This is a genomic window from Caulobacter sp. Root655 (assembly GCF_001427665.1).
GTDB lineage: Bacteria > Pseudomonadota > Alphaproteobacteria > Caulobacterales > Caulobacteraceae > Caulobacter.
The window spans coordinates 1-53,920 of sequence record NZ_LMHC01000005.1; the positions used below are offsets into that span (position 1 = coordinate 1).

Sequence of the window (53,920 nt, forward strand, 5' to 3'; positions counted from 1 at the left end):
GCGCTCTCGCCACGGCATCGCACAGCCCTCCAACCTATCAGGCGAGAACTGTTACCCATCTATCCGGGCTGGTCTGTCACCTCTCTATCCGGGCTGAACACCCTCCCTCTCCCCTCCGGGAGAGGGTGAATTAAGCCGCCCCGAACGCCGCGCTCAAGCGGTCGAACTGGGCCTGCACCGGCCGGGGGGCCTCCTCGGTGGCCGCCTCGACGTACATCCGCTTGTCCAGGTGCCGAACCCGCTCGTACAGCCGCTCGGAGCGTTGCAGCAGGTTGACCAGGCCGAACGGCAGGTCCTCGATGGCGGCGGCCTCGCCGCCTTCGACGCCCAGGCGGTAGTTCTCGGCGCAGGCGGCCTCGGCGGCCATCTCGCCTTCCTTCACCGCGCGCTGCACCAGCAGCCACGAGGCCACCTGCATCAGCCGGGTGGTCAGGCGCATGCTTTCGCTGGCGTAGGCCAGGGCCGCGTTGCGCGAGAGGATCTTGCTGTCGTGACGGCCGGCCCCGTCCAGATAGGCGGCGGTCTCCTCGACCAGGGTCATGCCTTCATCGAAGGTGCGGTCGAAAAGTTCCGAACGGGCGAAGTCCTGGATCACTCCCGTGCGCCAGGGGGCCGTGGACGCGTTCAACTCGGTCATAACCACTCAATGCCCCTTCGAAAGGCCGCGAGACCGTCTCGCCAGACAGGGGGACTGCAACCCCCGTGCCAGACGCAAGCGTCCCGTTTCGCGACCGCCCCCTCAAGTCCGACCGAAGGGTCGAATGTCCGAGTCAGGCGGCCCGAGACTCCGCCTGTAGCGTAAACCGATCGTTAGTCCAGACGACCAAACAGCGCATTGGCCGCGTCGCGCCCGGCCTTCTTCTTCGACAGCTGGGCGCGGGTGCGGGCGACTTCCGCCTCCAGCGCCTCGATGCGCTCTTCCAGTTCGGCGACCCCGTAGGTGTCCAGGTCCTCGTGCGTGGCGGCGTTGAGCGCGTCACCCTTGAAGGCGCGCGGCTCGACCGGTTCTTCCAGCATCGGATCGGTCTCCCTTTGCTCGACCCCTTTTCGATCCGCCATCTGACGCCTACCAAGGGCCCGACGCAAGCCTCACGGGACGTTCCGCCATGCCTGAGACCATGACCGCCATCGCCATCGAAGGCGGCAAGGGCCCCGCCGAGGCCCTGTTTCCGGAGACCGTGGCGCGCCCCGAGCCGGGCCCCGGCCAGATCCTGATCCGGGTGCGGGCGGCCGGCGTCAACCGTCCCGACCTGTTGCAGCGCCTGGGCTACTACCCGCCGCCGCCCGGCGCGCCGACCACCCTGGGCCTGGAAGTTTCCGGCGAGGTGGTGGTCGGATCGGGGCGCTGGAAGGAAGGCGACAAGGTCTGCGCCCTGCTGGGCGGCGGCGGCTACGCCCAGTACGCCGTGGTCGACGCCCGCCACGCCCTGCCCGTTCCGGAAGGTTTCGACTTCACCCACGCCGCCGCCCTGCCCGAGACGGTGTTCACCGTCTTCGCCAATGTGTTCGAACATGGGGCGCTGAAGCTTGGCGAGACCCTTTTGATTCATGGTGGGACGTCCGGTATCGGGACAACGGCGATCGCCATGGCCAAGGCGGCCGGCGCGCGGGTGATCGCCACCGGGCGCGGCGCCGACAAGAAGGCCCAGGCCCTGGCCCTGGGCGCCGACATCGCCGTCGACGCCAAGACCGAGGACTTCGCGCAGATCGCCAAGGCGGCCGGCGGGGTCGACGTGGTGCTCGACATGGTCGGGGCCAGCTATTTCGACAAGAACCTCGACGCCCTGAAGGTCGGCGGCCGCATCGTCTATATCGCCGCCCTGGCCGGGCCGATCCTGGACGTGCCGATCATGACGCTGATGCAGAAGCGCGCCGTGCTGACCGGCTCGACCCTGCGCCCACGCTCGGCCGACGAGAAGGCCCGGCTGGCCGGCGAGATCGAGCGGATCGTCTGGCCCTGGATCGCGGCGGGCCGGCTCAAGCCGGTGATCGACGCCACCTTCCCGCTGGAAGAGGCCGCCAAAGCCCACGCGCACCTGGAGGCGGGCGAGCACGTGGGCAAGGTGGTGCTGGTGGCGTGACCGGGACATCCAGCATCGGCAAGCCCGCCCCCAAATCCCTGCCCGGTCCGCGAAACGGCGAGCCGGCGCCGTGGTTCGTCGCGCGCTCGACCTCCAACCCCAGGTTCAGCTTCCACACGACCGCCGGGCGCTACGTCGCGCTCTGCTTCGTCGGGTCCGCCGGGCATCCGCTGTCCCAGGCCGCCTTGGCGCGGGTTGGGGCGCGGCGGGCGCTGTTCGACGACCTGAAGGCCTCCTTCTTTGGCGTCAGCATCGATCCGGCCGACGAGGCCCTGAACCGGGTCAGCGAAAGCCTGCCCGGCCTGCGCTGGTTCTGGGACCACGACCTGGCGATCAGTCGGCTATATGGCGCGGCGCCGGAAACCCCGCCTGGGGACAGCGTGAACTACCGCCCCTTCTGGCTGGTGCTGGACCCCCAGCTGCGCTGCGTGTTCAACGCGCCGATCACCGCCACCGACGCGGTGCTCGACTTCATCGCCGCCGCGCCCGCTCCCGCCGGCCACGCCGGGGTCGACCTGCACGCCCCGGTGCTGATCTTGCCCAGGGTGTTCGAACCCGAGTTGTGTCGCCAGCTGATCGAGCTCCACCAGACCGAGGGCGGCCAGGTCTCGGGCTTCATGCGCGACATCGACGGCAAGACGCGGCTGATCCTCGATCCGACCCACAAGCAGCGCAGCGACCACGACTTGACCGACCCGGCCCTGCGCCAGGCCACAGCCGCTCGCATCAGTAGCCGGCTGGTTCCCGAGGTCGCCAAGGCCTTCCAGTTCACGGCCACGCGGATGGAGCGCTATCTGGTCGGTTGCTACGATGCCGCCGACGGCGGCCACTTCCGGCCCCACCGCGACAACACCACCGCCGGCACGGCCCACCGCCGGTTCGCGGTGACCATCAACCTCAACGCCGAGGACTACGAGGGCGGCGACCTGTCGTTCCCGGAATTCGGCCCCCGCCGCTATCGCGCCCCGACCGGCGGAGCCGTGGTGTTTTCCTGCTCGCTGCTGCACATGGTGGACCCGATCACCGCCGGTCGCCGCTACGCCTTCCTGCCGTTCCTCTACGACGAGGCGGCGGCCCGCGGACGCGAAGCGCGCAACGCCGAACTGGACGAGACCCTGACGCCCTACGCCTCGGGCGCGCCTGGATGAACGCGACGGGCCGTCGGGACCAAAGCCCGGCGCTTCCGTGCCGCATCGACTGTTCCGGCCGCACCCATGACGCCGGGAAGGAAGCGTTCTGTCCGGAGGCGGTGAAGCGAAGGTCTTGGCGATCTAGAACATTTCGATCCCCGTTCCCTTTCGCGCGGAACCGCATTATAGCTCCACGCTGAACACCCCGCCCGGCCGCAAGGTCGGGCGCCGTCATTTCTGGAGGACCGCATGTCCGACATCCTGATGCCCAAGGCGACGGCCGTCTGGCTCGTGGAAAACACGTCGCTGACCTTTGAACAGATCGCCGACTTCTGCGGTCTGCACCCGCTGGAAGTCAGCGGCATCGCCGACGGCGAGGTCGCGCGCGACATTCGCGGCGCCGATCCGATGGGCAATGGCCAGCTGACCCGCGAAGAACTGGACAAGGCCCAGGCCAACGACCAGTACCGCATGAAGGCCCAGGTCAGCCGCCACGCCGAGCTGCTGAAGCCGCAGAAGAAGGCCCCGCGCTACACCCCGGTGTCGCGCCGCCAGGACCGCCCGGACGCCATCGCCTGGTTCCTGCGCCACCACCCCGAGGTGACCGACGCGCAGATCTCCAAGCTGCTGGGCACCACCAAGTCGACCATCGAGCAGGTGCGCCACCGCACCCACTGGAACGCGGCCAACATCAAGCCGGTCGACCCCGTGACCCTGGGCCTGGTCGGCCAGCTGGAGCTGGACGCCCTGGTCAAGAAGGCCGCCGAGAAGAAGGCCAAGGACGACCTCAAGAAGGGCATCCTGCCCGAGGACCCGACCCTGCGCCCGGCCGCCGAGACCGGCGCCCTGCCCGACGACCACGACGAGGAAGAGGCCGCGATCCGCAAGGGCCGCATCGAGCCCAAGGCCGAGGACGTGTTCGGCAAGTCGACCTACGTGGCCGACGACGAGGACGACGAGGACTGATCACCGCCGCCGCGGTGCGTCCTTCGAGGCTCGGCTACGCCTCGCACCTCAGGATGAGGACGTCAGTACAAAGCTCCTCATCCTGAGGCGCCCGCCCATTCCTTTTGCTTAGAGGGGGCGGGCCTCGAAGGACGCAGGGCATTCTCGCTGACAGCAAAAAGCCCCATCCCGTTTCACGGGGTGGGCTTTTTCGTTGCGGCGCCCGCCGACGCCAAGCGTTGCCGTGGACGAAAAGCCATGCAACCTAAACGTCGACGAGGCCGCTCTCGACCGCGTCGGTCGCGCGCGCCGCCCGCGCGTCAGGAGGTTCCGATGGCCCGATCCCCGACGATCACGATCTTCAGCACCAACCCGCTCGGCATCCAGGTTTCCGTGAACAGGGGCCCGCAGTTTTCGGTGTCCGGCGCGTCCGCTCCAAACTGGAGCCCGGGAGCCTCGGTGTCCGGCGGTCCGACCTGGAGCAACGACCGCCCCGCCCCGAACGTTCTCGCGCCTGGCGCCAACTACCTGGTGGTCACTACGTCCGGCCGCGCCGAGCCGGCCGACCTGACCATGACGCTGCCGAGGAGCTTCCAATGGAATTCCATGCAGATCTACATCTTCCTCGACAACTACGGTAACGTGAGCTGGGTCGCCCTCAACGACGGCCAGTGCATCACCGGCGGACTTTCGTGGGGCGCGGACTGAAGAGATGTCCGCGACAGCGAAAGGCCCACCCCGCTCGCGCGAGGTGGGCCTTTCTGTTTTCGGCCTCCTCAGTTGGTCACCGCCCTTTCGAGGTCACGGTGACGCAGAGGCGGCTAGTGAAGTCGCGCCCTGAGGCCTTCGATCTCCTCCTTGAGCCTGAGCTTCTGCCGCTTCAGCTCCTTGAGCCGGGTCGTGTCGCTGACCGGTCGACTGGTCTCCTCCTGAATCGTGCGGTCGAGGTTCTCGTGACGGGACCCAAGCTCGCGGATACGGGATTCGATGGCCATGGCTGTCGGCTCCTTGCTGTTGGAAATCAAAGACAACACCCGCTGCGCCGCGCTGTCAGATCACATATGATTGCACTCAGCCGCGCTTGACGCGGTCCCGCTTGTTCCCGTGACGGACGAATATTCACCATGTCGGACTCCCAGGCCGCGCCGGACAAGCCCCGCTTAGTCGTTGGAATTTCAGGGGCTTCCGGGGTCGTCTATGGCCTGCGGGCCCTGGACGCCTGCCGCGAAATGGGGGTCGAGAGCCACCTGGTATTATCCAAGTCGGCGGCCCTGACCCTGGCGCAGGAAACCGGACTCGGCGTCGCCGAGGTCAATCTGAAGGCGGACATTGTGCATCGCGTGGGCGACGTGGGCGCCGCGATCGCGTCAGGGTCGTATCGGACGCTCGGCATGATCGTCGCGCCCTGCTCGGTGCGGACCATGAGCGAGGTCGCCACCGGCGTGACGTCGTCGCTGCTGACCCGCGCCGCCGACGTCACCCTGAAGGAGCGCCGGCCGCTGGTGCTGATGGTGCGCGAGACCCCGCTGCACCTGGGCCACCTGCGCACCCTGACCAAGCTGGCCGAGATGGGCGCGGTGATCGCCCCGCCGCTTCCGGCGTTCTACGCCAAGCCGGCGACCATCGCCGAGATGGTCGACCAGTCGGTGGGCCGAGCGCTCGACCTGTTCGGCCTGTCCTGGCGACCGGTCCGGCGCTGGGGCGAGGATCTGACCACAATCACCGGCGACGCTTGAAGGGTTGATGCGAATGCGACTTTGGCAATGGGCCCTGGAGGTCTATGCGCGCGCCCCGGTCGCGGCGGCGTGCCTGTCGCTGCAGGATGCGCACGGCCAGAACGTGCCCTACCTGCTGTGGGCCGCCTGGCGGGCCAGTGAAGGCCGCCCCGCCGATCCCACGGCCGCCGCCAGGCTGGTCAAGCGCTGGGACGCCGAGGTCGGCGCGCCCCTGCGCGGCGTGCGCCGGGCGATCAAGCCGCCATGGCCGGGCATCCTCGACGGGGCCCGCGAGGATTTCCGCGAAACGGTCAAGGCCGCCGAACTGGCTGGCGAGAAGGTGCTGATGGAAAGCCTGGAAGCCATCAGCGGCGAGCCGGGCCCGGCGCTGGACGTGTTCGACACCCTGCGGGAGGCCGCCCGGGCGTCCGGCGACCCGCCGCGCGAAACCGCCCTGCGCGCCCTGGCCGACGCCCTGGGCGGCGCCCTGGGCGGCGCGGCCTCATGACGGCCTTTACCGGCTGTCAGGCTTTGCTATCTATCACCGCCCTGAAGCCCGGCCCCTCTGCCCCGCAACCGAAGGAGCGTTCATGAACGACGACGACGCTTCCGACGACAGCGACATCGCCCTGGAGCGACGCCTCGCCACCCTGCGCGAGGAACACCAGGACCTGAACGACGCGGTCACCGCCCTGGAAGAACGCCCGCAGCCCGACATGCTGCGGATCGCCCGCCTCAAGCGCCGCAAGCTGGCCCTGAAGGACGAGATCGTGCGGCTGGAAGACCAGCTGATGCCGGACATCATCGCCTAGGGACGACCTGCTGGTTGGATCAATCCATCCGAGCTCAAAAATACCGTCATCCCCCGACTTGTTCGGGGGACCCAAGCCGAGGCGGCCGATCCCGCTTGGGTCCCCCGCATAAAGCGGGGGATGACGAGGTGGAAAGTGAAGAGTCCGCTCAGCCGCCTTCCACCGCCACAGTCGCCTCGTGCCCCACCGGGAAGTTCAGCGAGTTGGCGACGAAGCACTTGGCGTTGGCCTCGTGGTGCAGCGCCATCGCCTTGGCCGGGTCGGAGCCCGCCGCGATGGTCACCCGAGGCCGCAGCGTGGCGCTCTCGAAGCGGCCGCCGCCGGTCTCGTCCTCGACCATCACCGCCACGGCTTCGTCACGATAGGCGGTGACCACCACCCCGTTCACGGCGCACAGGTGCAGGTACCACAGTTGGTGGCAGGCGCTGATCGAGGCCAGCAGCAGTTCCTCGGGGTTCCAGCGGGCCGGGTCGCCCCGGAAGCTGGGGTCGGACGAGCCCAGGATCACCGGCTTGCCCGGCGCGGCGACCTCGTGGGCCCGCTCATAGCCGCGATAGCCGGCCGTGCCCGCGCCGGTGTTTCCCGTCCAGGTCAGGGTCGTGGCGTAGCGGTGCGACTTGGACATGGGCGAGCCTTCCAGCGTGAGCGGGTGCGTTGGGGACACACACTCATGGCACGGCTCATGACGATCGGCCAAGGCGGCGGGGTGAGTGTGTGTCCCCGTCCGATCCGCCGCGCCTAAGCCTCTTTGCGCACCCGCTTCTTCAGGAACATCGCCGCGTCGGCCTCGGCCAGGGCGGCTTCCGGGTCGGCGCCCGGCTCGATCTCGCGCACGCCGTAGGAGACCTTCAGCGGCACCGACCATTCACCGACCTGCACCGGCATGTCGCGCACGGCGGCGGCCAGGGTCTCGGCCTTGGAGGCGGCGGTCGCCTGGTCGGCCTGGACCAGCAGCACCGCGAACTCGTCGCCGCCGATCCGGCCCACCACGTCGCTCTCGCGGACATGGGCCAGCAGGCGCTGGGCCACGGCCTTCAGGGCCTCGTCGCCGGCGGCGTGGCCGAAGCGGTCGTTGACGGCCTTGAAGCCGTCGAGGTCGAAGAACACCAGGCTGGCGGGCGAGCCGTAGCGCTGGGCGAAGGCGGCGACCCGCTTGATCTCGCGCAGGAAGGCCCGGCGGTTCAGCACCGGGGCCAGCACGTCCATGTCGGCTAACCCTTGCGCCTCGTTGAGCTTGAACTTCAGCCGCCCGACCTCGGTCCGCAGGTCGTCGATCTCGACCATCAGGGTCTTGAGCGCGCCCTGCACCTGCGGGGTCAGGTCGTCTTCCGACAGCCCCAGGAACCCGGCCTTGTCGGCGGCGACCACGGCGCGGGCCACCGCCGGGCCCGCGGCCTCGGTCAGCGCCCGGCGACGGATCGCCGAGAAGGATTCGGTACGGGCGCTCGTGATCTTCATGGCGGGGCGGGGAATCACTTGTTGCACAGCTTGGCGCAAATCTGCGTTCTTCCATTAACCATGGCAATGCCGGGGCAACGTGTCCCAGCGTCGCACTGACGCACCGGTCTCCCTCGGCCCATACGCAGCCTTGGCGAGAACGGGCTTTGGGGCGGGGGACGCAGCGGCTATAAGCCGCCCGATTCAAGGGCCTACGGGCTCGCCGCGGCCTCCAAGGCCGTTCAGGGAAATCGTCGCCGATGCCCACGACCACGCCACCCGTCGCTATCATCATGGGCAGCCGCTCGGACTGGCCGACGATGAAGAAGGCGGCCGACGCGCTCGACGCCCTGGGCGTGGCCTACGACGCCAAGGTGGTTTCCGCCCATCGCACGCCTGCGCGCCTGGTGGCGTTTTCCACCGGGGCGCAGGACGCCGGCTACAAGGTGATCATCGCCGGGGCCGGCGGCGCGGCGCATTTGCCGGGCATGGTGGCCTCGATGACCATCCTGCCGGTGCTGGGCGTGCCGGTGCAGTCCAAGGCCCTGAACGGCCTGGATTCCCTGCTCTCCATCGTCCAGATGCCAGGCGGCGTGCCGGTGGCCACCCTGGCGATCGGCGAGGCGGGCGCCAGGAACGCCGGCCTGCTGGCGGCGCAGATCCTGGCCCTGTCGGATGCGGCCCTGGGCCAGCGCCTGCAGGCGTTTCGCGACGCCCAGACCGAAGACGTCGTCGAAAGCGTGGAAGACCAATGAGCGCCCCCCTCCAACCCGGCTCGACCCTCGGCATCCTCGGCGGCGGCCAGTTGGGCCGCATGCTGGCCCTGGCCGGCGCCCGCCTGGGCTTCGACGTGGTGATCCTGGACCCCGAGGAGAACAGCCCGGCCGGCCGCGTCGCCGCCCGCCAGATCGTCGCCCCCTATGACGACCGCTGGGCGCTGAAACGCCTGGCCGAGGCCTGCGACGTGGTCACCTACGAGTTCGAGAACGTCCCGGCCGACACCGTCGCCGAGCTGACCGCCCTGGGCGTGCTGGTCGCGCCGGGCTCCAAGGCCCTGGCCGCCGCCCAGGACCGGGCGGTGGAAAAGACCTTCCTGGCCGAGATCGGCGTGCCCACCGTGGCCTTCGCCGCCATCGAGACCGCCGACGACCTGGCCGCCGCCGTGGCCAGGATCGGCGCCCCGTCGCTGCTGAAGACCCGCCGCGAGGGCTATGACGGCAAGGGCCAGGCCTGGGTGCAACGCCCCAGCGACGCCGCCGCCGCCTTCGACAAGATCGGCCGCAAGCCGGCCATCCTCGAGGCTCCCGCCGACTTCGTGCGCGAGCTGTCGGTGATCGCCGCCCGCGGCCGCGACGGCGAGATCGCCTGCTACCCGCTGGCCGACAACCACCACGAGGGCGGCGTCCTGCGCCGCACCGTGGCCCCGGCCAAGGTGTCGGAGGCGACCCGCGACCAGGCCGAGACCATCGTCATCCGGATCCTGTCGGCCCTGGACTATGTCGGCGTCATCGGCGTGGAGCTGTTCGAGCTGGCCGACGGCAAACTGCTGGTCAACGAGTTCGCTCCCCGGGTGCACAACACCGGCCACTGGACTCAGGACGGCTGCGAGGTCGACCAGTTCGAGCAGCACATCCGCGCCGTCGCCGGCTGGCCCCTGGGCCCCACCGCCGCCCGCGCCCATGTCGAGATGACCAACCTGCTGGGCCCCGAGATCGAGGCCTGGGCCAAGCTGGCCGCCGAACCCGAGACCCGCCTCCACCTCTACGGCAAGGGCGAGGCCCGGCCGGGACGCAAGATGGGGCATGTGAACAGGTTGCGAGGGCTGAAGGATTAGGGGCGGCGGCCTCTACGCACTGCTCCCCCTCCCCAAACCTTCACGCCACAGCGATGATCTCCAGCTCCACCAGCCAATCCTCCGCCAGGGTCTGGACGATGATCGCCGTCGTCGGGATGCGCCGCTCGCCCAGGGCCTTCACCCGCGCCGCGCCGTTGGCCTCGACATAGGCGACGTCGCGCAGGTAGCTGGTCAGGCGCACGATGTTGTCGAAGGTCATGTCGGCGCTGGCCAGGATGGTCGCCAGGTTGCCCCACACCAGCTCCAGTTGCCGCTCCAGCGTCGCGCCCGCCACGCCTCCCGCGTCCAGCCCCATGGTGCCGGCCACGAACAGCATCCGCCCGGGGTTTCGCACCTCCATCGCGTGGACGTAGTCGGGCGTGGCGGCGTAGATTCCGGTGGTCGGATTGTGCGTCACGGTCTTCATGCGTTGCCTCCCGGGCTTTCCCTGTCCAAGCTTAGCGGAGAGCAGGAGTTTCGCGCATGGCCGAACAGGCGACCATCGGACTGATCGGCGGCATGAGCTGGGAAAGTTCGGCCCAGTACTACCGGCTGATCAACGAAGGCGTCCGCGACCAGGTCGGCGGCGTGGCCTCGGCCCGCACCCTGATGTGGTCGTTCGACTTCGCCCGGATCGAGGCCCTGCAGCACGCCGGCGACTGGGACGCCCTGGCCGGCGAGATGGCGGAGGCCGCCAAGGCCCTGGAGCGCGGTGGAGCCGATTTCCTGGTGCTGTGCACCAACACCATGCACCGCTGCGCCCAGGCCATCGAGAACGCCGTGGCGGTCCCCCTGCTGCACATCGCCGACCCGACCGCCGGGGCGATCCAGGCGGCGGGGCTTTCCAGGGTCGGCCTGCTGGGCACGGCCTTCACCATGGAGCAGGACTTCTATCGCGGACGGCTGGAAGAGCGGTTCGGGCTGGAGGTGCTGATCCCGGAGCCGCAGGACCGCGCGGCGGTGCACGGGATCATCTATCGCGAACTGGTGACCGGCCAGGTGCTGGACGCCTCCCGCGACGTCTATCGGGCGGTGATCCAGCGGCTGGTGGCGCGCGGGGCCCAGGGGGTGATCCTGGGCTGCACGGAGATCATGCTGCTGATCGGCCAGGAAGACAGCCCCGTGCCGATCTTCGACACGACGACGCTGCATGCCATGGCGGCGGTCGAGCGGGCGTTGGGGTTGAGGATTTAAAGCCTCCCCCTGTGGGGGAGGCGATCGCGAAGCGATCGGTGGGGGGAGTTTTAGAGTCGAAGATCGTAGATCCGGCGATCTGCCGATCACTCCCCCCTCCGTCGGCTGCGCCGACACCTCCCCCACAGGGGGAGGCCTGAAAACCTACGACCGCCCGTACCGCATCCGCGCCAGCGCCCCGGCCACCTCGGCCATCAGGTTCATCGGCTTGATCCCCGCCTTCCACTTCTCGAAGGTCATGACGTTGTCGATCCGCCCATCAAGATGCCGCAGCGCCGACTCGCGGCCGGACGCCATGTCGACCGCCAGGGTCGAGACCAGGATCCCCGACAGGATCGCCCGCTTGGAATAGTGATTCTCGTCGGTCGCCGTATCGCCCGCCCAGCGCCACAGGACGTCCGCGCTCTCCCAGACCAGGGTCAGGGCCAGCGGCATATGGGTCGGAAAGGTCAGGAAGGCGGCCAGCTTGCGCAGGGCCTCGGCGTCGCCCGCGGCGGCGTCCAGGCGGGCGACAACGCCCCGGCGAATCTTGTCGCGGATCTTCAAGGACGCCGGGTCCAGGGCGCCCAAGGAGGCCAGGGCGACCCTGTCGTGACGGCGCGACAGCAGGGCCGCCAGGTCGCGCGGCCCTTGCGGCAACAGGAGTTGCGCCTCGCCGGCATTGAGGCCGGCGGCCACGGCGGCGGCCCGAGCCATGCCGGCGTTCCAGCCCAGGCGCGGGGCCAGGCGCAGGGCCTCGTCCAGCACGCGTTGCTCGGTCGTCTCTGCCCAGTCAGCGGTATCGGTCATGAATCCGAGTCTATACGGGAGTTTAGGTCGCGTCGCGATGGACAGAGGCCGATCGCTCTGCTATCAGCCGCCCCTCGTTTCCCGGAAGCCCCCCTTCCGGGTTTATCAGGTTTTGTTCGCCCGCCCGGCCCCTGAGAGGGACTCGGGACATTGGTCGGGCCGTCGAATGGAGAGAGACCCCTGGTCCAGATTTTCGTCCGCGACAACAACGTCGATCAGGCCCTCAAGGCTCTGAAGAAGAAGATGCAACGCGAAGGCTCGTTCCGCGAAATGAAGCGGCACGTGCACTATGAGAAGCCGTCGGAAAAGCGCGCCCGTCAAAAGGCCGAAGCTGTCCGTCGCGCCCGCAAGCTGGCGCGCAAGCGCGCCCAGCGCGAAGGCCTGATCCCGATGCCGAAGAAGCCGGTCGGCGCTCGGTAGGGATCTGTTCGCGGGCCAAGGCCCACGGACCTGAAATGCTGAAACCCGCGTGGGGCGACCCACGCGGGTTTTGCTTTGCGCCAACCCTCCCCCTCTGGGGGAGGCGATCGCGTCGCGATCGGTGGGGGGAGTTTTGGGGTCGTGGGTCCGAGTTGCGGCGGTCTGCCGATCACGCCCCCCTCCGTCGGCTACGCCGACACCTCCCCCACAAGGGGAGGAATTTAAGCGCCCTTCCCCGCCCCCGCCACGAACGCCACCGCCTTGACGATATGCCCGGCGAACCCCTCGCCCAGCAGCCGTGTGTGCGACGCCCCTTCCACGTGATCCACATAGCCGTGCTTCGACGCCGTGGCCGGCGCGGATTGGATGGCTTTCCAGGCTTCGCGGCCCTTCAACGGCCCGGCGGTGACCACCGCCACGGGCCAGGCGGGGTCGTAGGCCGGCACGGCGGCGGCCTGGGCGGCCGCCTCGGGCCACAGGACCACCTCCTGGGCGGCCGTGCGGTTGTGGCGGCCATTGGCGAAGGCCCAGCGCTTCTCGGCCTTGGCGGCCGGCGGCAGGCCGATCTTGTCGCCCATCGGCGTATGGGCCAGCGGCTTGAACAGGCCGATCGAGGCTCCGCGCGCCGCCCATTTCGAAGCGGTGGCGAAGGCTTCGATGAAGCGGGCCATGGCCGAGTTCGAGGCTTCCGGCGTGGCGGCGTCGACCAGCACCAGGCCGGCCACCTGGCCCGGATTGCGTCCGGCGTATTCCCGCAGGCGCAGGCCGGCCATCGAGTGTCCGACCAGGATGAAGGGGCCCTTCTCGCCCGAGGCCGCGACCAGCTTCTCGAAGTCGCCGACCACCGCCAGGCCGTCGCGCGGCGCGGGCCCTGGCGGCGAAAAGCCCATGCCGGCCCGGTCATAGGCACAGGAGCGCCAGCCGGCGGCGGTCAGGGCCTGCTGCGTCGCGCCCCAGTCGGCGGCGAAGCCGAAGGCCCCGGCCTCCAGCCAGACCACTGGCCGGTCGCCGGCGGGGCCTTCGCAGACCAGGCGCAGCGTCCGCCCCTCGCCGATGTCGACCATCGTCCCGCGCGGAACGGGATGGCTAGCCGCCGACATCACGCCGCCCACGGCGACGAACGAGACGAAGAAGAGAGCGAATCCGGCAACGGCGCGTCCGACGAACTTGAGCATGGCCCCAGTCTAGCCGAGCCTTCGTGTCCGTCGAGTGACGCGCCTGTAATGCGGGCGCGGGAAACGCCGCGCGCTTACTTCCCGTTCAAAGGCCTCGCCTCCACCGCCGTTTTCCCGGCGAAGGCCGGGACCCAGATTCATCTGGAGCGGCTCGTGGGTTTCACCTGGGCCCCGACCTTCGTCGGGGAAACGGGAAAAACAGGACCGCGATCAACAGCGAAAAATCGCGGCTACCCGTCGACGACCATGATCCGGGCGCGCACGCGGCCGCCCTTGACCCGGGTGACCTGTCCGCCGACTTCCGAAGCGCCCTGGGCGGCCATCTTGGCCTTCACGCCCTCCGGCCATTTGGACACCTGGGCCAGGCGCACGGTGCGCGGCACGCGGGCCGCGGCCTTCAGCGGCAGGTCGGCCTTCTCGGCGAAGGTCTTGCCCATGAACAGCGCCGGGTTCAGCGGCTTGCCGGCCTTGTTGCGCAGTTCGAAGTGCAGGTGCGAGCCGGTCGAGCGGCCGCTGTCGCCGACATAGGCCACGGTCGTCCCGCGCTTGACGAAAGTCCCGCGCTTCAGGCCCGCGTCGCGCCCCAGATGGGCGTAGAAGGTGTGGAAGCCGTCCTTGTGGGCCACTTCCACGAACCGGCCGTAGGTGGCGCTGACGCCGCTGCGCAGAACGATGCCGTCGGTGGCCACGTGGACCGGCGCGCCGGCCGGCGCGGCGATGTCGACGCCCTCGTGCAGGCGGCCGTTCTCTTCCCACGGCATCTGGCGCAGTCCGAACGGCGAATTGACCACCCGGCCGGGCAGCGGGGCGTCGAACACGAAGGCGGGCGGCGGCGGCGGGGGCGCGGGTGTCGGGGCGGGCGCGACCACCGGGGCCGGGGCGGGCTTTTCGAGCCCGGCGTTCATCGCGCCCACGGCCGAGACGGCGTTGGCCACGCCCCATACGACGATCGCGCCGCCGACGACGGCGAACGCGGCGAGCGAATAGGGAGACGACGTTGCGGCCAGGACTCGTGACGCCAAGAGTGATCCTCACAGACGGTCGGTCGACCTTCGAGACCGCGCCTAAGCGCGTCCCCATCCCACGGACGACCTTTCGGGATGATGAAGGCGGGCTCTATGCAGGGCTGATGCGGCGAAAAGGCGGCGAAACTTAACCATTGGTTAAGCATGACCATCGTCAGCAAGCGGACAGCTTCCGCCAACATTACCGAACGTTCAGAACATTACTTTCAGTACACTACTTTAATTGCACGTCATGAAGGAGACGTAACGAGTATTCGGAGAAACACGAGAGTACACCTTTGGACATGGGGCGCAGGGAAGCGCCAGACGCAACCAAGCAAACCAAGGGACAACTCAAATGAACAAGTTCTTCACCAGCCTGACCGCCGTCGCCACCCTGACCCTGGCCGCCGTGCCGGCCCTGGGCCTGGTCCAGACCGCCCACGCCGCCGAGCCCACCGCCCGCATCTCGCTGGTCGGCCTGAACCTGGCCAACCCCGCCCACGCCGCCGAGTTCTCGGCCCAGGTCAACGCCGCCGCCGAACAGGTCTGCGGCGACATGGCCCGCACCAACCCGTCGGGCGACTTCACCATGGCCGGCTGCAAGGTCGCGGTCCGCAAGCAAGCCGCCTCGCAACTGTCCGACAGCCAGCGCCAAAGCCTGCACCTGGCCGCCCGCGCCACCCCGGTCTCGGTCGCCGCCCGCTGAGCGACCGCATGACGCGCCAAAAGCAAAAGACCCCGGACGGGATCGTCCGGGGTCTTTTCTTTGCGCAAAGCGCCACCACAAAGACAATGTAACTTAACTATTTGTGAAGCATAACCATGGACGATCGATACTTAAAGTTCTCCATGTCATCCATGATACTCAACATTATATTTCCTAAATTCTTCTTCATGAATGAAATGTGACAAGCATTACATACGATACAAGAGTACACCCTTTGGCGCTGGGAAAAACAAGCGCCAGATAGAGGGACAACTCCAATGCGCGAGTTCATCGTCAGCCTGACCGCCGTCTCCGCCCTAGCCCTGACCGCCGTTCCGACCCCGGGCCCGGCCCAGACCCCCGCCGCATCGACCGCTCGCATCTCGTTCGTCGGCCTGAACCTGGCGTCCCCCGCCGACGCCGCCAAGTTCGCCGCCCGCATCGACGCGGTCGCCGAAGGCGTCTGCCACGACAGGGCGCGCGGTAATCCGAGCGGCGTGTTCACCATGGCCGGCTGCAAGGTCGCCGTCCGCCAGCAAGCCATGTCGCAACTGTCCAGGGATCAGCGCCAAAGCCTGCGGATGGCGTCGCGCGCCAACGCCCTCGCGCTCGCCAGCCGCTGAGACCCGTACGACCTCCACGCCTCGTCAAAAGCAAAGCTCCGGACGGGATCCCGTCCGGGGTTTCCGCTCTTCGAAAACAACCATTGAGAACATATGAAGAACATGCAAGTGTGAGACACACTTCGTCGAGGCGCCCATGGACACGCCATGCCCACGATTTCCTGGTTCTATGGCATCTCGATCCGGATGTTCGTGCATGATCATCCGCCGCCCCACTTCCACGCCTATTACGAATCCAGCGCCGCCGTGATCCTGATCGAGACCGGCCAGATCACGGTCGGACGCCTGCCGCCGCGCGTCGCCCGTTTTGTCGAACGGTGGCGGCGGGAGTATATTGAACAGCTCAGGGAAACCTGGGACCGCGCGGCAAGCGGCGAGACGGGCTCGCTGGGCCGCATCCCCGGTCTGGATGGTCAGTCATGAGAGAAGTCGTCCACGTCCGCCGCTTCGAGAAGCTGGGCGCCTACCGCCTGAAGCTGCAGTTCACCGACGGCCTGGCCGGCGAATGGGACTTTTCGACCCTTGCCAGCGATCCGCGCCCGGTCACTGCGCCTTTTCGCGACCCGGCCTATTTCGACAAGGTGTTCCTGGATTTCGGCGCCCTGACCTGGCCGAACGGCTTCGACTGGAGCCCCGAGGCCCTGCACGCCGACATGGCGGCGGCCGGCGTCTTGAAGTTCGAAACGGCAGCGGCGTAATGCGCAGCCTCGCCTATGCATCTTAAAGTCCGCTCGATCGAGGACGTGGATCGCTACCTTGAGCTAGTTAGGGCCTCTGCGGCCCGCGCGCAGCAATGGGTGGCCAATCACTCAGGTGACCCGCTGGATTTACTGCGACACATGAAGTTTGAGCAAATTGGCTTTCACCCCGTGGAAGACCGCTCTCTCAACATCATCGAACAGATCAATCAAACATGGACGTTTGTCGTTGCGCTACTGGCGACCCGGCAATTGCTACAACTTCCCCCCGAAGCAGAAGGCTTCAAGGTCGCTCCGGGCGCCCATATGGCGCTGGAGCTCGACATCATGAGCGAAGTCGAGGGTCTGGTCGGCGCTGAGACGTTTGCGGCCGTAGACCCTACGAATAACCGAAAACTGTTCAACGATAGGGAGAAGCTGAAAAGCCGAGCCGAAATACATCGATACGTATTTTTCGCTTCCCCCCTTTATCCAGGAACACACCGACTGCCCCGACTGGAGCGGCACGGCGTTGAGGTCTGGAGCGTCGATCTCGCGAGCTGACTACAGCCCCTTGACGATCCCCTCGACCATCTTCTTGGCGTCGCCGAACAGCATCATGGTGTTGTCGCGGAAGAACAGCTCGTTCTCGACCCCGGCATAGCCCGAGGCCATGCCGCGCTTGATGAAGAGGACCGTGCGGGCCTTTTCGACGTCGAGGATCGGCATGCCGTAGATGGCGCTGGTCGGGTCGGTCTTGGCGGCCGGGTTGGTGACGTCGTTGGCGCCGATCACGAAGGCCACGTCGGCGGTCGAGAACTCGCTGTTGATGTCCTCCAGCTCGAACACCTCGTCATAGGGGACGTTGGCTTCGGCCAGCAGCACGTTCATGTGGCCGGGCATGCGGCCGGCGACGGGGTGGATGGCGTACTTCACCTCGACGCCCTCCTCCTTCAGCTGGTCGGCCATTTCGCGCAGGGCGTGCTGGGCCTGGCTCACCGCCATGCCGTAGCCGGGGACGATGATCACCTTGCTGGCGTTCTTCATGATGAAGGCCGCGTCTTCGGCGCTGCCCTGCTTGACCGGACGGGTCTCGGTCTTGCCGCCCGGGCCGGCCACGGCGTCGGCGGCCCCGAAGCCGCCGAGGATCACCGAGACGAACGAGCGGTTCATCGCCTTGCACATGATGTAGGACAGGATCGCGCCGGACGAGCCCACCAGGGCCCCGGTGATGATCAGGGTGGTGTTCTCCAGCGTGAAGCCCAGGGCCGCCGCCGCCCAGCCCGAATAGCTGTTGAGCATCGACACCACGACCGGCATGTCGGCCCCGCCGATCGGGATGATCAGGGTGACGCCGATGATCAGGGCCAGGGCGAAGATCCCCCAGAACGCCCAGATCGCCGCGCCGCCGCTGGCCACCAGCACCACCACCAGGGCGACGATGGCCAGGGCGATGACGATGTTCAGCAGATGGCGGGCCGGCAGCAGGATCGGCGCGCCGCCCATGTTGCCGTTCAGCTTGGCGAAGGCGATGACCGAGCCGGTGAAGGTCACGGCGCCGATCGCCAGGCCCAGCGACAGCTCGATCAGACTGTTGAGGTGCACGTGGCCGTCGGCCCCGAGGATGCCGTAGGCGGCCGGGGTGTAGATCGCCGCCACCGCCACCAGGCAGGCGGCCATGCCGACCAGGCTGTGGAAGGCCGCCACCAGCTGCGGCATCGAGGTCATCGCCACCTTGCGGGCGATCACCGCCCCCACCGTGCCGCCGACCGCGACCCCGCCAAGGATCAGCCCGATGGTCACCGGGTCCAGCGCGCCCTGTTTCCACAGGGTGGCCAGGGTGGTCAGCACGGCGATGCCCATGCCGATCATGCCGTTGCGGTTGCCCGCCTGGCTGGTCACCGGGCTGGACAGCCCGCGCAGCGCCAGGATGAACAGCACCCCGGAGACGATGTAGAGGATGGCGGCGAGATTGGCGTTCATTCGGAAGTCCCCATTTCCGGGAGAGTCTTTGAGTTGGCCTTGCGGCCGCGCAGGTAGGCCCAGAACATCACCGCCGCACAGGCGAGGACGATCCAGTCGAAGAAGTCGTCGGGTTTGTGGATCAGCTTGAAAGCTTCGAACGCGCCAAGGCCCAGCCAAAGGACCGGTTCGAGCGGACGGAAGATCCGAAGCACGATCCAGTCTCTGGTGCGTCGCGACGGAAAACGGTCCGACACGCTGAGTGCCATCAGCAGGGCCACGGCGAGGAATGGCCAGCCGAGAGCGAACACCTGGAAAAGGTCCGACCCAGTCATCGCGGGCCTCCCTTCATCGCGGGCGCGGCGTTGACGCCGAACCGTGGCGGATGGCCTGAAGGCAGGCCGGAGAGGTCGTAGCGCGGCGGTTCGTAGTGGTTGGCCGCCGTATAGGGCGCGGCGAAGCGGGACTGGCCGTCGGAACCGGCCAACTCGTCCTCGCGCACGAAGAAGGCGTTGGCGCCGGAGAGGTTGCAGCCGACCAGGGCGTAGCCCTTGGCCCGGCCCAGGGCCTGCAGGCTGGCCAGGCTGGCGCTGTGATAGTTGCCGCCATCCCAGACCCGGTCGGCCTTGTACTCGGCGACAAAGGCGACGGGCGGCGGATAGGCGGCGTTGTATTCGATGATCACGACGCGCGGCCGCACGGCGGTGATGGCGTCCCAGATCCAGTAGTCGTTGCCGTCGATGTCGATCGACAGCAGGTCGACGCTGGCCGGCTTGGCGGCGGTCCCGCCGGCCCACGGGCCCAGCAGGCCGTCGATGTTTTCGGCGGTGACGAAGGCCTTCCGGGCGGTCAGCCGGCCCTGCCCCACGGCCACGGCCTGGTGACCCTTGGCGGCGGCGACGTACTTGTCCGAGCCGTCCAGCCACAGGCCGCTCCAGCCGGCCATCAGCAGCAGGGCGGTGTTGCACTCCACCCCGGCCTGGACACCGAACTCGATGAACCGCCGGTCGCCCTCGCCGATGCGGTTGAAGATCTCCAGAACGATGCCGTCCTCGTCGTTCTGGCTGTAGGTCTTGCGGCCATGGGCGATCAGCCGCCCGGGCTCGCGGGCCCGCGGCGATCCGCGCAGCTCGTCCCACCATCGCTCCAGCGCGATGCGGTTGGCGACCTTGCTCTGCTGGAGAACACGTTTCCCTGCCCCGAACATCGCTATGCTCCGGCCCCCAGGATGTGATGGAACGCCGTCATCGAGACGCCCCCTTGGGGATGATCAGGCGCCGCATGCCCACCTCGCCGCCCAGATAGGTCTCGAACTTCACGTCCTCGGCCGAGAGTTTGGTGATGCGCACCGCCTCGCCGACCGGTTCGGCGCGCAGGCGAAGGCCCATGATCACGCAAACGCCGTCGTTCTTGGGCCTACACGGATGTTCGGCCTCGAGAACCTGATCCTCGATCTTGAAAAGAAAGACCGGCGCACCGTCTCGATAGCCCTTGAACAGCACGGCGACAGGCACGGCCTCGCCCGCGCTCCACTCCGCCGGCGCGTAGCGATAGCGACCGCCGCAGCCGGACAGGTCCGCGACCAGCGCCACCAGGAAGTGCGAGCGGATGCCGCGTGTGTCGCCGATGTAGCAAGCGTCGAACGCGCCATCGCCGTCGATGTCGCGCACGCATTGAGCGGTGCGCAGACCCTTGTAGGGAAGGGGCGGACAATAGACCATGCCGCCAGCCAGCCGATAGCCGAACAGCAGCTCGCCGGCCGGCAGGGCCTTCCCGGACGGCCGGATTCGCTTGGGCAGAGGATCGACCAGCCGCGCCCCGGCGGCCGGGCGAGCGGACTGGGTCCAGGCCACCTCGCCGGGATTGACCGTGATCGGAGCGTCCAGGCTCGTCAGCGCACCGACGATCAGCATCACCGCGCCCTGTTCGGCGCGCGGGTACATCTGCGCGGGCTGCGCCGACGAAATCGCCGGCGTCAGCAGCGCGAGCGCCCAAGCCAGGATCGCGGCCGCTGGCCTCACTTCTTCTCTTTCTTCTTGTACATGGCCAGCATCCGGTTGGTGACCAGGAAGCCGCCGAAGATGTTGACGGCGGCGAAGGCGGCGGCGATCGCGCCGGCCCCCTTGGAGATCCAGGTCGAGGCGGCGACCGTGCCGCCGGCCAGGTCGGCGTGGGCCCCGTGGGCGGCGGCGGCCAACAGGGCGCCGACGATGATCACCGACGAGATGGCGTTGGTCACGGCCATCAGCGGGGTGTGCAGGGCGGGCGTCACGCTCCAGACGACGTAGTAGCCGACGAAGATGGCGAGCACGAAGATCGCCAGGCGGAACACGGTGGGGTCGACGGCTTCCATGATCAACGGCTCCGATCGGAAGGGAAAAGCTGCAGCAGGCGACGCAGGGTCAGAACCACGACCCAAATCGCCACCGCGATGAGAAAGATTTTGGCGAAGCCGGGCGCGTTCGGCGGCAAGATGTGGAACGTCCAGAACAGGCCCGCGAGGAAAGGCAGGTTCGCGAGCAGCCGCCCGATCCCCGCCAACCGCTCGTCTCCGCCGGCGATGAAGGCGGCCCAAGCGAAGACACCCATGCCAAGAGTCGCTGGAACCACCATCCAGGGCGACGCCCCGTCTCGCAGTTGCAGGACCATGAGCACGCCGGCGCCAACGACCACGACAGACGCGCCCAGGCCAAGCATCAGCCGCGAGGCGAGCGATGATCGCGCCTCGTAATAGGCCCGAAAGGGCTTTTGGCTGCGGGTCCCGGCCATTGAATTATCCGGCCAAGCTCGGATGCACCACGGCCCCGCCCTGGGTGACCAGGGCCGCCTTGAGGATCTCGTCCTCGAAGTCGGGGGCGAAGGCGCCTTCCTTGTTCAGGAACAGGGTCGACAGGGCCAGCAGGTTGCGGGCGTAGAGGGCCGAGGCGTCGGTGGCGATGCGCCCGGGCAGGTTGGGGATGCCCAGGATCTTGACGCCATTGGCGGTGACCGCGGTCTCGCCCAGCTTGGCGCCGACCACGTTGCCGCCCTGCTCGATGGCCAGGTCGACCAGGATCGAGCCCGGCTTCATCGAGGCCACCTGCTCGGCCGAGACCAGCTTGGGGGCCGGGCGGCCGGGGATCAGGGCCGTGGTGATGACGATGTCCTGCTTGGCGATGTGCGCGGAGACCAGTTCGGCCTGCTTGGCCTGGTATTCCTTGGACATTTCCTTGGCGTAGCCGCCGGCGGTCTGGGCGTTCTTGAACTCCTCGTCCTCGACGGCGAGGAACTTGGCGCCCAGGCTCTCGACCTGTTCCTTGGTGGCGGGACGCACGTCGGTGGCGGTGACCACCGCGCCCAGGCGGCGGGCCGTGGCGATGGCCTGCAGGCCGGCGACGCCGACCCCCATGACGAACACCTTGGCCGCGGCGATCGTGCCGGCGGCGGTCATCATCATCGGCAGGGCCTTGCCATAGGCCTCGGCCGCCTCGATCACGGCGCGGTAGCCGGCGAGGTTGGCCTGGGACGACAGCATGTCCATCACCTGGGCCCGGGTGATGCGCGGGATGAATTCCATGGCCAGGCCGCTGGCGCCGGCCTTGGCCAGGGCGTTCAGCGTGTCCTTGTCCTGGTGCGGATTGAGCGCCGCCGCGACGATCGCGCCCTTTTTCAAGGCGGCGATCTCGGCGGCCTCGGGGGCGCGGACCTTGAACAGGACGTCGGCGTCCTTCAGGGCTTCCTTCGCCGTCTTGGCCAGCTTGGCCCCGGCCGCCGCGTAGTCGGCGTCGGCATACGAAGCAGCCGTCCCCGCTCCGGCCTCGACCACGACCGAGAAGCCGGCCGCGGCCAGCTTCTTCACGGTCTCGGGCGTGGCCGCGACCCGGGTTTCACCACCGCGGGTCTCTTTCGTGACGGCGATAACGGCCATCGGCATACCCCTCCCAAGAGCGCTGCTTACTCAGACAAGCTTGCGCGTCTCTCTAGGGGATGTTCTTGCCCGATGTCGAGCCTTACGCCCGCGTCAGCTGCAAAAAAATACCGATGTCCACCGGTGTCAGTGGGCGGAGGCGGGCTTTTCTTTCAGGAACAGCACGCCCAGCGCGGCCAGCACGATTCCCGGAACCAGGCCGCCGATGAAACCGGCGGGGGTGCAGAACCACAGCGTGATGGTCAGCAGCAGGCTGGCGATGGCCAGCGAGCCCCACTTGGTGAACTTGCCGAAACCCTCGAAGGTCGCGGCTTGCTCGTGGATGTCCATTTCACCGCGTTGGTAATCGCCGGCCATGTGTCTGTCCTGGGTAAACAAAAAAACGCCACGCCGCTTACAACGTGCGAGGCTTCGGCTCAAGCGGCCGGGATGTCGCGGTTGGCCCAGGCCTCCTCGATGAACCGCGTTCGAACAGCGTCCAGCGCCTGTTCGACCGAAATATCGGCGATTCGCCCCTCCCCGCCGTCCAGCCGGCTCAGCCAGCGCGAATAGGCCGGGACCGGGCTGGTGCCCATCAGGCCGATGGCCGGCCGGCCCACCGAGGCGGCGAGGTTCAAGGGCCCCGAGTCGTTGCCCAGGAAGCCGGCCGACAGGGCGATCAGCGCCGCCGCCTGGTCCAGCGGCAGGTCGCAGGCCAGGACGTCGCGGGCCAAAACGCCAGGGGTGGGCGCGGGCTGGGCGGCGACCGTCGCCTTGACCCGCGGCGCGTCGTTGGGGCCGCCCAGCCAGAACACCGTGGGAAACAGGTCGGCCAGGCCTTGCGAGACGGCGGCGAAGCGCTCGGCGGGCCAGGTGCGGGCCGGCTCGCTGGCCCCGACGCCCAGCACCAGCCACGGCCCGGGGCGGTCGCCGTACCGGGCCTTCACTGCGGCGACGGCCTTGGGGTCGAGCTTCAGGTCGGGCTCGCGGCTGGTCACCTCCAGGCCGTGCAGCGCCTCGAACGCCGCCAGCTTCTCCAGCCGGTGGGCCGGGCGCATGGCCTTGGGCAGGAACGGCCCGCGCAGCCACTGCTCCTGGCTCTTGTGACCCAGGCCGAAACCCCGCCGCTCGGGCACGCCGGCCAGCCAGGCTGCCTGGGCGGGACGGCCGATCTTCTCCAGAATCCACACCGCGCGCGGTTTCACCTCGCGGCAGATCCGCCAAAAATCGATGACCTCCGTCGCCCCCTTCAGCGTCCCGGAGAAGTGGCGGGCATAGACCACGCGGCTGATCGACGGCTCGACGGCCAGCACCTCGGCGGCGCGGCTGGACGGCCGGGCGGCCAGCACCACCTGGCCCTCCGGCGCCTGGGCGGCGATGGCCCGGAAGGTCGGCAGGTGCCACATCAGGTCGCCGATCCCGCGATCGGGGGCGTAGACGAGGACGGGGCCGGGGGGCGAGGCGGTGACCATGGGGACGGGATTAGCGGGCGGTCGGGGGGTTGTCATCCCGCTCCCTCCTTTCAGCCGTCATTCCGGGCCTTGTGCCCGGAACCCCTGGTTCAGCCGACGGGCCGTTGGAAATCCCTCTCTCTTTGAGAGAGGGAGGGGCCCGCCGCCGCAGGCGGTGGGAGGGTGAGAGGTTTCACCGCCTGCCGGCAAATCCGGAACGTCGAGCACCAAAAAGGGGAGCCGAACTTCCACCATCAAAGCAGCCGCCCACACACACGCTGTCTTCGTCGGAACCTAGTTCTGAAAGACTGTAACCTCTCACCCTCCCACCGCTCCGCGGCGGGCCCCTCCCTCTCTCAAAGAGAGAGGGAAAATCCCTACCCCCACCCCGCCAACACCCCCCGCAGCCCAGCCACGAAGGCCAGGGGCTGGTCCACCATCACGTGGTGATCGGCGTCGGGTATGGCCACGCGCAGCGTCGTGTCGGGCATCTGGTCGAACATGTAGTCCAGCGTCTCGGCGTGCATCAGGGCCGAGCGCTCGCCCCACATCAGCGCCACCGGGCTGGCGATGCGGCCCAGCAGGTCGCCGAGGTCCGGCATCGAGAACCGCTGCCAGATGGCCGGGTCGAACTTCCAGGTCCAGCCGCCCTCGACTTCCTTCAGCGAGCCCCGGGCGATGTGGTCGGCGATGTAGAGGTTCTCGCAGCCCTGCGGCGGGGCCAGCCTGAAGCGAGCCAGCGCCTCTTCAAGCGAAGCGTAGACGCGGTTGGCGGCGTCGGGGCGCGGCGGCGGACCGCGCCAGCGCTTTTCCGGCGGCTGGATGCTGCTGTCGACCATGACGATGCCGCGCAGCCGGTCGGCGTGCTCCACGCCGCAATAGAGAGTGGGAAAGCCGCCGAACGAGTGGCCGACCAGGATCGGCTTGACGCCGCCGGCTTCCAGCTGGGCGGCCTCGACGGCGGCGAAGATCTCGGCCGCGAACGATTGGGCCGAATAGGCCGGTCGCCAGTCCGAGCCGCCCATGCCGGCCCACGAGATCGCCGCTACCCGCCAGTCTTCCGCGAAGAACGGCGCGATGAAGCTCCACCAGTCGGCGTGGGCCCCGTTACCGTGCAGGAACAGCAGGCCGGGCTTGCCGACCTCGCCCCAGGTCAGCAGCTCGATCTCCGCGCCGTCGACCGGGATGCGCGAGCGTTCGGGGGCCGCGGCCAGGGCGGCGTCGAACCAGGCGGGGGCCGGCGGCTTCTCGCCATGGAACGGGGCCAGCAGGGAGACGGGAGTGGGACGGTCGTCGGCCATGGCTCAGCCCCCCTGGCTTTCTGGGCCCTTGAAGGCGATCTCGCCCGGGCGCGGAGCGCGGGGCGACAGGCCCTTGAACACGCCGGTGCCGGTCATCAGCGTGCGCTCGCCCACCCAGATGCGACCGCGCACGGTGAACACCAGGTCCTGCTCGGAGATCAGCTCGCCCCGCCCCTCGACGAAGTCGCCCAGTTGGGCGCCCGACAGGAAGTCGCAGTTCAGCCGCACCGTCACCCAGCTGTAGGACTTGGCCAGCGAGATGATCCGCCCCCAGGCCATGTCGGCGAAGCTCATCAGCATGCCGCCGTGGCAATTGCCCAGGCCGTTGGTGTGGTGCTCCTCGACCCGGAACCCCAGGACCGCCTCGCCCGGCCCCTGGCGCTGCTCGTACAGCGGCCCGATCTGGCGGCCGAAGCCGCGGGACCAGTTGAGTTGCGAATAGCCGTCGGGAATGGCGGCGGCCTGGGCGTCGGTGAGATCGTCGGACATGGGGAAAGTCTAACAAGCGTTTGAGAGGTGGCAAGGGCCACGCTAGGGAAGCCGCGCGCGCCCGTCACCTCCCTCCCCTCGGGCCTCCCCTCAGGCGCTCAGGCGCACGCCCGACCACCGATCCACCGCGCCGATCAACTCGACCGCCGAAATCGGCTTGCCGATGTGACCGTTCATGCCCGCATGGGCCGTGGCGTCGATGTGTTCGGGCAGGACATCGGCGCTGAGGGCGATGATCGGCGTGTCGCGGTTGTCGACGGTCAGCTCCCGAATCGCCCGGGCCGAGGCGAAGCCGTCGATGCCGGGCATCTGCAGGTCCATCAGGATCAGGTCGAACGCCTGGTCGGACGCCAGCCGCAGGGCCTCGACGCCGCCGCGCGCCTCGACGACCTGATGTCCCACCGCCTGCAGCATGGCGCGGACCAGCTCGCGGTTCACCTCCAGGTCGTCGACCACCAGGATCCGCGCGGCGCCGCCGGTCCGTCGCTTCCGGGCCCCCAGATCGACGACAGGCGCCAGATCGGCCCGGGCGGCGGCGATCTCGAAACGGAAGATCGAGCCTCCGCCGTCGGCCGGGATCATCCCGATGGTTCCGTCCATCAACTCGACCAGGCCCTTGCAGATCGACAGGCCCAGGCCCGTGCCGCCATAGCGACGGCTGATCGAGCCGTCGACCTGGGAGAAGCGCTGGAACAACCGCTCGCGCTTGTCGGCCGGCACGCCGCCGCCCGTGTCGGACACCGCGACCTCCAGCCGTCCGGGGGCACGGTGGGCCACGCTGACCCGTACCTCGCCGGCGTCGGTGAACTTGATGGCGTTGCTGACCAGGTTGACCACGATCTGGCGCAGGCGGTCGGCGTCGGCGTTCACGGCGGCGGGCGTGCCGGGCGCGACCTCGAGGGACAGGACCAGGCCCTTCTCGCGCGCCTGCTCGGCGAACATGGCCGCCAAATCCTCGAACAGGGGCTCCACGGCGAACGGCCGCGGATCGAGGGCGACGTGGCCGGCCTCCAACTTGGAGAAGTCGAGGATGTCGTTGACCACCGCCAGCAGGGTGTGACCGGCGGCGTTGACACGACGGACGTAGGCGCCGGCCTGCGGCGGCAGGCCGTCCAGCTCGCCCAGCAGGTTGGAAAAGCCGTTGATGGCCGTCAGGGGTGTGCGGATCTCGTGGCTCATGTTGGCCAGGAACTCGGCCTTGGCCTCGGCGGCGGCCTCGGCGCGAAGCTTGGCGTCCAGCAGCGCTTCCTCGCGCGACCTCGCCTCCGTCACGTCCATGACCGCGCCGAACACCGTCGCCACCTTGCCGCCCGCCCCCAGTTCGGCGGCGCCATGGCAGATCACGTGGCGCACCGAGCCGTCGGCGCGGGTCAGGCGCCCGGCCAGCTCGAAGGGACGACCGTCGATCGCCGTCGCCCGAAGACGCGCGGCCAGGGCCTCGCGCTCGGCCGGATCGTAGAAAGCCATCTGCTCATCCAGGCTTGGTATCGGCCCGGCCGGATCCAGGTCGTAGATTCGATAGACCCCCTCCGACCAGGTGGTCACGCCGCTGGCCACGTCCACGCGCCAGTGACCGACGCCGGCCATGGTCTCGGCCATCAGGGTGATGCGGTGAGCCTCACGGATCTTGCGAGCGTCGGCCTCCGAGCGGGCCGAGGCCTCGGCCAGGTCCTCGCGGGCGCGGGTCAGGTCGGCCTGGACCGAGCGGAAGGCGCGGAACACCAGATAGGTCGTGGCCAGCACGGTCACGATCCGCCAGGGCTCGTGGCGCTGCATCAGGAACAGGCAGCCCAACAGCTGGATCAACGCCATCGAGACCAGCATCGGCGTGAGATTGGTGAACAGCCGCCGGGGCCGGGCGTAGTCGCTGGCCAGGATCTCGAACATCACCACGCCGTACAGCGTCACGCCGAAGGTCTGGGCCGCTCCGGTCTCGGCGAAGGTGATGTAGAAGCCCGCCACCGCGTAGCCGGCGCTCTGCAGCCAGGCGAACAGGTTGCGGCCGGCGACCGGCCGGCCTTCCCGCGAGAGGTCGTGGTGCTCGGCGACGGCCAGCATCGCCATCGTCGCCATCCAGGCGAACGGCAGCGGCCAGAACAGGTAAGGCAGGGTGGCGGCGAAGACGACGCCCGAGAACACCAGACGCGCGGCCAGGCCTCGCGGCTGACGGGACGAGACCAGCAGCACGTCGCGGGTCGCTCGAAGGCCTCGACGCCAAGCCGACGAGGCCTCCCGGCCCGTCGAAATCACTGTCGCCATTGGAACGCCCTCGCTTCCGTCCGGCAATATCTACACGCCGAGCCTTGAACGAAAGATTGAGCGGCGTTCATCGAGCGCGTTTCACGGAAGACTTCGGCGAGGCCTCAGGCCACCCCCGCCGCCGCCAGCACCGCCGCCTGCCGCTGGGCCAGCCCGTCCTCCGAGAAGCCCTCCAGCGACTTTTCGAACAGGGCCCGCCAGTTGTGCCGCGCCCCCAGGTGCAGGAAGGCCGCGCCCAGGCCGATGGCGGCGCGGTCCATGAACACGAACTCGCGGGGAATGGTGATCGGCCCCTTCTCCTTCAGGGCCTTGCGCACCTTGAAGGCCTCGCGGCGGCCGTATTCGCCGGGCGGCACGTCGTCGGCGACGGTGCGCACCCGGTCGTCGAGCAGCGGGCCATAGATGAACCGGGCCCAGACGTTGAGCACGTCGACCAGGTCGTCGTTGAGATTGGCGAAGCCCCAGCTGCGATAGGCCTCGACCTGCTCGGCGCGGTCGTCGTTCAGCAGGCCGCGATAGAGCCGCACCACCCCGGCCACGAAGTGGGGCGGGAAGATGCGGATGCAGCCGAAGTCCAGCAGGTTGAGGTGGGCCGCGCCGTCGCCGCCCTCCGGTCCGCCGAAGGTGTAGTTGCCCAGGTGGGGGTCGCCGTGGATGATCCCCAGCTTGGTCATCGGGCTCCACCAGGCCTCGAACAGCAGGGCGGCGATGCGGTCGCGGGTGTCCTGCGGCGCGTCCTTGAAGGTCAGCAGGCCACGGCCTTCCAGCCAGGTCATGCTCAGCAGCCGCTTGGTCGACAGCGACGGCACGGGCTGCGGCACCTGGATGTCGGCCCGGCCCGAGAAGAAGCCGCCGTACAGCGCCATCAGCCGGGCCTCGCGCTCGTAGTCGAGTTCCTCGCGCAGCCGGTCGCCGATCTCGACGATCATCTCGCTGGGGTCGATCGAGCCGTCCATGCGCTTGAACAGGCCGATCAGGCCGCGCAGCTGGCCCAGGTCGCTTTCGACCGCGCTCTGCATGTCCGGATATTGCAGCTTCACCGCCAGGGCCCGGCCGTCGGGGGCGACCGCGCGGTGCACCTGGCCCAGGGAGGCGGCGGCGGCGGCCTCGTGCTCGAAGCTCTGGAAGCGGCCCTGCCATTCGGGACCCAGCTCGGCGGCCATCCGCCGACGGACGAACGGCCAGCCCATGGCCGGGGCGTTGGTCTGCAGCTCGGCCAGTTCGGCGGCGAATTCCGGCGGCAGCAGGTCGGGCACCGTGGCGAACATCTGAGCCGCCTTCATCAGCGGGCCCTTCAGCCCGCCCAGCGCCGCCCTCAGGGCCTTGGCGTTGCGGGCGTCGGCCCCGCCGCCGGCGAACAGGCTGTTGGCCCCGTAGCTGACCGCGGCGCCCGACAGCCCCGCCCCGACCTTGGCGAAGCGGGTCAGCCGGCCGGAGAGGCGGTCGCGTTCAGGGTCTTTGGCGGGGTCCTTGGAGGGCGCGTCGTCGGCCATCGCCTATCCGAACTGCCGGGAGTCGTAGAAGAACCGCTCACGGACGATCCGATCGCCGCCCCACACCTGGTGGGTCAGCTCCTCGAACTTCAGGGTCACGCCGTCCTTGTTGGTCATCAGGAAGATCCACTGGATCACCACGTTGTCGCCGTCGTGCAGCACCAGGACCGCCGGCTGGGTGTCCATCTTCGACAGCCGCGCCAGGGCCGCCGCCTCGTGCTCGACCAGCACGTCGCGGCCGACGCGCGGCGGGGCGTTGTTCTCCTGCATCGAGGCGTCCTTGGCGTAGAACCGCTCGATCGCCTCGACGTGCTCGTTGCGTTCGACGGTGGCGATGAACTCCGCCAGGCGTTCCTTGGTGGGCATCGCGTCGTCTCCGTCAGACCAGGGCTTCGAATTCGTCGACCAGCCGTTCCAGCTGCGCGCAGCCGGCGGCCCAGAAGGCCTTGTCGCGCGGGTTCAACCCAAACGGGGCCAGGGCCTCGACATAGGTGCGGGCGCCACCCGCCGCCAGCAGGTCCTCGTAGAGCGGCGCGAAGCCGATCGGGTCCTCGCGGCGCTTCTCCATCAGGCCGCGCACCAACAGATCGCCGAACGCGTAGGCGTAGACATAGAACGGCGCATGCACGAAGTGGCTGACATAGGCCCAATAGTGCTCGTAGCCGGGGTTGAGGGTCACGGCCGGCCCCAGGCTCTCGCCCATCACCTCCAGCCACAGCTGGCCGATCTGGTCTGGAGCCAACTCGCCCGCCTCGCGGGCCAAGTGAAAACGCCGCTCGAAGCGGTGGAAGGCGATCTGGCGGACCACCGTGTTGAGCCCGTCCTCGATCTTGCCGGCCAGCAGCCCCTTGCGGTCGGCGGGCGTCGCCTCGGCCAGCAGGCGGTCGAACACCAGGCCCTCGCCGAAGATCGAGGCGGTCTCGGCCAGGGTCAGGGGAGTGTCGGCCAGCAGGGTGCCCAGCGGCGCGCACAGGGTCTGGTGCACCGCGTGGCCCAGCTCGTGGGCCAGGGTCAGCACGTCGCGCCGCTCGCCCATGTAGTTCATGAACACATAGGGATGCCGCTCGGCGGTGACCGGGTGCGAATAGGCCCCGGATTGCTTGCCCGCCCGGGGACGGGCGTCGATCCACGGCTGGGCGAAGAAGGTCCGGGCGGTGTCGGCGAACTTCGGGGCCAGGGCCTGGTAGCTCTCCAGCACGATCTCCCGCGCCTCATCCCAGCCATAGGCCTTCGGCGTGGCGGCGGTCAGCGGCGCGTTGCGGTCCCAGTAGTCGAGGGTCTCGCGGCCCATGACCTTGGCCTTCAGCGCGTAGTAGCGGTGCGACAGGCGCGGATAGGCCTCGACCACGGCGGCTTCCAGCGCGTCGACCGCGTCGGCGTCGACCTCGTTGGCCAGATGGCGCGACTGGGCGGGACCGTCGAAATGGCGCCAGCGGTCTTCGACCTGCTTTTCGAAGGCCAGGGTGTTCATCACCAGCCCCTGGGTCGAGGCGCGTTCCTCCAGCGCCTGGGCCAGGCCGTCGGCGGCCGCCTGGCGACGCTGGCCGTCGGGGTCGGACAGGCGGTTGAGGGCCTCGGGCAGGGTCAGGCTTTCCTGGCCGACCCTGGCCGTGAGTTTAGCCAGAGTCTCGTCATACAGCCGCACCCAGTTGGCCACGGCCGGGCCGCGATCGACGATGTAGCGCTCCAGGTCGGGCGTCAGTTCGTGCGGCCGCGACAGGCGCAGGCGGCGCAGCCACGGCGTCCAGCGAGCGCTCGCCGGAAAAGCCTTGAGCGCCGCCTCCAGCTCGCCGTCCTCCAGCTGGTTCAGCTCCAACGAGAAGAACAGGCTCTCGGCGGCGATCGCCGACGAGCGGGCCCGCAGGTCCGCCTCGAACTTGGCCCAGGCCGGGTCGTCGCGGGCGGTCGAGGCGGCCAGGCCCGCATAGGCCCCCACGCCCCACAGGCCGTTGGTCGCCCGCTCGTACAGCCGCACGCCGCGATCCAGCAGCACGCCCAGCCGCTGAGGCTCGCTCCGGGCTTGCAGGAACAGGCCCTCCAGGCTGGCCAGTTCGTCGTTGGCGGCCTTGGCGGCGGCCAGGTCGATCTCGATCTTCGGATCGTCGCGACCGGCATAGAGGTCGGCGAGGTTCCACTCGGGCAGGGCGTCGGTCTTGAAGGGGGCGTTCATGGCCGTAGGGATATGGCGTGCGGGGGGTCCGACGCAATCGCTGCCGGAGCCTTTCCCTCAGCGCGCCCGCCGTTCGGCCCGATCCATGGCCCAGGCGACCGCCACGATCAGCAGGTAGACCGCCAAGGCCGACGCCCCCATCGACACCGGTCCGCCGCCGGACGGGGTCAGCATGGCGGCGATCTGCACGCCCAGCAGCAGGGCCACGAACAGCGGGGCCGACCAGCCGGCCCGCCCCTGCAGGCCGCGCCGCCAGCCCCAGGCCGCCGCGCCCATGGCCAGCAGCCCCATCTCCAGCGCCTGTTCGGGCACGGGATGGTTCCACCAGCCCAGCCCCACCTTGGGGCCGCCGAACCACAGTTCCAGGTCGGGCCGGTGGACCAGGAAATCCAGCCCCCAGTGCGACAGCACGACCAGCCCGACCATCGTTCCGGCCCGGCGTGGCAGCTTCAGCAGCCAGGTCGCCAGGAGCCCCGCCGCCACCGCCCACAGCACGGCGGCCGGCAAGCTGTGGGTGTAGGGCATGTGCTCAAGCACCAGGGCGCTGCCCGGCAGGCTGGCGTCGAAGCTCAGCCGCTCGGCCCCGGTCATGACCAGAACACTCCAGCCGACATCGACCAGCTGGCAGCCCAGCACATAGGTCCACAGCGGCGCCTTGGGCTGCGCGGCCTTGGCGGCCAGGGCCGCCGCGTAGTGTCCGACGAACATGGTCGCTTCCCCCAAAGCCGCGTTCTTCGCGCCAGGCTAAGGCCGGCGGACCATTACCGCGAATTAAAATGCGCGCCCGGCCTGCCCCGCATAACCTTGCTCCGCCAACCAGGGGAGTTCGATGACCAGGGCCGCCGCCGCTATCGCCGTGATTCTGACCCTGGCGGCCGCGCCCCCGGCCATGGCCGAGAACAAGCCGCTGGGCCCGTTCGCCACCGCGATCCGCAGCGTCTTCGTCTTCAACAGCTGCACCACCCGGCTGAAGGAGAAGTTCAAGATCGGTCCGCTGAACGGCCTGGAGGTCACCCACATGGACTCCGCCGGCGCCAAGCCCGACGGGGCGATGGACGTGACGTTCGAGGCCACCACCACCGAGAAGAAGACCGATCGCAAGACCCACTTCGTCGGCGTCTGCCACGTGGGCCGCGAGGGCGAGACCCGCGTCGACGCCAGGATCGTCAGCCAGGGCGTCAGCGGCGTGGTCCGTCGGAGCCCGGCGAAGGCAGGTTAGGGCGCTATCGACGGCAGACCTTGCGGGCTGTCTTCGGCGAGCGCCTTGCGTCCTTCGAGGCTTCGCTACGCTACGCACCTCAGGATGAGGAAGACAGCACAGAACTCCTCATCCTGAGGCGCCCTCCAACGGAGGGCCTCGAAGGACGCACAGCGCTTGCTCCCGCCCGCGGCTCTTAGCCCGCCCCCTCCCCCGGATCGTAACCCCTCGTTAAGCGCGTGCGTTAATCCCTGACTCACGTCTCCGAAACTCGGTCTTTACCCGGGCCCTGTATCACTCTGAACCAACAAGAGCCCTGTCCCATGTCGGACGCGGCCGGTTCAGTGGGTGTCTGAAATGACCAAGACGGTTCTCGTCGTCGACGACGATCCGACTCAACGTCGCTTGATCCAGGCCGTGCTCGAGCGCGACGGCTTCGCGGTCTCGCACGCCGAGAACGGCGACGCGGCCATGGCCCACCTGGCCAGCGGCGCGCCCGTCGACGTGGTGCTGCTGGACCTGATCATGCCGGGCATGACGGGCCACGAGACCCTGCAGGAGATGCGCGCGCGCGGCTTCGTCCAGCCGGTGATCGTCCTCACGGCGAGCGGCGGCGTCGACACCGTGGTCAGGGCCATGCAGGCCGGGGCCACCGACTTCTTCATCAAGCCGGCCAGCCCCGAGCGGATCACCGTCTCGATCCGCAACGCCCTGTCGATGACCTCGCTGAAGGGCGAGGTCGAGCGCCTGACCAAGCGGGCCGGCAACCGCACCACCTTCGCCGACCTGATCGGGACCTCGCCGGCCATGAGCATGGTCAAGCGCATGGGCGAGCGGGCCGCCAAGTCGTCGATCCCCATCCTGATCACCGGCGAGAGCGGGGTCGGCAAGGAACTGATCGCCCGCGCCGTGCACGGCGCCTCCGAGCGGGCCGGCAAGCCGTTCGTGGCCGTCAACTGCGGCGCCATCCCGGAAAACCTGGTCGAGTCGATCCTGTTCGGCCACGAGAAGGGATCCTTCACCGGCGCCACCGACAAGCATCTGGGCAAGTTCAAGGAGGCCGACGGCGGCACCCTGTTCCTCGACGAGGTCGGCGAGCTGCCGCTGGACATGCAGGTCAAGCTGCTGCGCGCCCTGCAAGAGGGCGAGATCGACCCGATCGGCTCCAAGCGCTCGCAGAAGGTCGACGTGCGCATCGTCTCGGCCACCAACCGCGACGTGGCCCACGCCGTCGAGCAGGGCCGGTTCCGCGAGGACCTCTATTACCGCCTGAACGTCTTCCCGATCGAGGCCCCGGCCCTGCGTGAACGCCGCGAGGACATCCCGGCCCTGACCGAGGCCTTCATCCGCCGCTTCAACGTCGAAGAGGGCAAGCGGGTGGTCGGCGCCGCGCCCGAGACCCTGGCCTTCCTCAACGGCTTCGACTGGCCCGGCAACGTGCGCCAGCTGGAGAACGCGGTCTATCGCGCCATCATCCTGGCCGACGCCCCCTATCTGCAGCCCTACGACTTCCCGGCCATCTCGGGCGTCGTCGCGCCGCTTCCGGAAGCCGCCACGCCCGCCGCGTCGCGGCCCGACCTGCCGGCCGTGCTGCAGGCCGCCCACGCCGCCATGGCCCGGGTCCCGGCCGACTCGCCGGTGCGCATCCTCGACGACCGCGGCCACCTGCGGACCCTGGAGGAGATCGAGCGCGACCTGATCCAGCACGCCATCGAGGTCTATGCCGGCCACATGAGCGAGGTCGCCCGCCGCCTGGGCATCGGCCGCTCGACGCTCTACCGCAAGGTCCGCGAGCAGGGCATCGACGTGGATATGAGGGAAGCGTCGTAGCTGTATTGTCATCCCGGACAAGCGCGTAGCGCGCAGATCCGGGACCGCCACAAGCGCGGCGCTCAGGCGTCGGTCCCGGGTCTGCGCTTCGCTACGCCCGGGATGACAACGGTGGCGGGACCGCCCCCTACCCCATCCGCCCGATCAGCGCCGCCAGCCGCGCCACTCCATCCTCGATCTCCCGCTCCGTGGGCAGGGAGTAGCTGAGGCGGATGGCGTTGGCGGCGGGGATCTCGGCGAAGAAGGGCTCGCCGGGCACGAAGGCGACACGCTCCTCGGCCAGGGCCCGTTCCAGCATGACCCTGCCGTCCAGGCCCTCCGGCAGCCGGATCCAGACGAACATCCCGCCCTGAGGCTGGGACCAGGTCACGCCCGGCGGCATGTGGCGCTCCAGCGCCGTCAGGATCGTCCGAGCCTTGGCGCCATAGGCGCCGCGCAGGACGCCCAGGTGCTGTTCGTAGCCCTCCGACACCGCCCGGTGGGCGACCATCTGGTTGATGGTGGAGACGTGCAGGTCGCTGCCCTGCTTCAGCAGCACCAACTTCTCGATCACCGCGCGCGGCCCGCAGACCCAGCCGACGCGCAGGGCCGGCGAGACGGTCTTGGACAGGGTGCCGCAAAACAGGGTCCGCGCGGCCTCGATCGAGCCGCAGCGGGCGATGTCGAGGGCCAGCAGCGACGGCAGGGCCTCGCCCTCGAACCGCAGGTCGCGATAGGCGGCGTCCTCGATCAGGGTCATGTCCAGGCGCCCGGCCAGGTCCAGCAGGGCCTCGCGCTCGGCCAGGGTCAGGCTCTGGCCGGTGGGGTTGGCGAAGTCGGGGACGAAATAGCCCAGGGCGCGGGGCGAACGACCGGCCATCAGAGCTTCGGCGTCGAGGCCGTTCGCCAGCGCCCCCTCGGGCAGGTCCAGATAGGCCGGCTCATAGGCGCTGAAGGCCTGCAGCGCCCCCAGATAGGTGGGCCGGGCCACCATCACCGTGTCGCCGCGGCTGAGGAACAGCTTGCCGATCAGGTCGAGCGCCTGCTGCGAGCCGGCGGTGACCAGGATATTGTGCTCGTCGCAGTCGACGCCGGCCAGCGCCATGCGCTCGGCGATCCAACGGCGCAGGGGCAGATAGCCCTCGCTCACCGAATATTGCAGGGCCTGGCGGGCCAGGTCCCGGTCGGCGAGGATCGCGTCGTAGCCGGCCTGGATCCGGTCGGCCGGGAACAGGCCAGGATCGGGGATGCCGCCCGCGAAGGACAGGATGTCGGGCTGATCCAGCAGCTTCAGCAGCTCGCGGATCTCGTTGGCGCGGACGCGGGACATGCGGTCGCTGAAGCGCTGCGCCCAGTCGGGGGTGGTGTGGGTCATGAGTAAGGTCGTCCGGAGGGTTCGCCGACGGCCGCAGCCGTCCATGGGCCGCGCGGGCGCGGCGTCTCGCTGATCAGGTCAGGAGCGTCATACGGTGCAGGTCGGGCCCTGGGTCCGCCGCAGCCAGAAGCGGCGCGGACCGCTTTCGGTCATGCTCATGCCCAAGCCTTAGCGCGCCTGGCGGCCGGAGGGAACCTCAGTTCTCGTCCTCGGCGCTGGCCTCGACCTTCGGCGCCTTGCGCCCGAACCCCCGCCCGCGGTTCATCGGCTTGCGCTCGCCCCCCTTGCCCTTGCCTTGGGCCTTGGCGGCGATTTCCTTGAGCTTGATGGTCTGGTTGACCGACATCGCCTGGCCCGCGCCGCCCTTTTCGGGGTCGCCGAACGCCCGGCCGTAGGTCTCGATGCGCTGGGCGACCGAGCCCAGGAACTCGCCCTCCCAGTCGGACAGCTCGATCCCCGCCTTGTCGGCGGTGCGCCGCGCGCGCTTCAGCGCGTTGAGGGCGGCCTTGCGGGCCTGGGCTCGAGGGTCGGGCGGCTTCTTGGCGCGCATGGGCGGAGACTAGCGGGCGTCGGCGGCGGGACGCACGGGGAAAAATATCTAACTCGCACCCTCTCCCTGAGGGAGAGGGTGGGGCCCACGCTGAAGGCGTGGGAGGGTGAGGGGTTACGCTGGTCCAGATCCGGGCAGGGCGTGGGGGATGGGCGGTTGAGGTCTTAACCCCTCACCCTCCCACCGCTGCGCGGCGGGCCCCTCCCTCTCCCTCTGGGAGAGGGTTACAGCGATAACCCCTCCGACTCAGATCGCGCCGACGGCCGACAGGTACAGGTCGAGGATCGCGTCCTCTTCCTGGCGCTTGGCGCGGTCCTGCTTGAGGATGCGGACCACCTTGCGCAGGATCTTGACGTCGAAGCCGTTGCCCTTGGCTTCGTTGTAGACTTCCTTGATCTGCTCGGAGATCTCGGCCTTCTCGACCTCGAGGCGCTCGATGCGCTCGATGATGCTCTTCAGCTGGCCTTGAGCGGTGGAGTTCAGGACGTCTGAATGGGCGGCGTCATCAGCCATGGCGGATCATCTCGCAATAAGTCGGAGGGCGGAAAGGCCGGGAACCTAGTGGCAACGCGGCCAAAGGGAAAGCGCCTTCAGTCACCCTTCGCGGGGTTGCCTCCGCGCCACGCCGCGACCTCCGCCAGATAGGCCAGGTCGAGATCCCCCTCGCCTTCCGACAGCACCTGCTGGAGCCCGCGCTCGGCGAGATCGGCCAGCGGCAGGGTCAGGCCCTTCTCGGCCGCCGCGTCCCTGGCCAGGCGCACGTCCTTCAAGGCCAGCGCCGCCGTGAAGCCGGCGGGGGAATAGGTCCGCTCCATGATCATCGCGCCGTAGATCTTGTAGACGGGGGCGGCGAACAGCGTGCCGGTCAGCATGTCCAGCAGGTCGCCGGCCGGCACGCCGTGGGCCTGGCCCAGGGCCGCCGCCTCGCCCATGGCCTCGACCGCCGCGACGATCATCAGGTTGCCCGCCAGCTTGACGGCGTTGGCGCGGACCGGGTCGTCGCCCATCGGCCACAGCTTGCCGGCCAGCGCCTCCAGGACCGGTGCCGCCGCGGCCACCGCGTCGGGCGCGCCGGCCACGACGATGTTGAGACCGCCGGCCCGGGCCACCGGCGGACGGCCGAACACCGGCGCGGCCACATAGCCCAGCCCCAGCTCGGCATGGTGCGCGGCCAGCTCGCGGGCCAGGGCGGTGGAGACCGTCGCCAGATTGACATGGACCAGGCCCGGCCGGGCGTTGGCCAGGGCCCCGCCGGCCAGCAGCACGTCGCGAACCGCCTGGTCGTGGGCCAGCATCGACAGGGCGACGTCGCCGGCCAGGGCGTCCTCGACGTTCGCGGCGGCCTTGGCGCCCAGGGCGACCAGTTCGGCCACCGGCGCCCCCGAGCGGTTCCACACCGTCACAGCGTGACCCTTGTCCAGCAGGTTGGCGACCATCGCCTTGCCCATGGCCCCCAGGCCGATGAAACCGATGTCCATGGGGTGTCTCCTGGAACCCTTCTCCCCTTGCGGGAGAAGGTGTCGGCGCAGCCGACGGATGAGGGGTCGCAAGGCGCCAAACGCCCCGCGTGACCGTTCAACTGGTCGCGGCGGATCGGTTCTTCAACCCCTCATCCGGCGCTTCGCGCCACCTTCTCCCGCAAGGGGAGAAGGAAGGTTAGAGCAGGCCGTGCCGCTCGACGGCGGGCCGCAGCGCCGCCGGGTCGGTGAAGTGGTGGGTGTGGAAGCCCATCGCGGCCGCCGCGGCGATGTTGGCGGCGCTGTCGTCGACGAACAGCAGGTCGCCGGCCGCCAAGCCGGTGCGGGCCAGCACGATCTCGAAAATGCGCGGATCGGGCTTGATCACCCGCTCCTCGGCCGAGACCACCGTGTCGCGGAAATGGCGGAAGGCGGGGCTCATGGCCTTCACCCCGGGCCAGGTCTCGCTGGACATGTTGGTCAGGCCGAACTGCGGCACGCCGCGCGCCGCCAGGTCCTCGATCACCGATTCGGTCTCGGCGACGGTTCCGGAGAACATCTCTGGCCAGCGGTCCCACCAGGCGGCGATATGCTCGGCATGATCAGGGTGCTCGGCGCTCAGGGCGGCGATGTTGTCGGCGAAGGTCACGCCGCGATCGGTGGCCGCGTGCCAGTCCAGGGTCCCGACATGCGAAAGGAACCGGTCGAGATCGGCCGGTTCCTTGAAGATCTTCGCGTAGAGCGTGCGTGGGTCCCAGCGCACGATGACGTTGCCGACGTCCCAGAGCAGAGCCCTGGGCGCGCCAGACGGCGTCATTAGCCTTGCTTGGCTTTGAAGCGCGGGTCGGTCTTGTTGATGATGTAGACCACGCCCTTGCGGCGGACCAGCTTGCAATCGCGGTGACGCGACTTCAGCGACTTCAGCGAGCTACGAACCTTCATGACCGTCTCTATACTCAGCGGAGAGGTTCGCGACCGCCAAGTGACGGGAGGAACTTCCGGGGTGTTTCGGAGGGCAGGCGTATAAGCAGGACAGGGGGCGGAGTCAATGCGGCGCTCGCGTCAACGCCAAGTCCTATGGGCAAAACGCGCTATCTTCGCCGTGGACCGCAACCTTAACCGCTCTGTCGCCCTTGTGATTGCAGCCTTCATGCGGATGCCGGTAGCCTGCCACCATGGATAGACGCGTTTTCCTCGTTCTGCTGCTCGCCGGCTGCGCCGACACCTCGGCCAACGCCCCGTTCACGGCGTCGCCGGCTCCGGCCGCGCCGCCGCCCGGTCCCGCGCCCGCCCCGGCCCCGCCGGTCGCGCCCCCGCCACCGGCCGCCGCCTCGGCGCTCAGCTTCGACGCCTGGCTGGCCGCCTTCAAGCCGAAGGCCGTGGCCGCCGGCCTGACCCCGCAACTGCTGGACCGCGAGCTGGACGGCCTGACGCCCGACCCCAAGGTGGTGTCGCTGGACGGCCGGCAGCCGGAATTCTCCAAGCCGGTCGGCGACTACATCAAGGGCGTGATCAGCGACGACCGCGTGGCCGTGGGCCGCGCCAAGCGCCAGGAACTGACCTTCCTGCCCAATATCGAGAGCCGCTACGGCGTGCCGCGCGACATCCTGCTGGCCGTCTGGGCGATGGAATCGGCGTTCGGCAAGATCCAGGGCAATTTCGACGTCGTGCGCTCGATGGCCAGCCTGGCCGCCGACGGCCGCCGGCGCAATTGGGCCGAGGGCGAGCTGATCGCCGCCCTGAAGATCATCGCCTCGGGCGAGGACACCCGCGCCCAGCTCAGGGGCTCGTGGGCGGGGGCCATGGGCCAGACCCAGTTCCTGCCGTCCAACTACCTGTCGACCGCCGTCGACTGGGACGGCGACGGCCGCCGCGACATCTGGGGCAGCGACGCCGACAGCCTGGCCTCGGCCGCCAACCTGCTGGCCAAGGGCGGCTGGAAGCGCGGGGCGGGCTGGGCCGAAGAAGTGATCCTGCCGGCCGGTTTCGACTACAGCCTGGCCGAGGGCCCGCGCGAGGTTCCGTCGTGGTGGGAGGCCAAGGGCGTCAAGCGGGCCGACGGCCTGCCGTGGACCGCCGCCGACGCCGCCTCGCCGGCCGGCCTGATCCTGCCAGCCGGCGCCAAGGGCCCGGCCTTCCTGGCCCTGCCCAACCATTTCGCCATCCGCACCTACAACAACTCGACCTCCTACGCCCTGGGGATCGGGCTGCTGGCCGACCAGTTCGGCGGCGGCGGGCCGCTGGTCGCCGCCTGGCCGATCGAGGCCCCGCTGTCGCTGGCCGACCGCATGGCGGCCCAGATCGCCCTGGGCCGCCTGGGCTTCGCCCCTGGCCCGGCCGACGGCGTGGTCGGGGCCGGCACCCGCAAGGCCCTGCGCGCCTGGCAACAGAGCCGCCAGCTGCCGGCCGACGGCTACCTGTCGTCCGACATGGTGGCGCGCCTGAAGGCCCAGGCGGGGATCAGCTAGGGCTCTTGCTCGACTGACGCCCTGGTTTCCCACGGTTGTCATCCCGGAAGCGCGTAGCGCTGTCCGGGACCCAGGGCAGGCGCAATGCCGTGGCCCCTGGGTCCCGGGTCTTCAGCCCGCTACGCGGTCCTACGCCCGGGATGACAACGAAAGGGGACGTGAAGTCGAACCTAGCGGACGGTGATGTCCACCGCGATCCGGCGGACCGCGCCGTCGGGGCTGGAGCCCTGCAGCACCATCCGGTCATGGCCGGTATAGCCCGAGGCGGCGGTGTAGAAGGCCTGGTGGCCCGGCACCTTGCGGTTGTTGCAGGCCGAGCGCGGGTTGGCCGGCGGGAAGGCCGCGAAATAGGGCTCGTCCTTGACCACCGCCGCGCCGTGGGCTGGCGGCTCCAGGATGGTCAGGGTGGCGCCCGGCGTGTGGACCGAGCAGTCGGGATCGATGGCGGTGTTGGCCCAGACCCGAATCGGCGCGCTGCCGACGACGGCCTTGGCGATGCTCAGCTTCTGATAGCCGGACGCCGACGAGACCGGACTGACCGTCACCTGATATCGGCTCGGCTGGGCGGACACGCCCGCCGCGACGGCCAGGCCCGCCACGCAGGCCAGGATGAACAGCTTGGAACCCACGGTCGATCTCCCTGAAGCGATGCGTCCGGAAGTCAGCGCTCGGTTTTTTTCACGATTATTGCAGGCCTGAAGCCGCCGCGCGTTCGGGATCGGGGACGTCGGCCGGCGCCGAGGCCGACCTGTAGAGGCCACGGCCGGATAGCAGACATTCCGACGGCCCGAGAAGGATGGTTTCTCGACGTACGCCTGGCGCTCATTCGCATTCTCGTCCGCCGTACTCGCGGTCGTCACAGCTTGTGAGACGCTTCTCGAACGGATTCCAAACGGCATTGGCGAGGGCGGCCAGCGTGAGGATCAGCGCCAGGCCACACGCAACCGCCAAGCCGTAGACCGGGCCTCCAAAGGCATCGCTCGCCACGCCCATCGCCAGCGGCGCGATCACGGCGCTGACACAGGTGAAGAAGAGAATGACGCCGGCGACCGCGCCGTGTTCGGCCTTGGGAAAACCGCTGATGCCCTTGGAGTTGAGGGTCGGATAGACCACCGACATGAACAGGCCCGACAGCGGCAGCAGGACGGCCGCCGTGGCCTGTCCGCCGACCAGGGCGCCGGCGAAGCAGACCAGGATCGCCGCGGCGCAGATCGCCAGCACCAGTGACCATTTCAGGCGCACCAGCATCCAGGCGCCCAGGAACCGGCCGCCAGCCCGCAGCACAAAGAAGATCGGCAGGGCGAACGCCACCAGCGATACGCCCAGGCCGCGATAGCCGGCCAGGAGGGTTGGCATCCACACATAGATCGCTGTCTCGACGCCGACATAGAGCATGGCCGCCGCACTGAAGACCAAGGCGTGCGGATCGCGCGCCACGCGCAGGATGCTGGCCAGGTTGACCGGCTCGCGCTGGCCTTGCGGCGCGGGATAGCGGATCAGCAGCGCGGTCACCGTCAGGCCCACGCAGAGGACGCCGGCGATCACATAGAGCCATTTCCACGAGGTCCCGGCCGCCAGCAGCGCCGCGACGATCGCCGGCCCGATGATGGCGCCCACGCCGAAGAAGCCTTCGACGGTGTTCATGGTGGCGGTGTGGTCGCGGGTCGAGCGGGAGATATCGCCGATCAGGGCCAGGGCGCCGGTCTTGAAGACGCCGATGGCGACACCCGACACGAACAGCAGGACGACGAAGACGGCGAACCGCTCCGCGACGGCGAAGACCAGGGCCGCGGCCGCGAAGCCGACAAGACCCAGGATGATCGTCGCCTTGCGGCCGACGCGGTCGGCCAGGAACCCCAGGCAGAGACCCGACAGGGCGATGCCGCCCATGGTCGCGTAGTGAAAGGCGCCGGCGGCGGTCAGGTCCAGGCCGAAGGTCTTGATGATCTGCGGGATGATCACCCCCACCGCGTCGGTGGTCATGGCGAACATCATGAACATCAGGAACGTCATCAGCTTGATCAGCCCGATGTTCGTCGTTCGCGCGCCCAAGGATTTCTGGGTCATGTCGGCCTCCCCGCTTCGGACTCTGCGTCCCGATTGTGACCTCACCCGCACGCTGCGCGCGCGGCCGTCGTCATGGTGTCACCAACCAGACGAGTTCGTAGGGGCCCAGTTCGATCGACACGCCTTCCCGGTTCTGGCCAGTGAGCACGTCGCGCGCCGCGGCCGAGAATGGCGCGGGCAAGGTCGCCAAGACCGGAGCCTCCGCCAGGTTGCCCAGGCACAGCAGGTTCTGAGCGCCCTCGGTTCGCTCAAAGGCCAGGATCGCCGGCGAGCCCAGATCGACCGGTCGGGCCGGGCCGGCGACGCCTTGGGCGGCCAGCGCCCTGGCCCGCGCGCCAAAGTGGCGAAAACGGGCGAAGAGTTCGGCTTCCAGCGTTTCGGCCTGGTTGCGACGTCCGGCCGCCGACCAGTCCATCGCCGGGCGATGCAGCCAGCGTCCGTCGGCCGCGCGCAGCGGATCGTCCGCATAGGCCTCGTCGTTGGGCAGGCCGAGCTCGTCGCCCATATAGATCAGCGGCCAGCCGTCCAGGGCGTGGACGATCCCATAGAGCAGCGTCAGCCGGCGCGCGCCCGCCGAATGCGGCCCCTCGCCCGGTTCCAGGCCGGCCAGGGCGGCGGCCATGCCATTGGTCGACGGCACACCGCCCGGCGCCGTCTGGAAGGCGCGTCCGTGTGAGAACCCGCCGCCCTGACCATAGAAGGCCGACCAACGGGCCAGGTCTTCCGGCGAGGCATAGGCCGCCAGGGCGTTCCAGATGAGGTCGTCGTGGCAGCGGACGTAGTTGAGCCAGGCCGCCCGCCGCGGCTTGCCGGCCGAGGCCGCCAGGCAGCGGTTGAAGACGCCGGCGTCCGCGTCGGCCAGGGCTCCCCACAGCGCGGTCATCACCGCGTTGTTGTAGGCCAGGTCGCAGCCGCGCCCGTCGCGACCGAAGAACGGAAGGACGTCGTCCAGGCTTTCGATCGCCTCGGCGACCAGCACCACCGAAGGCGCGATGATGGCCAGGGCTTCATGCCAGGCCTCGACGATGGCATAGGCCTGGGGCTGATTGCGACTGGTCGTTCCGGCCGCCTTCCAGAGGTAGGGCGCGCTATCGAGGCGAAAGCCCTGCACGCCCTTGGACGCCAGGAAGACCAGGACCGCCAGCATTTCGGCGAACACCGCCGGATTGGCGTAGTTGAGGTCCCATTGGAACGGATAGAAGGTCGTCCAGACATGGCCGCCCATGTCCGGGTCATACGTGAAGCTGCCCGGCGCGGTGTCGGGAAAGACGTCGATCAAGTGCCGCTCGCGGTCGGCCGCGGCCTCTGCGTCCAGGGTGATGTAGTATTCGCGATAGGCCGGATCGCCGGCTCTGGCGGCCTGGGCCCACGCATGCTCGCGGGCGGTGTGGTTGCAGACCACGTCCAGGATCAAACCCATGTCCCGGGCCCGAAGATCAGCGGCCAGGGCTTCCAGGTCATCCATGTCGCCAAGGCGCGGATCGATCTGGCGGTAGTCGGCCACGGCGAAGCCGCCGTCGCTGTCGCCTGGGCGGGGCTTGAGCAGCGGCAAGGGGTGCAGCCAGTGGACGCCCAGGTCGTCGAGGTAATCGAGACGCTCACGGACGCCCGGCAGGTCGCCGGCGAAGCGGTCGACATAGAAGGTGTAGGCGCCCTGGCCCGGTAGGTTCAACCAGTCCTGGGACGCTTCACGTTGCACGTCGAGGGCGCGCAACGCTGGCGGACGCGCGATCGCCGCCGCCCAGACCTTCTCTTTCAGCGCCGCGATGAAGGTCGCCCAACGCGGATCCTCGCCATAGACCTCGGCCAACCGCGCCTCCAGCCTGGGCCAACCGGCCAGGAAGCGACGCTCGACGTCTTTCTCATGCGGCGCCGTCGCGGGCGGGACGGACGGGCTCGGGGACGTCATCGAAGGTTTCTATCCAGCTAAAAGATCCCCGAGCGCTCGCGCGCCGGGGCAGCGGGGAGGTCTGGACATGGCGCGGGCCATGTCGCTGGATATCGCAATAACAAAGGATTGCAAGAACAAATGCAATCGTTCGCATTGCGAAAAAATGACCTATTTGATGTCGCCAAGAGGCTCGCCAAGTCCGCCTCGGGCCAGAGGGCGAAGAGGCGCGGGGCAATTGCCCGCAAGCGTCCGACGCAAGTCGAACTCTAGGTCAGCCCAGGCCCCATCGAGCTGACGCCCAGTCCTAAGCGGAATCGCGACGGACAAGCACGGGGTTCATCTGGACCGAAGCGGCGTCCTCGCCGGCGATGCGGGCGAACAGGGCGTCGACCATCGCCTTGGCGCCGGTGGCGACGTCCTGCCGGATCGTGGTGAGGCGCGGCACCGTCTGGGCGGCGAGTGGTATGTCGTCATAGCCGATCACCCGGATGCGATCGGGAACGACGACGCCGCGGTCGGCGAGCACGCGAAGCGCTGTCATGGCGATCACGTCGGACGCCGCGAAGACGCCATCGATCGCATCGCCAACCTCGGCGATATGGGCGGAAATCTCCTGCTCCATGACATCGGACGCCAGATGGACGTCGAACTGCCGTGGCGCGGCTAGACCCTCTGCCTGCAAGGCGGCGCATAGGCCAGCATAGCGCTGGCCTATTTCCGGCGTTCGAACCTCGCCAAGGAAGGCGATGCGGCGGGCGCCGCCGGCCACCAGGCATTGGCCGGCCATTTGACCGCCGGCGAAGTTGTCCGTGCCAACCGAGCAGTGTCTCTGCTCGGGCCAATGGCTGCCCCAGGCCACCAGGGGCCGGTAATGGGCCGCCACGCGTTCGATGGCCTCGAACTGGTCCGACTGGCCGATCAGCAGCACGCCGTCCAGCATGCCCGAGCCGATGATGGCTTCCAGCCAGTCGTCGGTGTCGGGAATGACGCGCGACAGCATGATGTCGTAGCCGTTCTCGGTCAGGGCGTCGGCCAGATAGCCCAGCATCGTCATGAAGAACGGATCCGACAGATGCTGACGCTTCTCGTGACCCAGCGGCACGACGATGCCGACCACGCCGGTGCGTTGCGTTCGAAGCCGCTTGGCCATCTGGTTTGGGCGAAAGCCATGCTCCTGGGCCAGCGCCTGGATGCGAGCCTTGGTGTCGGTCTTGACCAAGGGGCTATCGGCCAGGGCGCGCGAGACGGTCGCCGTGTTCACCCCGGCGATCTTGGCCAAGTCAGCAAGAGTGCGGATGCGAGCTGACTTTTCCAGAGACCTTCCCCTTTTTCCCATCGACGCCGACATCCACAAGCGTGTCGCGACCGACGCATGCGCGACCGTCCAGCGCCCGATGGGCCATGGACCTGTACGGCAATCCGATTCACCCGCCTAGCCTAGGGGGTTTTCGGTCCAGGGCGCGGTCGCAACCGATGTTGCCTTTTGTGCAAACGATTGCAATATAGCTTTAAAAAAGGGGAGCCCGGGAATGGATCGAGTAAGGCGTCTGGTGATCCTGGGTGGCGGCACGGCCGGCTGGATGGCGGCGACCGCGCTGGCCAAGACCTTCGGACCCCAGTTGAAGATCGAGCTTCTCGAATCCGAGGCGATCGGCACGGTCGGCGTCGGCGAGGCGACAATCCCGACGATCCAGTGGTTCAACGACCTGATTGGCCTGGACGAAGCCGAGTTCGTCCGCGCCACCAAGGCGACTTACAAGCTGGGGATCGAGTTCGTCGACTGGGCCCGTCCCGGAAGTCGCTATTTCCATCCGTTCGGACGCTACGGCGTCGATCTAGGGCCGGTTCCGTTTCACCAGCGTTGGCTCAAAGCCCGCGCCGACGGGCTCGAAAGCCCGCTCTCGGCCTTCTCGCTGACGACGCAGCTGGCGGCCGCCAATCGGTTCGCCAAGCCGGTGAGCGAGGCGCGATCGATCCTGTCGACGCTGGGCTACGCCTATCAATTCGATGCGACGCTCTATGCGAAGTATCTGCGCGGCCTCTCCGAAGCCGAGGGCGTCACGCGGCACGAAGGCAAGCTGGAGGCGGTCGAGCGGGCGCCCGACACGGGCTTTGTCACCGCGCTGACCACCGATCGCGGCGAGCGGATCGAAGGCGAGCTCTTCCTCGACTGTTCGGGCTTTCGCGCCCTGCTGATCGACGGGGTGATGGGCGCCAAGTTCGAGGATTGGTCGCACTGGCTGCCCTGCGACCGGGCCGTCGCCGTACCCTGCGCCCGCGTGGCCGAAACGACGCCCTATACGCGCGCCACCCTGCGCACCGCCGGCTGGCAATGGCGTATTCCGCTGCAGCATCGCACCGGCAACGGCTATGTCTATGCCAGCGCCTTCATCTCCGACGACGAGGCCGCGGCGACGCTGTTGGGCGGCCTGGACGGCGCGGCGCTCGACGAGCCGCGATTCCTGCGCTTCAAAGCCGGCTTCCGGCGTGAGACCTGGCAAAAGAACGTCGTGGCCATCGGCCTGTCGGCGGGCTTTCTCGAGCCGCTGGAGTCGACCAGCATCCATCTGATCCAGAGCGGCATCGCCAAGCTGATCACCCTCTTTCCGGATCGCGATTGCGACCCCGGCCTGGCGCGGCGGTTCAACACGCTGTTCGGACGCGACATGGACGGCATCAAGGACTTCCTGATCCTGCACTACCATGCGACCGAGGGGCACGAGGCTCCGCTGTGGCGGCATACGCGCCACATGCCCTTGCCTGACAGCTTGGCCGACAAGGAAGAGCAGTATCGGCGCGCCGGACGACTGATGCTGACGTCGGACGAGCTGTTCCGCGAAGCCAGCTGGCTCGCCGTGCTCGAAGGCCAAGGCGTGCGCGCCGAGGGCTATAGTCCGCTGGCCGATACGCTGGACCAGGCCCTCAATCTTCAGCAGCTCGAACAGATCGAGGCGGTGATCGCGCGGGCGACGCCGACCCTGCCGAGGCACGACGACGCCATCTCCGCGCTGATCGGCGAGCCGGCGTCCGTCCTGGCGTAGGCGCGCGCCGCACCATCGTCAGCCGGCTTGTTCTCTGACCCACGACAGCGCGAGGGTGTCGTGCGCCCGGGGCCGGGTGGTACCGACGGGCCTATCGGGGGCAATGGCTCCATTCCGGCGCGGTTCCCGAGCCGATGACGGGGCGACTCGCCTTGACCGAGGTCTTCGCCGCGGGAAGCCCCGGTTGGAGAGCCCGCGGAGGCTGCACCGCCAGATAGACCGTGCTCCACAATTGCGCGGCGTTGGACTCGTCGACATCGGCCTTGCCGGCGCCGAACGGCACGACCTCGTAGCGGCCGTTTCGGAAGGCCCAGGACCAGAGTTCGGAGCTCTGGACCGCACGGGTCGAGCGGATCGCGCGCCAAAGCTCGGTCTGAGCCGCGACGAGCTTTGCGCGCACCGGCGCGGGCAGATCGCATCGGGCCAGCTGTCGTTCCAGGCCGGCGGCGAGCAGCGCTTGCTGCCAGGACCAGACCACGGCGCCGTGATAGGCGGCCGGGGTGAAACGGGCCCGCGCCTCGCGATCGGCGAACGCGGCGTTGGCGACGACCAGGCCGGCGTCGGTCATCAGCCCCGCCGGAAAAGGACGCATGGTCGCGGTGACATAGGTGTCGAGATCCGCCGCCGACGGGTGACCGAACAGCAGCGCGAAACCCTCGTCGGAATTGACGATCGGCACGGGCTTGCCCGAGGCCTCCAGCGACAGGGCGTGGAACACGAGGGGCTGCCGGTCCAGGGCCTTCAGGGCGGGGGCCGAGGGAACGCCGAGGCTGTCGGCATAGGCGCGGATCGACGCCGCCGCCTCGGCGGCCGGCAACTCGACCCGGAACAGCGACGGCGCCTTGGCGCGCCAGACCTGCGCCATACGCCCGGCGTCGGCGAACAACACGCGATCCTCGGCCGAAAGATAGGGGTCCAGCAGACCGGCGCGGAACAGGCGATCGGCCGCCTCGATCGCCGCCGGGACCAGGGCGGCGTTGACGTTGTAGGGATAGATCCCCCGGCCAAGCCCCTCGTTGCTGTCACGCCATTCGCCGGTCATCCGGCCGGGCTTGATCGCGATCAGCGTTCCTGCGGAGGGGGCGTCGGCGAAACCACGGCCCTGGTTCAGCACGAAACGCAGATTATTCACCAGCATCGCGCCCGTCGGCGAACGGACTCCAGGCTGGCTCTCGCTCGTCAGGGGCTGGGCCAGCCAGGTCCGCGCCCGCGCCGTTCCGGGCCCTTGCAGGTAGTCGGCCGCGACGACGCCGAGCATATAGTCGTCGTCGACCATGCCGTAGTCGAGCTCCGCCGCGTCGCCGCTATGTCCGGCCTTGCGGTTCTGGACGACGGCGAACTCGCCGATGCCCTCTTCATGCGCGACCTCGCCGCCGGGCGACAGCCGCGCCATTACCGAGTTGAGGCCCGCCTCGACGGCCGCCGGCTGTAGGACCGGCATCAGCAGCCGCACCGACATCAGGGTGTCGCGGCCGAAATAGGTGTTGAAACGCCAGGAGCCGGCCAGGAACTTCTCGCGATAGCTCAGGAAGGCCAGCGCATTACGCGCCGCCGGATCCGCCGCCGCGTCGGCGTTGAGCAGCTGCGCGACCGGCAGCGGCGTCAGCGGCGCGTCGCCGCTCAGCGCGGTGATTTCCAGCGCGATCCGTCCATCGGGACCGGCGACGATGGCGCCTTGGTCGATGCGGCCGGCGATGACGCGGATCGTCAGCTCATAGCCTGCCGCGCCATCCAGGCGCGCCCGGCGATAGGTGATGGTGTCGCCGTCTATCTTGGGTTCGACCGCGACCTCGGCGGGAAAGCGGCCGACGGCCTGATAGTCCCGCAGGTAACGGACGCTGGAGAGAACCGCCTGTTTTGCGACGAGCCTTGGCGCGTCGATGCTGGCCCTGACGATCACGCCATTGAGCGGGCCACGGCGGATCGGCTGGAGCGCCCGTTCGAGACGCCAGGCAGCGGGCCGCGCCGTGGGCTCGAACCATAGGCCCACGCCGCTGTTGCCGGCGGGGAAGGCGACCAGAATGCGCGGATCGACGCCGTTGCGCAGCAGCAGATGGGCCGCGACCGTGTTTTCGCGGACGAAGGCGTTGAGGTTCTGTCCCTCGGTCAGTTGGTAGGCCAGGTCCGGTGTGGCCAAGGCCTGGCCCGAGGCCGTCAGCGAGAGCAGGACGCCGGCGGCGGCCCAACGAAAATCCTTGAACATCCCGACTCTCCAACTGCGCGAAAAAGGCGGCGGACGCTTGGCGCGTCCGCCGCCTTGCTCTTAGGCCTGCATCCTAGAAGCGGAGCGTGAGCGAACCGCCATAGGTCCTTCCGACGATGCCGCGAGCGTAGAAATAGCCCGAGGCCGCGTTCTGGGTCTGGCCTTGGCGCGGATTGCCCTCGGTCAGGCCGACGACGTCGAAGATGTTGTCGACGTTGAAGTTGAGCTGGAGATTGTCCTTCAGGTCCAAGGTGACACCGGCGCTGGTCACGCCATAGGACGGCAGAGCCACGCCATTGCCCGAGTCCGCATAGATCTTGCCGACATATTTGTAGCGGGCATAGACCTCGCCCAAGCCGTTGGGCAGCTTGAAGCTCGGGGTGATGGTGAACAGCCGCGACGGCGTGCGCTCCGGGCGATTGCCGTCATAGGTCGGCTGCGGCACGCCGTTCAGGCTCAGGTTGTTGAGCGTCGGATCCTGGATCACGCCGGAGAGATTGACCGAGAACCAGTCCGTGGGCCGCACGAGGGCGTCGACTTCCACCCCGGTGGTCTTGAGGTCGGCGAGGAAGCTTGTCTGTTTCGTGGGATCAGACGGGTCGATGAAGTTGTAGAACTGATTGTCGAAATTGGTCTTGAACACCGTCGCCGAGGCGTTGAGGAGGCGGCCGTATTCGAAGCGCACCCCCGCCTCGTAGAGTTCGATCTTGGTGATCGGATCGGTGTTGTTGGTCTGGAAGCCGTTGGCGTAGCGGCCGTAGAGCGACAGATGCGGCGTGATCAGGTAGCTGGCGCCGATCGTCCAGGCGACCTTGTCTTGCGTCCGGCGGGTGACGGTATAGGCGCCGTCGAAGGTCGAGCCGACCGTGCGCACGACGCCGACCACGCCGGGCTGCACCGGCTGGTTGACCGCCGCGGTGTTGCCGTCGAGGAACTTGGCCTTGTCGTTTTCCCAGCGCACGCCGCCGTCGATGTGGATCTTGTCGCCGATGGCCAGTTCATCGTTGGCGTAGAGCGACAGCGACTGGTCGGTGCGCTGGCGCATGCCCTGGCCCCAGTTGCCATACGACACCAGCCCGTTGTCGCTCAGCGTGCCGATGACCTGGTTGTTCGCGTCGAGCGAGACGATGTCGTAGATGTCGCTGTTGGTGCGGACATCGTTGACCACCGACGCGACCGCCGACTGGTTCTGGTTGCGGCGCACGTCATAGTACTGGATGCCGGTGGTCAGAGAGTTGGTGAACGAACCGCTCGTGTACTCCCAGCGCGTGCCGATGTTGGCGCCGAAGTCGTGGCCCGACTGATAGTCGTGGTTCAGCGTCGTCTGCTGGAGGAAGCCGTTGCCGTTCAAGGCGTTCAGGGTCGCGGTGTCGTTCGCTCCGGTGACCACGCCCGTGCGCAGGTTCTTGATGCCGAAGCGCACCGTGGCCGGATAGGCGGCGGTCCCCGCGGTCAGCAGGTCGTTGATCGGCGAACTCGTACCCGGCGTCAGATAGGTCACCGCGTTGGCCAGGCCCGCATTGCCGGTGCCCGAACCGGGGAACAGGCCGTTGAAGTCGTCCTTCAGGTCCAGATAACGGGCCCGGGCGAACACCTCGACGCTGTCGCTCAGCGGCTTTTCGAAATCGACGCGCAGTTGCTTGGTCTTGACCCGCACGCCTTCGCTGAGCCGGAAATCGCGGAAACCGTCGCTTTCGACGAAGGTCGACACCGGCACGGAAATGCGGGTGAAGGCGTCGCCGCCGACGTTGCCGAACTGGGTGTCCAGGCCCGGGATGCTGCTGGCCTTGCCATTGTTGTAAGCGTAGGGCTGGTCGGCATAGTAGGCGGCCTGCATGTCGCCGACCTTGCCGGTCACGCGCAGGAAGCCGCCCTCGTCGAAGCGATATTCCAGCATCGCCTTCACGCGATAGCCTTCATAGTCGAAGGTGTTCTTGCGCACCCCGGGGCTGCTCTGGACATAGCCGCCGACGTTGAAGGCCAGGTTCTTGGCGATCGGCGCCGAATAGTAGAAGTCGCCGCGCTTGAGGCCGTAATTGTAGCCCGTGGCCCGCAACATCCCTTCGGGCTTGTCGAAATTGGGCTTGCGCGAGAGGAAGTTGATCGTGGCGCCCGCGCCGTTGACGGTCAGGATGCCCGAGGTGCCGCCCTTGACCGCTTCCATCCGGTCGATCGTGATGTCTTCGGAAAAGAAGAAGTCCGCGCCGCCACCCTGGTAGATGACCGGAAGGCCGTCCTCCTGCAGCTGGATGAAGCGCTGGCCGCCGCCCTGCAGGCCGCGCACCGAATAGTTGTTGGACAGCTCGCCGGCCGTGCCTTCGACGAAGATGCCGGGCACCATCTCGAGCAGATCGGCGGTCGAGCGCGGGGCCTTGCGTTCGATATCGGCGCGCGTGGCCAAGGTGATGTCGGCCGAGGCGGTGATCAGCGGGCGATTGCGCGAGGTCATGCCGGTGACGACGATTTCGCTGACGGTTTGATCGGCGGTGTCGGCGGGCGGTGTCGACGCCGTCTGGGCCCAGACGGGAGCCGCGAAGCAGCTGCAACCGGCGAGCAACAGGGCGCGAAGAGCGTGGCGTTTATGCATGAATCCTCCCCAAGGAAATTCGGTCCCCACTTGGAACTGCAGGTGTGCCGTTTAGGCGATGTAGAACGATTGCAATTTCGATGCAATCGTTTGTTTTTGCAATCGAGTCAGAACCGTCGTTGGCCCACGATCACGGATAATCGCCAACAGCCTTGAAGGTTGCCTGGCGAAGCCGCTGTAGACGGGCGCGCCATCCCCGGCGATCTCGAGGATGTCTGCCTACGTGCAGAACTTCGGGCGTCAGTCGCGCGATATGGACAGCCCCGCGAGAAGCGGAGCGTAAGCGGCGAGCCTGCGGGATATGAACTCGGTGAAGAGCCGCACACGCTTGGTCTTGCGTGTCTCCCCCTGAGTGAGAAGCCAAACCGGTCCATACAAGTGTAGGTCGCTGCCCGGCACTCTCTCTAACAGGGGATCGGCGTCGCCGACGAAGCACGGCAGCGTCGTGATGCCGATACCTTGCCGCACGGCGACGATCTGCGCCTCGCCGTCCGTGGTCCTGAATGGGACCCCCGTGGTGCGAACCTCACTCTCGCGGGCCCAGTCCGGGACGCCATGACCACTTACGGCGATCCATCTGGGATCCGGCGGGCCCGCGCGCCACTCAGCGAGGCGGTCGCCGGAGATGTAGAAGCCGCCGAACACCTCCGGCCCCTTCAGGCCGTGAAGATTGAGCGGCAGGGCTTTGCGGTCGTAGACGACGCGGATCGCCACGTCGGCCTCTCGATTGGTCAGATTCGCCAACTCGCCAGACGACAAGATTTCCAACTCGATGCCCGGATGCAGGCGCACGAAATCGGCGAAGTCCGGCATGAGCAGGTGTGTCGCCAGGGGCGGCGGCAGCGTCACCCGCAGCAGCCCGCGCACGCTCTGGTCGCGCCCGAAGACGCGCGTCTCCAGCTGGTGCGACGAGGCTTCCATCTGGTTGGCGAGCTCGAGGGCCTCCTCGCCCGCCGCCGTCAGGCGGTAGCCCGAAGGCAGCTTTTCGAACATCCGCGCCCCGAGGTGTTCCTCGAGCTGGGCGATGCGTCGCAGCACCGTCGAGTGGTTCACCCCGAGGCGCTCGGCGGCGGCCCGCAGCGAGCCCGCGCGCGCGACGGCCAGAAAATAGCGAACGTCATCCCAGTCGATCATGGTGCATTCCCGCGCCGCGCGGTGCGGCTTCCAAGGCTCGCGGCGAACATATCGAACACCAGCACGGGCGGTCATCATAGCCCATGCTGAACAGCGTGGCCCAGTTTCCGAACGGCGGACACCGATCATCGCGGCTGGCGTCAGTCATTCAGCCGGATCGATTTCGCACCACCGATGTGCGCGCTTCCGCACTCAACGCCTGGCACGGGCGGACCCACTTCCAGGGCCTCGGGGATCTCCCCGAACGGCCAAAGACGGAGTTTGAGGAAGTCATGGGAAAGCTTGAAGGCAAGGTTGCCGTCGTCACGGGCGGCTCGAGCGGCATGGCGCTGGCGAGCGCCAAGCGGTTCGTTGAAGAAGGCGCTTATGTCTTCATCACGGGGCGGAGACAGGAGGCGCTGGACGAGGCCGTCAAACTGATCGGCCGCAACGTGACCGGCGTGCGCGGCGACGTGTCCAATCTCGACGACCTCGACCGCCTGTTCGACACGGTCAAGCGGGAAAAGGGCAAGATCGACGTCCTGTACGCCAGCGCCGGCACGGGCGAAGCCGCCCTGCTGGGCGAGATTACCGAGCAGCACTTC

At 68.5% G+C, this 53,920-nt stretch carries 59 protein-coding genes (1 of these 59 cut by a window edge); 21 read left to right on the plus strand and 38 right to left on the minus strand.

The window, feature by feature from the left end; genetic code table 11:
* Nucleotides 1–130: 130 nt before the first annotated feature.
* The gene (locus ASD79_RS06890) at nt 131–637 is read right to left on the minus strand and encodes a DUF1465 family protein (protein WP_056720307.1); all 507 of its coding nucleotides are present in this window, start codon (nt 635–637) and stop codon (nt 131–133) included.
* Nucleotides 638–810: 173 nt separating this feature from the next.
* Entirely contained in the window at nt 811–1,017 is a 207-nt protein-coding gene (locus ASD79_RS06895; RefSeq protein ID WP_056720308.1) for a DUF1192 domain-containing protein, read from the minus strand.
* Between the two features lie 89 nt (nt 1,018–1,106).
* On the opposite strand from ASD79_RS06895, the gene ASD79_RS06900 reads away from it, so the two are divergent.
* The 4 genes from ASD79_RS06900 (at nt 1,107) to ASD79_RS06915 (ending at nt 4,864) form a co-directional block, all read left to right on the plus strand.
* A complete protein-coding gene (locus tag ASD79_RS06900) occupies nt 1,107–2,081 on the plus strand; it encodes an NAD(P)H-quinone oxidoreductase (protein ID WP_056720309.1) in 975 nt (324 codons plus the stop codon).
* Nucleotides 2,078–3,229, plus strand: a complete 1,152-nt coding sequence (locus ASD79_RS06905; RefSeq protein WP_082584832.1) for a 2OG-Fe(II) oxygenase — start codon at nt 2,078–2,080, stop codon at nt 3,227–3,229. The genes ASD79_RS06900 and ASD79_RS06905 overlap by 4 nt, the downstream gene beginning before the upstream one ends.
* Nucleotides 3,230–3,460: 231 nt before the next feature.
* Nucleotides 3,461–4,177 carry a DUF1013 domain-containing protein gene (locus ASD79_RS06910; protein ID WP_056720310.1) on the plus strand — a complete coding sequence of 239 codons (717 nt, stop codon included), beginning with the start codon at nt 3,461–3,463 and terminating at the stop codon, nt 4,175–4,177.
* 312 nt (nt 4,178–4,489) lie between these two features.
* Entirely contained in the window at nt 4,490–4,864 is a 375-nt protein-coding gene (locus ASD79_RS06915; RefSeq protein ID WP_056720311.1) for a hypothetical protein, read from the plus strand.
* A 113-nt stretch (nt 4,865–4,977) separates the two neighbouring features.
* Here ASD79_RS06915 and ASD79_RS06920 read toward each other — a convergent pair whose 3' ends face one another.
* On the minus strand, nt 4,978–5,151 hold the full coding sequence (locus ASD79_RS06920) for a YdcH family protein (RefSeq protein ID WP_007674998.1): 174 nt from the start codon (nt 5,149–5,151) through the stop codon (nt 4,978–4,980).
* 129 nt (nt 5,152–5,280) lie between these two features.
* Here ASD79_RS06920 and ASD79_RS06925 point away from each other — a divergent pair, with 129 nt between their 5' ends.
* From ASD79_RS06925 to ASD79_RS06935, 3 genes are all read left to right on the plus strand, one after another.
* Nucleotides 5,281–5,892: a UbiX family flavin prenyltransferase gene (locus ASD79_RS06925; RefSeq protein WP_056720312.1), complete on the plus strand. Its 612-nt coding sequence runs from the start codon at nt 5,281–5,283 to the stop codon at nt 5,890–5,892.
* A 13-nt stretch (nt 5,893–5,905) separates the two neighbouring features.
* A complete protein-coding gene (locus tag ASD79_RS06930; RefSeq protein WP_056720313.1) occupies nt 5,906–6,379 on the plus strand; it encodes a TIGR02444 family protein in 474 nt (157 codons plus the stop codon).
* 82 nt (nt 6,380–6,461) lie between these two features.
* Nucleotides 6,462–6,683 carry a YdcH family protein gene (locus ASD79_RS06935; protein ID WP_056720314.1) on the plus strand — a complete coding sequence of 74 codons (222 nt, stop codon included), beginning with the start codon at nt 6,462–6,464 and terminating at the stop codon, nt 6,681–6,683.
* A 148-nt stretch (nt 6,684–6,831) separates the two neighbouring features.
* Here ASD79_RS06935 and ASD79_RS06940 read toward each other — a convergent pair whose 3' ends face one another.
* Both ASD79_RS06940 and ASD79_RS06945 read right to left on the minus strand, forming a co-directional pair.
* Nucleotides 6,832–7,308 carry an OsmC family protein gene (locus ASD79_RS06940; RefSeq protein ID WP_056720315.1) on the minus strand — a complete coding sequence of 159 codons (477 nt, stop codon included), beginning with the start codon at nt 7,306–7,308 and terminating at the stop codon, nt 6,832–6,834.
* 113 nt (nt 7,309–7,421) lie between these two features.
* The gene (locus ASD79_RS06945) at nt 7,422–8,141 is read right to left on the minus strand and encodes a GGDEF domain-containing protein (protein WP_056720316.1); all 720 of its coding nucleotides are present in this window, start codon (nt 8,139–8,141) and stop codon (nt 7,422–7,424) included.
* Nucleotides 8,142–8,380: 239 nt separating this feature from the next.
* On the opposite strand from ASD79_RS06945, the gene purE reads away from it, so the two are divergent.
* Together purE and ASD79_RS06955 are read left to right on the plus strand one after the other, a co-directional pair.
* Nucleotides 8,381–8,875, plus strand: a complete 495-nt coding sequence (gene purE / locus ASD79_RS06950) for a 5-(carboxyamino)imidazole ribonucleotide mutase (RefSeq protein WP_056720317.1) — start codon at nt 8,381–8,383, stop codon at nt 8,873–8,875.
* Nucleotides 8,872–9,954, plus strand: coding sequence for a 5-(carboxyamino)imidazole ribonucleotide synthase (locus tag ASD79_RS06955; RefSeq protein ID WP_056720318.1), 1,083 nt, complete (start codon nt 8,872–8,874; stop codon nt 9,952–9,954). Before purE ends, ASD79_RS06955 begins: the two co-directional genes overlap by 4 nt.
* A gap of 40 nt (nt 9,955–9,994) precedes the next feature.
* On the opposite strand, the gene ASD79_RS06960 is transcribed toward ASD79_RS06955, so the two are convergent.
* Nucleotides 9,995–10,381, minus strand: a complete 387-nt coding sequence (locus ASD79_RS06960) for a RidA family protein (RefSeq protein ID WP_056720319.1) — start codon at nt 10,379–10,381, stop codon at nt 9,995–9,997.
* A gap of 56 nt (nt 10,382–10,437) precedes the next feature.
* Between ASD79_RS06960 and ASD79_RS06965 the strand changes: the two genes are divergently transcribed.
* Nucleotides 10,438–11,148: an aspartate/glutamate racemase family protein gene (locus ASD79_RS06965; protein ID WP_056720320.1), complete on the plus strand. Its 711-nt coding sequence runs from the start codon at nt 10,438–10,440 to the stop codon at nt 11,146–11,148.
* 144 nt (nt 11,149–11,292) lie between these two features.
* Here the strand turns inward: ASD79_RS06965 and ASD79_RS06970 are convergent, their stop codons facing one another.
* Entirely contained in the window at nt 11,293–11,937 is a 645-nt protein-coding gene (locus tag ASD79_RS06970; RefSeq protein WP_056720321.1) for a COQ9 family protein, read from the minus strand.
* Nucleotides 11,938–12,117: 180 nt separating this feature from the next.
* On the opposite strand from ASD79_RS06970, the gene rpsU reads away from it, so the two are divergent.
* Nucleotides 12,118–12,357, plus strand: coding sequence for a 30S ribosomal protein S21 (gene rpsU / locus ASD79_RS06975; protein WP_085953736.1), 240 nt, complete (start codon nt 12,118–12,120; stop codon nt 12,355–12,357).
* Between the two features lie 221 nt (nt 12,358–12,578).
* Here the strand turns inward: rpsU and ASD79_RS06980 are convergent, their stop codons facing one another.
* Both ASD79_RS06980 and ASD79_RS06985 read right to left on the minus strand, forming a co-directional pair.
* Nucleotides 12,579–13,532 carry an alpha/beta fold hydrolase gene (locus ASD79_RS06980; protein WP_056720322.1) on the minus strand — a complete coding sequence of 318 codons (954 nt, stop codon included), beginning with the start codon at nt 13,530–13,532 and terminating at the stop codon, nt 12,579–12,581.
* Between the two features lie 230 nt (nt 13,533–13,762).
* A complete protein-coding gene (locus tag ASD79_RS06985; protein ID WP_056720323.1) occupies nt 13,763–14,554 on the minus strand; it encodes a M23 family metallopeptidase in 792 nt (263 codons plus the stop codon).
* Nucleotides 14,555–14,894: 340 nt separating this feature from the next.
* On the opposite strand from ASD79_RS06985, the gene ASD79_RS06990 reads away from it, so the two are divergent.
* From ASD79_RS06990 to ASD79_RS07010, 5 genes are all read left to right on the plus strand, one after another.
* Nucleotides 14,895–15,245, plus strand: a complete 351-nt coding sequence (locus tag ASD79_RS06990) for a UrcA family protein (protein ID WP_056720324.1) — start codon at nt 14,895–14,897, stop codon at nt 15,243–15,245.
* A gap of 278 nt (nt 15,246–15,523) precedes the next feature.
* A complete protein-coding gene (locus ASD79_RS06995) occupies nt 15,524–15,868 on the plus strand; it encodes a UrcA family protein (protein ID WP_056720325.1) in 345 nt (114 codons plus the stop codon).
* A gap of 147 nt (nt 15,869–16,015) precedes the next feature.
* Nucleotides 16,016–16,291, plus strand: a complete 276-nt coding sequence (locus tag ASD79_RS07000) for a DUF4160 domain-containing protein (protein WP_056720326.1) — start codon at nt 16,016–16,018, stop codon at nt 16,289–16,291.
* Nucleotides 16,288–16,566: a DUF2442 domain-containing protein gene (locus ASD79_RS07005; protein WP_056720327.1), complete on the plus strand. Its 279-nt coding sequence runs from the start codon at nt 16,288–16,290 to the stop codon at nt 16,564–16,566. Before ASD79_RS07000 ends, ASD79_RS07005 begins: the two co-directional genes overlap by 4 nt.
* Before the next feature lie 45 nt (nt 16,567–16,611).
* Complete coding sequence (locus ASD79_RS07010) at nt 16,612–17,109, plus strand: hypothetical protein (RefSeq protein ID WP_156400406.1); 498 nt, start codon at nt 16,612–16,614, stop codon at nt 17,107–17,109.
* Here ASD79_RS07010 and ASD79_RS07015 read toward each other — a convergent pair whose 3' ends face one another.
* The 16 genes from ASD79_RS07015 to ASD79_RS07090 all read right to left on the minus strand — a co-directional run bounded on the left by ASD79_RS07015 (nt 17,110) and on the right by ASD79_RS07090 (nt 32,264).
* Nucleotides 17,110–18,528: an NAD(P)(+) transhydrogenase (Re/Si-specific) subunit beta gene (locus ASD79_RS07015; protein WP_056720329.1), complete on the minus strand. Its 1,419-nt coding sequence runs from the start codon at nt 18,526–18,528 to the stop codon at nt 17,110–17,112.
* Nucleotides 18,525–18,842 (minus strand): hypothetical protein, encoded by a 318-nt coding sequence (locus ASD79_RS07020; protein ID WP_056720330.1) that lies wholly within the window; start codon nt 18,840–18,842, stop codon nt 18,525–18,527. Before ASD79_RS07020 ends, ASD79_RS07015 begins: the two co-directional genes overlap by 4 nt.
* A complete protein-coding gene (locus tag ASD79_RS07025; RefSeq protein WP_056720331.1) occupies nt 18,839–19,714 on the minus strand; it encodes a hypothetical protein in 876 nt (291 codons plus the stop codon). The genes ASD79_RS07020 and ASD79_RS07025 overlap by 4 nt, the downstream gene beginning before the upstream one ends.
* A gap of 37 nt (nt 19,715–19,751) precedes the next feature.
* The gene (locus ASD79_RS07030; protein WP_056720332.1) at nt 19,752–20,528 is read right to left on the minus strand and encodes a hypothetical protein; all 777 of its coding nucleotides are present in this window, start codon (nt 20,526–20,528) and stop codon (nt 19,752–19,754) included.
* The gene (locus ASD79_RS07035) at nt 20,525–20,860 is read right to left on the minus strand and encodes an NAD(P) transhydrogenase subunit alpha (protein ID WP_007676323.1); all 336 of its coding nucleotides are present in this window, start codon (nt 20,858–20,860) and stop codon (nt 20,525–20,527) included. The genes ASD79_RS07030 and ASD79_RS07035 overlap by 4 nt, the downstream gene beginning before the upstream one ends.
* Nucleotides 20,861–20,862: 2 nt before the next feature.
* Nucleotides 20,863–21,276 carry a hypothetical protein gene (locus tag ASD79_RS07040; RefSeq protein WP_056720333.1) on the minus strand — a complete coding sequence of 138 codons (414 nt, stop codon included), beginning with the start codon at nt 21,274–21,276 and terminating at the stop codon, nt 20,863–20,865.
* Between the two features lie 4 nt (nt 21,277–21,280).
* Nucleotides 21,281–22,420, minus strand: a complete 1,140-nt coding sequence (locus ASD79_RS07045) for a Re/Si-specific NAD(P)(+) transhydrogenase subunit alpha (protein ID WP_162252340.1) — start codon at nt 22,418–22,420, stop codon at nt 21,281–21,283.
* Between the two features lie 120 nt (nt 22,421–22,540).
* Nucleotides 22,541–22,771, minus strand: a complete 231-nt coding sequence (locus ASD79_RS07050; RefSeq protein ID WP_056720334.1) for an aa3-type cytochrome c oxidase subunit IV — start codon at nt 22,769–22,771, stop codon at nt 22,541–22,543.
* 59 nt (nt 22,772–22,830) lie between these two features.
* Nucleotides 22,831–23,865 (minus strand): glycosyltransferase family 9 protein, encoded by a 1,035-nt coding sequence (locus ASD79_RS07055; protein ID WP_056720335.1) that lies wholly within the window; start codon nt 23,863–23,865, stop codon nt 22,831–22,833.
* Between the two features lie 356 nt (nt 23,866–24,221).
* Nucleotides 24,222–25,145 (minus strand): alpha/beta fold hydrolase, encoded by a 924-nt coding sequence (locus tag ASD79_RS07060; protein ID WP_056720336.1) that lies wholly within the window; start codon nt 25,143–25,145, stop codon nt 24,222–24,224.
* Nucleotides 25,146–25,148: 3 nt separating this feature from the next.
* The gene (locus ASD79_RS07065) at nt 25,149–25,634 is read right to left on the minus strand and encodes a PaaI family thioesterase (protein ID WP_056720337.1); all 486 of its coding nucleotides are present in this window, start codon (nt 25,632–25,634) and stop codon (nt 25,149–25,151) included.
* Nucleotides 25,635–25,724: 90 nt separating this feature from the next.
* Complete coding sequence (locus ASD79_RS07070; RefSeq protein ID WP_082584833.1) at nt 25,725–27,893, minus strand: ATP-binding protein; 2,169 nt, start codon at nt 27,891–27,893, stop codon at nt 25,725–25,727.
* Nucleotides 27,894–27,997: 104 nt separating this feature from the next.
* On the minus strand, nt 27,998–29,386 hold the full coding sequence (locus ASD79_RS07075; RefSeq protein ID WP_056720339.1) for an AarF/ABC1/UbiB kinase family protein: 1,389 nt from the start codon (nt 29,384–29,386) through the stop codon (nt 27,998–28,000).
* A gap of 3 nt (nt 29,387–29,389) precedes the next feature.
* A complete protein-coding gene (locus ASD79_RS07080) occupies nt 29,390–29,752 on the minus strand; it encodes a nuclear transport factor 2 family protein (protein ID WP_056720340.1) in 363 nt (120 codons plus the stop codon).
* A 13-nt stretch (nt 29,753–29,765) separates the two neighbouring features.
* Nucleotides 29,766–31,556: a M3 family oligoendopeptidase gene (locus ASD79_RS07085; protein ID WP_056720341.1), complete on the minus strand. Its 1,791-nt coding sequence runs from the start codon at nt 31,554–31,556 to the stop codon at nt 29,766–29,768.
* A gap of 57 nt (nt 31,557–31,613) precedes the next feature.
* On the minus strand, nt 31,614–32,264 hold the full coding sequence (locus ASD79_RS07090) for a hypothetical protein (RefSeq protein WP_056720342.1): 651 nt from the start codon (nt 32,262–32,264) through the stop codon (nt 31,614–31,616).
* A gap of 121 nt (nt 32,265–32,385) precedes the next feature.
* Here ASD79_RS07090 and ASD79_RS07095 point away from each other — a divergent pair, with 121 nt between their 5' ends.
* Nucleotides 32,386–32,775 (plus strand): hypothetical protein, encoded by a 390-nt coding sequence (locus tag ASD79_RS07095; protein ID WP_056720343.1) that lies wholly within the window; start codon nt 32,386–32,388, stop codon nt 32,773–32,775.
* A gap of 336 nt (nt 32,776–33,111) precedes the next feature.
* A complete protein-coding gene (locus ASD79_RS07100) occupies nt 33,112–34,584 on the plus strand; it encodes a sigma-54 dependent transcriptional regulator (protein ID WP_056720344.1) in 1,473 nt (490 codons plus the stop codon).
* Between the two features lie 127 nt (nt 34,585–34,711).
* Here ASD79_RS07100 and ASD79_RS07105 read toward each other — a convergent pair whose 3' ends face one another.
* The 6 genes from ASD79_RS07105 to ykgO all read right to left on the minus strand — a co-directional run bounded on the left by ASD79_RS07105 (nt 34,712) and on the right by ykgO (nt 38,887).
* Nucleotides 34,712–35,938: a PLP-dependent aminotransferase family protein gene (locus tag ASD79_RS07105; RefSeq protein ID WP_056720345.1), complete on the minus strand. Its 1,227-nt coding sequence runs from the start codon at nt 35,936–35,938 to the stop codon at nt 34,712–34,714.
* Between the two features lie 196 nt (nt 35,939–36,134).
* A complete protein-coding gene (locus ASD79_RS07110) occupies nt 36,135–36,488 on the minus strand; it encodes a hypothetical protein (protein ID WP_056720346.1) in 354 nt (117 codons plus the stop codon).
* Between the two features lie 246 nt (nt 36,489–36,734).
* Nucleotides 36,735–37,001 carry a DUF2312 domain-containing protein gene (locus tag ASD79_RS07115; protein WP_056720347.1) on the minus strand — a complete coding sequence of 89 codons (267 nt, stop codon included), beginning with the start codon at nt 36,999–37,001 and terminating at the stop codon, nt 36,735–36,737.
* Between the two features lie 77 nt (nt 37,002–37,078).
* A complete protein-coding gene (locus ASD79_RS07120; protein ID WP_056720348.1) occupies nt 37,079–37,966 on the minus strand; it encodes an NAD(P)-dependent oxidoreductase in 888 nt (295 codons plus the stop codon).
* Between the two features lie 178 nt (nt 37,967–38,144).
* Nucleotides 38,145–38,762: an HAD family phosphatase gene (locus ASD79_RS07125; RefSeq protein WP_056720349.1), complete on the minus strand. Its 618-nt coding sequence runs from the start codon at nt 38,760–38,762 to the stop codon at nt 38,145–38,147.
* Complete coding sequence (ykgO, locus tag ASD79_RS07130) at nt 38,762–38,887, minus strand: type B 50S ribosomal protein L36 (protein WP_007663273.1); 126 nt, start codon at nt 38,885–38,887, stop codon at nt 38,762–38,764. The genes ASD79_RS07125 and ykgO overlap by 1 nt, the downstream gene beginning before the upstream one ends.
* 233 nt (nt 38,888–39,120) lie before the next feature.
* On the opposite strand from ykgO, the gene ASD79_RS07135 reads away from it, so the two are divergent.
* Nucleotides 39,121–40,413, plus strand: coding sequence for a lytic murein transglycosylase (locus ASD79_RS07135; RefSeq protein WP_056720350.1), 1,293 nt, complete (start codon nt 39,121–39,123; stop codon nt 40,411–40,413).
* 170 nt (nt 40,414–40,583) lie between these two features.
* On the opposite strand, the gene ASD79_RS07140 is transcribed toward ASD79_RS07135, so the two are convergent.
* The 4 genes from ASD79_RS07140 to ASD79_RS07155 all read right to left on the minus strand — a co-directional run bounded on the left by ASD79_RS07140 (nt 40,584) and on the right by ASD79_RS07155 (nt 45,719).
* Nucleotides 40,584–41,042, minus strand: a complete 459-nt coding sequence (locus ASD79_RS07140; RefSeq protein WP_056720351.1) for a hypothetical protein — start codon at nt 41,040–41,042, stop codon at nt 40,584–40,586.
* A 193-nt stretch (nt 41,043–41,235) separates the two neighbouring features.
* Nucleotides 41,236–42,480 carry an MFS transporter gene (locus tag ASD79_RS07145; RefSeq protein WP_056720352.1) on the minus strand — a complete coding sequence of 415 codons (1,245 nt, stop codon included), beginning with the start codon at nt 42,478–42,480 and terminating at the stop codon, nt 41,236–41,238.
* Nucleotides 42,481–42,550: 70 nt separating this feature from the next.
* Nucleotides 42,551–44,389 (minus strand): alpha-amylase family glycosyl hydrolase, encoded by a 1,839-nt coding sequence (locus tag ASD79_RS07150; RefSeq protein WP_056720353.1) that lies wholly within the window; start codon nt 44,387–44,389, stop codon nt 42,551–42,553.
* A 286-nt stretch (nt 44,390–44,675) separates the two neighbouring features.
* Nucleotides 44,676–45,719, minus strand: a complete 1,044-nt coding sequence (locus ASD79_RS07155) for a LacI family DNA-binding transcriptional regulator (protein WP_056720354.1) — start codon at nt 45,717–45,719, stop codon at nt 44,676–44,678.
* A 181-nt stretch (nt 45,720–45,900) separates the two neighbouring features.
* Here ASD79_RS07155 and ASD79_RS07160 point away from each other — a divergent pair, with 181 nt between their 5' ends.
* On the plus strand, nt 45,901–47,412 hold the full coding sequence (locus tag ASD79_RS07160) for a tryptophan halogenase family protein (protein WP_056720355.1): 1,512 nt from the start codon (nt 45,901–45,903) through the stop codon (nt 47,410–47,412).
* Nucleotides 47,413–47,503: 91 nt separating this feature from the next.
* Here the strand turns inward: ASD79_RS07160 and ASD79_RS07165 are convergent, their stop codons facing one another.
* The 3 genes from ASD79_RS07165 to ASD79_RS07175 form a co-directional block, all read right to left on the minus strand.
* Nucleotides 47,504–49,615, minus strand: a complete 2,112-nt coding sequence (locus ASD79_RS07165; protein ID WP_056720356.1) for a hypothetical protein — start codon at nt 49,613–49,615, stop codon at nt 47,504–47,506.
* Between the two features lie 73 nt (nt 49,616–49,688).
* Nucleotides 49,689–52,202: a TonB-dependent siderophore receptor gene (locus ASD79_RS07170; protein ID WP_235524351.1), complete on the minus strand. Its 2,514-nt coding sequence runs from the start codon at nt 52,200–52,202 to the stop codon at nt 49,689–49,691.
* Between the two features lie 240 nt (nt 52,203–52,442).
* A complete protein-coding gene (locus ASD79_RS07175; protein WP_056720357.1) occupies nt 52,443–53,336 on the minus strand; it encodes a LysR family transcriptional regulator in 894 nt (297 codons plus the stop codon).
* A 272-nt stretch (nt 53,337–53,608) separates the two neighbouring features.
* Between ASD79_RS07175 and ASD79_RS07180 the strand changes: the two genes are divergently transcribed.
* A protein-coding gene (locus ASD79_RS07180; protein ID WP_056720358.1) for an SDR family NAD(P)-dependent oxidoreductase crosses the window boundary here: on the plus strand, nt 53,609–53,920 show its 5' portion. The gene runs 423 nt beyond the window's last position; only the first 312 of its 735 coding nucleotides appear in the window; it begins with the start codon at nt 53,609–53,611; the stop codon falls past the right edge of the window.

What these genes read in the sequence shown, in the direction of transcription:
- ASD79_RS07045 (WP_162252340.1), bottom strand. Translation starts at nt 22,420, where the DNA reads ATGCCGATGGCCGTTATCGCCGTCACGAAAGAGACCCGCGGTGGTGAA.
- ASD79_RS06945 (WP_056720316.1), bottom strand. Translation starts at nt 8,141, where the DNA reads ATGAAGATCACGAGCGCCCGTACCGAATCCTTCTCGGCGATCCGTCGC.
- ASD79_RS06890 (WP_056720307.1), bottom strand. Translation starts at nt 637, where the DNA reads ATGACCGAGTTGAACGCGTCCACGGCCCCCTGGCGCACGGGAGTGATC.
- ASD79_RS07080 (WP_056720340.1), bottom strand. Translation starts at nt 29,752, where the DNA reads ATGCCCACCAAGGAACGCCTGGCGGAGTTCATCGCCACCGTCGAACGC.
- ASD79_RS06895 (WP_056720308.1), bottom strand. Translation starts at nt 1,017, where the DNA reads ATGCTGGAAGAACCGGTCGAGCCGCGCGCCTTCAAGGGTGACGCGCTC.
- ASD79_RS07090 (WP_056720342.1), bottom strand. Translation starts at nt 32,264, where the DNA reads ATGTTCGTCGGACACTACGCGGCGGCCCTGGCCGCCAAGGCCGCGCAG.
- ASD79_RS07075 (WP_056720339.1), bottom strand. Translation starts at nt 29,386, where the DNA reads ATGGCCGACGACGCGCCCTCCAAGGACCCCGCCAAAGACCCTGAACGC.
- ASD79_RS07050 (WP_056720334.1), bottom strand. Translation starts at nt 22,771, where the DNA reads ATGGCCGGCGATTACCAACGCGGTGAAATGGACATCCACGAGCAAGCC.
- ASD79_RS06995 (WP_056720325.1), top strand. Translation starts at nt 15,524, where the DNA reads ATGCGCGAGTTCATCGTCAGCCTGACCGCCGTCTCCGCCCTAGCCCTG.
- ASD79_RS07150 (WP_056720353.1), bottom strand. Translation starts at nt 44,389, where the DNA reads ATGACGTCCCCGAGCCCGTCCGTCCCGCCCGCGACGGCGCCGCATGAG.
- ASD79_RS07145 (WP_056720352.1), bottom strand. Translation starts at nt 42,480, where the DNA reads ATGACCCAGAAATCCTTGGGCGCGCGAACGACGAACATCGGGCTGATC.
- ASD79_RS07060 (WP_056720336.1), bottom strand. Translation starts at nt 25,145, where the DNA reads ATGGCCGACGACCGTCCCACTCCCGTCTCCCTGCTGGCCCCGTTCCAT.
- ASD79_RS07165 (WP_056720356.1), bottom strand. Translation starts at nt 49,615, where the DNA reads ATGTTCAAGGATTTTCGTTGGGCCGCCGCCGGCGTCCTGCTCTCGCTG.
- ASD79_RS06960 (WP_056720319.1), bottom strand. Translation starts at nt 10,381, where the DNA reads ATGAAGACCGTGACGCACAATCCGACCACCGGAATCTACGCCGCCACG.
- ASD79_RS07070 (WP_082584833.1), bottom strand. Translation starts at nt 27,893, where the DNA reads ATGGCGACAGTGATTTCGACGGGCCGGGAGGCCTCGTCGGCTTGGCGT.
- purE (WP_056720317.1), top strand. Translation starts at nt 8,381, where the DNA reads ATGCCCACGACCACGCCACCCGTCGCTATCATCATGGGCAGCCGCTCG.
- ASD79_RS07020 (WP_056720330.1), bottom strand. Translation starts at nt 18,842, where the DNA reads ATGACTGGGTCGGACCTTTTCCAGGTGTTCGCTCTCGGCTGGCCATTC.
- ASD79_RS07040 (WP_056720333.1), bottom strand. Translation starts at nt 21,276, where the DNA reads ATGGCCGGGACCCGCAGCCAAAAGCCCTTTCGGGCCTATTACGAGGCG.
- ASD79_RS07125 (WP_056720349.1), bottom strand. Translation starts at nt 38,762, where the DNA reads ATGACGCCGTCTGGCGCGCCCAGGGCTCTGCTCTGGGACGTCGGCAAC.
- ASD79_RS06940 (WP_056720315.1), bottom strand. Translation starts at nt 7,308, where the DNA reads ATGTCCAAGTCGCACCGCTACGCCACGACCCTGACCTGGACGGGAAAC.
- ASD79_RS07160 (WP_056720355.1), top strand. Translation starts at nt 45,901, where the DNA reads ATGGATCGAGTAAGGCGTCTGGTGATCCTGGGTGGCGGCACGGCCGGC.
- ASD79_RS07120 (WP_056720348.1), bottom strand. Translation starts at nt 37,966, where the DNA reads ATGGACATCGGTTTCATCGGCCTGGGGGCCATGGGCAAGGCGATGGTC.
- ykgO (WP_007663273.1), bottom strand. Translation starts at nt 38,887, where the DNA reads ATGAAGGTTCGTAGCTCGCTGAAGTCGCTGAAGTCGCGTCACCGCGAT.
- ASD79_RS06955 (WP_056720318.1), top strand. Translation starts at nt 8,872, where the DNA reads ATGAGCGCCCCCCTCCAACCCGGCTCGACCCTCGGCATCCTCGGCGGC.
- ASD79_RS07155 (WP_056720354.1), bottom strand. Translation starts at nt 45,719, where the DNA reads ATGTCGGCGTCGATGGGAAAAAGGGGAAGGTCTCTGGAAAAGTCAGCT.
- ASD79_RS07135 (WP_056720350.1), top strand. Translation starts at nt 39,121, where the DNA reads ATGGATAGACGCGTTTTCCTCGTTCTGCTGCTCGCCGGCTGCGCCGAC.
- ASD79_RS07100 (WP_056720344.1), top strand. Translation starts at nt 33,112, where the DNA reads ATGACCAAGACGGTTCTCGTCGTCGACGACGATCCGACTCAACGTCGC.
- ASD79_RS07005 (WP_056720327.1), top strand. Translation starts at nt 16,288, where the DNA reads ATGAGAGAAGTCGTCCACGTCCGCCGCTTCGAGAAGCTGGGCGCCTAC.
- ASD79_RS06935 (WP_056720314.1), top strand. Translation starts at nt 6,462, where the DNA reads ATGAACGACGACGACGCTTCCGACGACAGCGACATCGCCCTGGAGCGA.
- ASD79_RS06980 (WP_056720322.1), bottom strand. Translation starts at nt 13,532, where the DNA reads ATGCTCAAGTTCGTCGGACGCGCCGTTGCCGGATTCGCTCTCTTCTTC.
- ASD79_RS07015 (WP_056720329.1), bottom strand. Translation starts at nt 18,528, where the DNA reads ATGAACGCCAATCTCGCCGCCATCCTCTACATCGTCTCCGGGGTGCTG.
- ASD79_RS07095 (WP_056720343.1), top strand. Translation starts at nt 32,386, where the DNA reads ATGACCAGGGCCGCCGCCGCTATCGCCGTGATTCTGACCCTGGCGGCC.
- ASD79_RS07175 (WP_056720357.1), bottom strand. Translation starts at nt 53,336, where the DNA reads ATGATCGACTGGGATGACGTTCGCTATTTTCTGGCCGTCGCGCGCGCG.
- ASD79_RS07000 (WP_056720326.1), top strand. Translation starts at nt 16,016, where the DNA reads ATGCCCACGATTTCCTGGTTCTATGGCATCTCGATCCGGATGTTCGTG.
- ASD79_RS07170 (WP_235524351.1), bottom strand. Translation starts at nt 52,202, where the DNA reads ATGCATAAACGCCACGCTCTTCGCGCCCTGTTGCTCGCCGGTTGCAGC.
- ASD79_RS07055 (WP_056720335.1), bottom strand. Translation starts at nt 23,865, where the DNA reads ATGGTCACCGCCTCGCCCCCCGGCCCCGTCCTCGTCTACGCCCCCGAT.
- ASD79_RS07085 (WP_056720341.1), bottom strand. Translation starts at nt 31,556, where the DNA reads ATGAACGCCCCCTTCAAGACCGACGCCCTGCCCGAGTGGAACCTCGCC.
- ASD79_RS07105 (WP_056720345.1), bottom strand. Translation starts at nt 35,938, where the DNA reads ATGACCCACACCACCCCCGACTGGGCGCAGCGCTTCAGCGACCGCATG.
- ASD79_RS07025 (WP_056720331.1), bottom strand. Translation starts at nt 19,714, where the DNA reads ATGTTCGGGGCAGGGAAACGTGTTCTCCAGCAGAGCAAGGTCGCCAAC.
- ASD79_RS06920 (WP_007674998.1), bottom strand. Translation starts at nt 5,151, where the DNA reads ATGGCCATCGAATCCCGTATCCGCGAGCTTGGGTCCCGTCACGAGAAC.
- ASD79_RS07065 (WP_056720337.1), bottom strand. Translation starts at nt 25,634, where the DNA reads ATGTCCGACGATCTCACCGACGCCCAGGCCGCCGCCATTCCCGACGGC.
- ASD79_RS07035 (WP_007676323.1), bottom strand. Translation starts at nt 20,860, where the DNA reads ATGGAAGCCGTCGACCCCACCGTGTTCCGCCTGGCGATCTTCGTGCTC.
- ASD79_RS06915 (WP_056720311.1), top strand. Translation starts at nt 4,490, where the DNA reads ATGGCCCGATCCCCGACGATCACGATCTTCAGCACCAACCCGCTCGGC.
- ASD79_RS06910 (WP_056720310.1), top strand. Translation starts at nt 3,461, where the DNA reads ATGTCCGACATCCTGATGCCCAAGGCGACGGCCGTCTGGCTCGTGGAA.
- ASD79_RS06990 (WP_056720324.1), top strand. Translation starts at nt 14,895, where the DNA reads ATGAACAAGTTCTTCACCAGCCTGACCGCCGTCGCCACCCTGACCCTG.
- ASD79_RS06965 (WP_056720320.1), top strand. Translation starts at nt 10,438, where the DNA reads ATGGCCGAACAGGCGACCATCGGACTGATCGGCGGCATGAGCTGGGAA.
- ASD79_RS06970 (WP_056720321.1), bottom strand. Translation starts at nt 11,937, where the DNA reads ATGACCGATACCGCTGACTGGGCAGAGACGACCGAGCAACGCGTGCTG.
- ASD79_RS06930 (WP_056720313.1), top strand. Translation starts at nt 5,906, where the DNA reads ATGCGACTTTGGCAATGGGCCCTGGAGGTCTATGCGCGCGCCCCGGTC.
- ASD79_RS06900 (WP_056720309.1), top strand. Translation starts at nt 1,107, where the DNA reads ATGCCTGAGACCATGACCGCCATCGCCATCGAAGGCGGCAAGGGCCCC.
- ASD79_RS07110 (WP_056720346.1), bottom strand. Translation starts at nt 36,488, where the DNA reads ATGCGCGCCAAGAAGCCGCCCGACCCTCGAGCCCAGGCCCGCAAGGCC.
- ASD79_RS07115 (WP_056720347.1), bottom strand. Translation starts at nt 37,001, where the DNA reads ATGGCTGATGACGCCGCCCATTCAGACGTCCTGAACTCCACCGCTCAA.
- ASD79_RS06925 (WP_056720312.1), top strand. Translation starts at nt 5,281, where the DNA reads ATGTCGGACTCCCAGGCCGCGCCGGACAAGCCCCGCTTAGTCGTTGGA.